General features: G+C 65.8%; 53 protein-coding genes and 1 riboswitch (2 of these 54 only partly in view). Of the genes, 29 read left to right on the top strand and 24 right to left on the bottom strand.

The window, feature by feature from the left end; all coding sequences use genetic code 11:
- Together WBR68_RS07035 and WBR68_RS07030 are read left to right on the top strand one after the other, a co-directional pair.
- On the top strand, positions 1-527 hold the 3' portion of the coding sequence (locus WBR68_RS07035) for an ABC transporter ATP-binding protein (RefSeq protein WP_127186076.1). Its footprint begins 328 nt before the window's first position; only the last 527 of its 855 coding nucleotides appear in the window; the start codon falls outside the window, past its left edge; it ends in the stop codon at positions 525-527.
- Between the two features lie 82 nt (positions 528-609).
- Entirely contained in the window at positions 610-1878 is a 1269-nt protein-coding gene (locus WBR68_RS07030; RefSeq protein WP_230693758.1) for a phenylacetate--CoA ligase family protein, read from the top strand.
- A 66-nt stretch (positions 1879-1944) separates the two neighbouring features.
- On the opposite strand, the gene WBR68_RS07025 is transcribed toward WBR68_RS07030, so the two are convergent.
- From WBR68_RS07025 to WBR68_RS07015, 3 genes are read right to left on the bottom strand one after another with little or no spacing between them, the layout of a single operon-like run.
- Complete coding sequence (locus tag WBR68_RS07025) at positions 1945-2364, bottom strand: YeeE/YedE family protein (protein ID WP_230693757.1); 420 nt, start codon at positions 2362-2364, stop codon at positions 1945-1947.
- Position 2365: 1 nt separating this feature from the next.
- Entirely contained in the window at positions 2366-2797 is a 432-nt protein-coding gene (locus WBR68_RS07020) for a YeeE/YedE family protein (RefSeq protein WP_230693756.1), read from the bottom strand.
- Positions 2794-3129: an ArsR/SmtB family transcription factor gene (locus WBR68_RS07015; RefSeq protein WP_050446255.1), complete on the bottom strand. Its 336-nt coding sequence runs from the start codon at positions 3127-3129 to the stop codon at positions 2794-2796. The genes WBR68_RS07020 and WBR68_RS07015 overlap by 4 nt, the downstream gene beginning before the upstream one ends.
- A 97-nt stretch (positions 3130-3226) precedes the next feature.
- Between WBR68_RS07015 and WBR68_RS07010 the strand changes: the two genes are divergently transcribed.
- From WBR68_RS07010 to WBR68_RS06995, 4 genes are all read left to right on the top strand, one after another.
- Complete coding sequence (locus tag WBR68_RS07010) at positions 3227-4081, top strand: MBL fold metallo-hydrolase (protein ID WP_230693755.1); 855 nt, start codon at positions 3227-3229, stop codon at positions 4079-4081.
- An 87-nt stretch (positions 4082-4168) separates the two neighbouring features.
- Positions 4169-5635, top strand: a complete 1467-nt coding sequence (pap, locus tag WBR68_RS07005; protein WP_230693754.1) for a polyphosphate:AMP phosphotransferase — start codon at positions 4169-4171, stop codon at positions 5633-5635.
- A 28-nt stretch (positions 5636-5663) separates the two neighbouring features.
- Positions 5664-6113, top strand: a complete 450-nt coding sequence (locus tag WBR68_RS07000; RefSeq protein WP_050446185.1) for a GNAT family N-acetyltransferase — start codon at positions 5664-5666, stop codon at positions 6111-6113.
- Entirely contained in the window at positions 6110-6574 is a 465-nt protein-coding gene (locus tag WBR68_RS06995) for an HIT family protein (RefSeq protein ID WP_050446184.1), read from the top strand. The genes WBR68_RS07000 and WBR68_RS06995 overlap by 4 nt, the downstream gene beginning before the upstream one ends.
- Positions 6575-6619: 45 nt before the next feature.
- Here WBR68_RS06995 and WBR68_RS06990 read toward each other — a convergent pair whose 3' ends face one another.
- Together WBR68_RS06990 and WBR68_RS06985 are read right to left on the bottom strand one after the other, a co-directional pair.
- Entirely contained in the window at positions 6620-7774 is a 1155-nt protein-coding gene (locus tag WBR68_RS06990) for a glycosyltransferase (RefSeq protein WP_127186079.1), read from the bottom strand.
- The gene (locus WBR68_RS06985) at positions 7771-8130 is read right to left on the bottom strand and encodes a hydrogenase (protein ID WP_127186080.1); all 360 of its coding nucleotides are present in this window, start codon (positions 8128-8130) and stop codon (positions 7771-7773) included. The genes WBR68_RS06990 and WBR68_RS06985 overlap by 4 nt, the downstream gene beginning before the upstream one ends.
- Positions 8131-8517: 387 nt before the next feature.
- On the opposite strand from WBR68_RS06985, the gene nhaA reads away from it, so the two are divergent.
- The 4 genes from nhaA (at position 8518) to WBR68_RS06965 (ending at position 13961) form a co-directional block, all read left to right on the top strand.
- A complete protein-coding gene (nhaA, locus tag WBR68_RS06980; RefSeq protein WP_230693753.1) occupies positions 8518-9747 on the top strand; it encodes a Na+/H+ antiporter NhaA in 1230 nt (409 codons plus the stop codon).
- A gap of 39 nt (positions 9748-9786) precedes the next feature.
- Positions 9787-10548: a uracil-DNA glycosylase gene (locus tag WBR68_RS06975; protein WP_050446181.1), complete on the top strand. Its 762-nt coding sequence runs from the start codon at positions 9787-9789 to the stop codon at positions 10546-10548.
- A 278-nt stretch (positions 10549-10826) separates the two neighbouring features.
- Positions 10827-12623, top strand: a complete 1797-nt coding sequence (locus WBR68_RS06970; protein WP_230693752.1) for a DEAD/DEAH box helicase — start codon at positions 10827-10829, stop codon at positions 12621-12623.
- 150 nt (positions 12624-12773) lie between these two features.
- Complete coding sequence (locus tag WBR68_RS06965) at positions 12774-13961, top strand: class I SAM-dependent methyltransferase (protein ID WP_230693801.1); 1188 nt, start codon at positions 12774-12776, stop codon at positions 13959-13961.
- 18 nt (positions 13962-13979) lie between these two features.
- On the opposite strand, the gene WBR68_RS06960 is transcribed toward WBR68_RS06965, so the two are convergent.
- Together WBR68_RS06960 and WBR68_RS06955 are read right to left on the bottom strand one after the other, a co-directional pair.
- Positions 13980-15140, bottom strand: a complete 1161-nt coding sequence (locus WBR68_RS06960) for a CCA tRNA nucleotidyltransferase (protein WP_230693751.1) — start codon at positions 15138-15140, stop codon at positions 13980-13982.
- 11 nt (positions 15141-15151) lie between these two features.
- Positions 15152-17290, bottom strand: coding sequence for a lytic transglycosylase domain-containing protein (locus WBR68_RS06955; RefSeq protein WP_230693750.1), 2139 nt, complete (start codon positions 17288-17290; stop codon positions 15152-15154).
- Positions 17291-17452: 162 nt separating this feature from the next.
- Between WBR68_RS06955 and WBR68_RS06950 the strand changes: the two genes are divergently transcribed.
- The 6 genes from WBR68_RS06950 to WBR68_RS06925 all read left to right on the top strand — a co-directional run bounded on the left by WBR68_RS06950 (position 17453) and on the right by WBR68_RS06925 (position 23786).
- Entirely contained in the window at positions 17453-18127 is a 675-nt protein-coding gene (locus WBR68_RS06950) for a 5-formyltetrahydrofolate cyclo-ligase (RefSeq protein ID WP_230693749.1), read from the top strand.
- 218 nt (positions 18128-18345) lie between these two features.
- Entirely contained in the window at positions 18346-19776 is a 1431-nt protein-coding gene (locus WBR68_RS06945; protein ID WP_127186085.1) for a circularly permuted type 2 ATP-grasp protein, read from the top strand.
- 2 nt (positions 19777-19778) lie between these two features.
- Positions 19779-20753: an alpha-E domain-containing protein gene (locus WBR68_RS06940; RefSeq protein WP_050446176.1), complete on the top strand. Its 975-nt coding sequence runs from the start codon at positions 19779-19781 to the stop codon at positions 20751-20753.
- 15 nt (positions 20754-20768) lie between these two features.
- Positions 20769-21572, top strand: coding sequence for a transglutaminase family protein (locus WBR68_RS06935; protein WP_050446175.1), 804 nt, complete (start codon positions 20769-20771; stop codon positions 21570-21572).
- A gap of 54 nt (positions 21573-21626) precedes the next feature.
- Positions 21627-22490, top strand: coding sequence for a proteasome-type protease (locus WBR68_RS06930; RefSeq protein ID WP_050446251.1), 864 nt, complete (start codon positions 21627-21629; stop codon positions 22488-22490).
- Positions 22491-22787: 297 nt separating this feature from the next.
- Positions 22788-23786, top strand: coding sequence for a tripartite tricarboxylate transporter substrate-binding protein (locus WBR68_RS06925; RefSeq protein WP_127186086.1), 999 nt, complete (start codon positions 22788-22790; stop codon positions 23784-23786).
- Between the two features lie 320 nt (positions 23787-24106).
- Here the strand turns inward: WBR68_RS06925 and metF are convergent, their stop codons facing one another.
- The 9 genes from metF to WBR68_RS06880 form a co-directional block, all read right to left on the bottom strand.
- Positions 24107-24949, bottom strand: a complete 843-nt coding sequence (gene metF / locus WBR68_RS06920; protein WP_050446173.1) for a methylenetetrahydrofolate reductase [NAD(P)H] — start codon at positions 24947-24949, stop codon at positions 24107-24109.
- A complete protein-coding gene (locus tag WBR68_RS06915; protein ID WP_050446250.1) occupies positions 24949-25284 on the bottom strand; it encodes a phage holin family protein in 336 nt (111 codons plus the stop codon). Before WBR68_RS06915 ends, metF begins: the two co-directional genes overlap by 1 nt.
- Before the next feature lie 123 nt (positions 25285-25407).
- Positions 25408-26826 carry an adenosylhomocysteinase gene (gene ahcY / locus WBR68_RS06910; protein ID WP_050446172.1) on the bottom strand — a complete coding sequence of 473 codons (1419 nt, stop codon included), beginning with the start codon at positions 26824-26826 and terminating at the stop codon, positions 25408-25410.
- A 100-nt stretch (positions 26827-26926) separates the two neighbouring features.
- A riboswitch (S-adenosyl-L-homocysteine riboswitch) is annotated at positions 26927-27084 on the bottom strand.
- Positions 27085-27157: 73 nt separating this feature from the next.
- Positions 27158-28216, bottom strand: coding sequence for a glycosyltransferase family 4 protein (locus WBR68_RS06905; protein ID WP_230693748.1), 1059 nt, complete (start codon positions 28214-28216; stop codon positions 27158-27160).
- Between the two features lie 70 nt (positions 28217-28286).
- The gene (locus tag WBR68_RS06900) at positions 28287-28523 is read right to left on the bottom strand and encodes a DUF1289 domain-containing protein (protein WP_050446170.1); all 237 of its coding nucleotides are present in this window, start codon (positions 28521-28523) and stop codon (positions 28287-28289) included.
- Positions 28524-28602: 79 nt separating this feature from the next.
- Positions 28603-29490, bottom strand: coding sequence for an alpha/beta fold hydrolase (locus WBR68_RS06895; protein WP_230693747.1), 888 nt, complete (start codon positions 29488-29490; stop codon positions 28603-28605).
- A gap of 21 nt (positions 29491-29511) precedes the next feature.
- Positions 29512-30174 carry a 3-isopropylmalate dehydratase small subunit gene (leuD, locus tag WBR68_RS06890; protein WP_050446168.1) on the bottom strand — a complete coding sequence of 221 codons (663 nt, stop codon included), beginning with the start codon at positions 30172-30174 and terminating at the stop codon, positions 29512-29514.
- Positions 30171-31592: a 3-isopropylmalate dehydratase large subunit gene (gene leuC / locus WBR68_RS06885; protein ID WP_230693746.1), complete on the bottom strand. Its 1422-nt coding sequence runs from the start codon at positions 31590-31592 to the stop codon at positions 30171-30173. Before leuC ends, leuD begins: the two co-directional genes overlap by 4 nt.
- Before the next feature lie 101 nt (positions 31593-31693).
- Positions 31694-32677 (bottom strand): tripartite tricarboxylate transporter substrate binding protein, encoded by a 984-nt coding sequence (locus WBR68_RS06880; protein WP_230693745.1) that lies wholly within the window; start codon positions 32675-32677, stop codon positions 31694-31696.
- 156 nt (positions 32678-32833) lie between these two features.
- Between WBR68_RS06880 and WBR68_RS06875 the strand changes: the two genes are divergently transcribed.
- From WBR68_RS06875 to WBR68_RS06865, 3 genes are all read left to right on the top strand, one after another.
- Positions 32834-33757, top strand: a complete 924-nt coding sequence (locus WBR68_RS06875) for a LysR family transcriptional regulator (protein ID WP_100857547.1) — start codon at positions 32834-32836, stop codon at positions 33755-33757.
- Between the two features lie 72 nt (positions 33758-33829).
- Positions 33830-34087, top strand: a complete 258-nt coding sequence (locus tag WBR68_RS06870) for a helix-turn-helix domain-containing protein (RefSeq protein WP_050446164.1) — start codon at positions 33830-33832, stop codon at positions 34085-34087.
- A gap of 3 nt (positions 34088-34090) precedes the next feature.
- A complete protein-coding gene (locus WBR68_RS06865; RefSeq protein WP_230693744.1) occupies positions 34091-35425 on the top strand; it encodes a type II toxin-antitoxin system HipA family toxin in 1335 nt (444 codons plus the stop codon).
- A gap of 111 nt (positions 35426-35536) precedes the next feature.
- On the opposite strand, the gene WBR68_RS06860 is transcribed toward WBR68_RS06865, so the two are convergent.
- From WBR68_RS06860 to WBR68_RS06850, 3 genes are all read right to left on the bottom strand, one after another.
- Positions 35537-36178: a flavin reductase family protein gene (locus tag WBR68_RS06860; protein WP_050446162.1), complete on the bottom strand. Its 642-nt coding sequence runs from the start codon at positions 36176-36178 to the stop codon at positions 35537-35539.
- A 1-nt stretch (position 36179) separates the two neighbouring features.
- The gene (locus WBR68_RS06855; protein WP_230693743.1) at positions 36180-36956 is read right to left on the bottom strand and encodes a GntR family transcriptional regulator; all 777 of its coding nucleotides are present in this window, start codon (positions 36954-36956) and stop codon (positions 36180-36182) included.
- Positions 36957-37029: 73 nt separating this feature from the next.
- Positions 37030-37992 (bottom strand): polysaccharide deacetylase family protein, encoded by a 963-nt coding sequence (locus tag WBR68_RS06850; protein ID WP_230693742.1) that lies wholly within the window; start codon positions 37990-37992, stop codon positions 37030-37032.
- Between the two features lie 232 nt (positions 37993-38224).
- On the opposite strand from WBR68_RS06850, the gene WBR68_RS06845 reads away from it, so the two are divergent.
- The 3 genes from WBR68_RS06845 to WBR68_RS06835 are packed head-to-tail and all read left to right on the top strand — an operon-like array spanning position 38225 to position 42813.
- Positions 38225-39415 (top strand): ABC transporter substrate-binding protein, encoded by a 1191-nt coding sequence (locus WBR68_RS06845; RefSeq protein WP_230693741.1) that lies wholly within the window; start codon positions 38225-38227, stop codon positions 39413-39415.
- Between the two features lie 27 nt (positions 39416-39442).
- Positions 39443-40321 (top strand): branched-chain amino acid ABC transporter permease, encoded by an 879-nt coding sequence (locus WBR68_RS06840; RefSeq protein WP_100853873.1) that lies wholly within the window; start codon positions 39443-39445, stop codon positions 40319-40321.
- Positions 40321-42813, top strand: coding sequence for a branched-chain amino acid ABC transporter ATP-binding protein/permease (locus WBR68_RS06835; RefSeq protein WP_230693740.1), 2493 nt, complete (start codon positions 40321-40323; stop codon positions 42811-42813). Before WBR68_RS06840 ends, WBR68_RS06835 begins: the two co-directional genes overlap by 1 nt.
- A 128-nt stretch (positions 42814-42941) precedes the next feature.
- Here WBR68_RS06835 and WBR68_RS06830 read toward each other — a convergent pair whose 3' ends face one another.
- Entirely contained in the window at positions 42942-43949 is a 1008-nt protein-coding gene (locus WBR68_RS06830) for an Lrp/AsnC family transcriptional regulator (protein ID WP_230693739.1), read from the bottom strand.
- A gap of 81 nt (positions 43950-44030) precedes the next feature.
- Between WBR68_RS06830 and WBR68_RS06825 the strand changes: the two genes are divergently transcribed.
- Entirely contained in the window at positions 44031-45350 is a 1320-nt protein-coding gene (locus WBR68_RS06825) for an MFS transporter (RefSeq protein WP_230693738.1), read from the top strand.
- A gap of 135 nt (positions 45351-45485) precedes the next feature.
- Entirely contained in the window at positions 45486-46979 is a 1494-nt protein-coding gene (locus tag WBR68_RS06820) for an amidase (protein WP_127186098.1), read from the top strand.
- A 321-nt stretch (positions 46980-47300) separates the two neighbouring features.
- Here the strand turns inward: WBR68_RS06820 and metK are convergent, their stop codons facing one another.
- A complete protein-coding gene (metK, locus tag WBR68_RS06815; protein ID WP_046802994.1) occupies positions 47301-48464 on the bottom strand; it encodes a methionine adenosyltransferase in 1164 nt (387 codons plus the stop codon).
- Positions 48465-48739: 275 nt separating this feature from the next.
- Here metK and WBR68_RS06810 point away from each other — a divergent pair, with 275 nt between their 5' ends.
- From WBR68_RS06810 to xerC, 5 genes are read left to right on the top strand one after another with little or no spacing between them, the layout of a single operon-like run.
- Positions 48740-49648 carry a lysophospholipid acyltransferase family protein gene (locus tag WBR68_RS06810; protein WP_050446153.1) on the top strand — a complete coding sequence of 303 codons (909 nt, stop codon included), beginning with the start codon at positions 48740-48742 and terminating at the stop codon, positions 49646-49648.
- A 30-nt stretch (positions 49649-49678) separates the two neighbouring features.
- Complete coding sequence (locus WBR68_RS06805) at positions 49679-50569, top strand: lysophospholipid acyltransferase family protein (RefSeq protein ID WP_050446152.1); 891 nt, start codon at positions 49679-49681, stop codon at positions 50567-50569.
- Between the two features lie 30 nt (positions 50570-50599).
- Positions 50600-51511: a diaminopimelate epimerase gene (dapF, locus tag WBR68_RS06800; RefSeq protein WP_127186099.1), complete on the top strand. Its 912-nt coding sequence runs from the start codon at positions 50600-50602 to the stop codon at positions 51509-51511.
- Between the two features lie 4 nt (positions 51512-51515).
- Positions 51516-52193 carry a DUF484 family protein gene (locus WBR68_RS06795; protein WP_127186100.1) on the top strand — a complete coding sequence of 226 codons (678 nt, stop codon included), beginning with the start codon at positions 51516-51518 and terminating at the stop codon, positions 52191-52193.
- A gap of 22 nt (positions 52194-52215) precedes the next feature.
- A complete protein-coding gene (gene xerC / locus WBR68_RS06790) occupies positions 52216-53229 on the top strand; it encodes a tyrosine recombinase XerC (RefSeq protein WP_127186101.1) in 1014 nt (337 codons plus the stop codon).
- Between the two features lie 6 nt (positions 53230-53235).
- Here xerC and WBR68_RS06785 read toward each other — a convergent pair whose 3' ends face one another.
- The 3 genes in view from WBR68_RS06785 to WBR68_RS06775 are tightly spaced (each overlapping or abutting the next) and all read right to left on the bottom strand, a layout consistent with a single transcriptional unit that may run on beyond the window.
- Positions 53236-54354: a nickel/cobalt transporter gene (locus tag WBR68_RS06785; RefSeq protein WP_050446149.1), complete on the bottom strand. Its 1119-nt coding sequence runs from the start codon at positions 54352-54354 to the stop codon at positions 53236-53238.
- Positions 54345-55028, bottom strand: a complete 684-nt coding sequence (locus WBR68_RS06780; protein ID WP_127186102.1) for a DUF1007 family protein — start codon at positions 55026-55028, stop codon at positions 54345-54347. Before WBR68_RS06780 ends, WBR68_RS06785 begins: the two co-directional genes overlap by 10 nt.
- Positions 54989-55630: the 3' portion of a metal ABC transporter substrate-binding protein gene (locus WBR68_RS06775; protein ID WP_127186103.1), read on the bottom strand. The gene runs 351 nt beyond the window's last position; the window shows 642 of its 993 coding nt (coding positions 352-993); the start codon falls outside the window, past its right edge; it ends in the stop codon at positions 54989-54991. Before WBR68_RS06775 ends, WBR68_RS06780 begins: the two co-directional genes overlap by 40 nt.

Genomic DNA, 55630 nt, shown 5'->3' with positions numbered 1-55630 from the left:
GCCGGCACTGCTTTGCCCACCTGACCATTGAAGAAAACCTGCTGACCGGCGCCTACACGCGCAACCTGAACCGCGCCGACACCGCCGCGGCGCTGGAGCGTGTCTACCAATATTTCCCGCGCCTGAAGCAGCGGCGCGCGAGCCAGTCCGGCTACACCTCGGGCGGTGAACAACAGATGACCGCCATTGGCCGCGCGCTGATGGCCAACCCCAACATGATTCTGCTGGACGAACCCTCGATGGGGTTGGCGCCGCAGATCGTGGAAGAGATCTTTGAAATCGTGCGCGACCTGAACCAGCGCGAAGGCGTGAGCTTCCTGTTGGCGGAGCAGAACACCAACATTGCGCTGCGCTATGCCGACTACGGCTACATCCTGGAAAACGGGCGCGTGATGATGGACGGCGCCGCGCAGGACCTGGCCCAAAACGAGGACGTGAAGGAGTTCTACCTGGGTATATCCAGTGGAGAACGCAAGAGCTTTCGCGAAAACAAGTTCTACCGCCGCCGCAAACGCTGGCTGGCCTGACCCCTGGAGCGGCAGCGCCTGCAAGCACGGCGCCGCCGCTGGCAACGACACCGCAGTACGGCACACGAGAGGGTGCGATCCCATGTCCGAGTTTTTCGATGTCCTGGAAACCCGAGCGCCCGAGCAACGCGAGCGCGAGCTGATGGCCGCCTTGCCCGCCGCGATTACCCGGGCGATAGCCCGCGCACCGGCCATTGCCGAGCAACTGCGCGGCGTCGACCCCGCCACCATCACGTCGCGCGAGGCGCTGGCCCGACTGCCGGTCTTGCGCAAGCATGAATTGCTGGAGCGCCAGCAGCACAGCCGCGATGACGACGCTGCCCCCGCCGGCCCCGGCAAGGCCTTCGGCGGCTTCTCGGCCATCGGCTGGGGTGAAGCGATGCGCGTCTTTGCCTCGCCCGGCCCCATCTACGAACCGGAAAGCGCGCGCGCCGACTACTGGCGTTTTGCACGCGCCTTGTACGCGGCGGGCTTTCGCGCCGGGGAACTGGCTTACAACTGCTTTTCGTATCACTTCACGCCGGCGGGCTCCATGATGGAAACGGCGGCGCACGCGGTGGGCTGCACCGTGTTTCCGGGTGGCACCGGCCAGACCGAACAGCAGGTACGCGCCATCCAGGACCTGGCGCCCAGCGGCTATACGGGCACGCCCAGCTTCCTGAAGATCATCCTGGAAAAGTCGGACGAACTGGGCGTCAAGCTGAGTTCATTGCAGCGCGCATTGGTATCGGGCGAGGCCTTTCCGCCGTCGCTGCGCGACTGGCTGGCGGCGCGCGGCATCGAAGGCTATCAAGCCTATGGCAGCGCCGACCTGGGCATGATCGCGTTCGAAACCCCCGCCCGCCAAGGGTTGGTGCTGGGCGAAGACATCATCGTGGAGATCGTGCGCCCCGGCACCGGCGAACCGGTGCCCGACGGCGAGGTCGGTGAAGTCGTCGTGACCACCTTGAACCCGGACTACCCGCTGGTGCGCTTCGGCACCGGCGACCTGTCGGCGGTCATGCCCGGCATTTCGCCTTGCGGGCGGACCAACACGCGCATCAAAGGGTGGATGGGCCGGGCCGACCAGACGACCAAGGTGCGCGGCATGTTCGTGCATCCGTCGCAAGTGGCGGACGTGGCGCGCCGCCATCCGGAAATTTTGCGGGCGCGGCTGGTCATCAGCGGCACCACCGGGTCGGACCGCATGGTGCTGAAAGTGGAATCTCGCGTGCGCGGCGAAGACCTGTCCAAGCGCATCGCGGACTCGGTACGCGACGTGACCAAGCTGCGCGCGGACGTCGAATGGGTAGACGTAGACGGCCTGCCCAACGACGGCAAAGTCATCGACGACGTGCGTACCTACGAATAGAGGCGGCGTAGTCGCTTTAGCAGCAGGAACGGCGTAGCCGTTCCACAAGCCGGCGGCCAACTTGGCCTACCGGCTTCTTAACGCTTCAAGCGCGGAATAGATCGCCATGCCGGCCAGCATGGCGGCCACGAAGATCAACGCCTGCGGTACGCCCGCCGCCGCGGCCACCAACGCCGGCCCCGGGCAGAAACCCGCCAGGCCCCAACCCGCCCCGAACGCCAGGCTGCCCAAGGCCAGACGCAGGTCGATGCGGGTAGCGGTAGGCCAGCGCAACGGCTCACCCGTCAGGGTGGCGTGGCGGCGGCGCAGCACGGCAAAGCCCGCGGCCGTGATCAGTACCGCGCCCCCCATGACGAATGCCAAGGACGGATCCCACTGGCCCGCCAGGTCCAGAAAGCCCAGCACCTTGGCCGGGTTGGCCATGCCGGACACAATCAGGCCCACGCCAAAGACCAAGCCCGATACGAAAGCAATCAGTGCGGTCATGTCATGCCCCCATCAGATGTTGGGTGATATAGACCATGGCAAAGCCCGCCGCCATGAAGAGCGCCGTGGCGGCCAGCGAGCGCGGCGACCCGCGCGACAGCCCGCAAACGCCATGGCCGCTGGTGCAGCCCGATGCGTAGCGCGTGCCGATGCCCACCAGCAGGCCCGCCACGATCAGGCGCGGCGTGCCGGCCTCGACCACGATGGCCGGCAGCGCGGCGCCCAAGGTGTATAGCCAAGGGGCGGCGCACAACCCCAGCAGGAACGCCAGCCGCCACGCGCCATCGCGTTGCGGCGGCAGCAGGCCGCCCAAGATGCCGCTGATACCGGCGACGCGACCCGCGCCCGCCATCAGCAACACGGCGGCGGCGCCGATCAACAGGCCGCCGACCGTGGCCGTGGCGGGGGTGAAGGCAGACCAGTCCAGGTTCATGTGAGTGACTCCATTGCGCGGCCGCAGTACAAACTGGATAGCGTTTTCATGACCTGGCTGACTTCGAAGCTGGCCATCTGGTAGTAGACATACTTGCCCTCGCGGCGCGTCGACACCAGGCCTTCGTCGCGCAGTACACCCAATTGCTGGGACAGGGTCGGTTGGCGGATGCCGGTCAGCGATTCCAGTTCGCCCACGTTGCGTTCGTTCTGCACCAATTGGCACAGCAGCAGCAAGCGGTCTTCATTGGCCAGCGCCTTCAACAGCGTGCAGGCCTGGGCGGCGGATTCTCGCAGAGCGGCAAGCTCGCAATCATTCAGGGAAGCGTTCATGGCGGGGGGCTGGCGTGAAAAATAAGCGATCATTATATTTACAGATAAACTATTCCGCAATATTATTTAAATTCATATATTGATATTGCGGGCCGCCATGAATCCACACATCCAAGCATTCTTCGACTCCGTCACCGCCACCGTCACCTACGTGGTGCATGACGGCAGCGCCTGCGCCATCATCGATTCCGTGCTGGACTACGACCCCAAGTCCGGGCGCACCAGCACCGCCAGCGCCGACCGGGTAGTGGGCTACGTGCGTGAAAACGGGCTGGACACACAATGGCTGCTGGAAACCCATGCCCACGCCGACCACCTGTCCGCCGCGCCTTACCTGCAGCGAAAGTTGGGCGGCGTCATCGCCATCGGGCAGAGCATCCGCACCGTGCAGGGCGTGTTCAAGCAGATATTCAACCTGGAACCCGAGTTCCAGCTTGACGGCTCGCAGTTCGGCCGCCTGTTCGCCGACGGCGAAACCTTCAAGATCGGCAACCTGGACGCCACCGCCATCCATGTGCCAGGCCACACCCCGGCCGACATGGCCTACCTGATCGGCGACGCCGCCTTTGTAGGCGACACGATGTTCATGCCCGACGTGGGCACCGCGCGCTGCGATTTCCCCGGCGGCAACGCGCACGAACTCTATCGTTCCATCCAGCGCCTGCTGAACCTGCCCGGCGACACCCGGCTCTTCATGTGCCACGACTATCCGCCCAATGGGCGCGATGCGTGTTGGCAGACCTCGGTGGCCGAGCAACGCAGCGGCAATATCCATGTGCGCGACGGCATCAGCGAAGACGAGTTCGTTGCCATGCGCACGCAGCGCGACGCCACCTTGTCCATGCCGACACTGATACTTCCGGCGATCCAGGTGAACATCCGCGCGGGCAATTTTCCGCCGCCCGATGACAACGGCGTGCGCTATCTGAAGATTCCGGTTGACGCCTTGTAGGCCTGCGCCCCGCTTGCCATACTTGCGCGGGGCGGGCGAATCCCTCAAGATCGGCCGATCTTTCCGATAGCCGACCAGACGGATCCCATGTTCGCAGAAGCAGAAGCAGACCCCAGCCTGTCCAAGGACGAATTCAAATCCCTAGAAACGCGACTGCGCGTCGCCCTGCTCAATGCGCAATACCAGCGCTTGAAAAATGCAGACAAGACCCTGCTGGTCGTGGTGGCGGGCATCGACGGCGCCGGCAAAGGCGCCACGATCAATCTGTTGAACGAATGGATGGACCCGCGCCACATCAAGACGCTGGCTTATGGGCCGCCCGAAGGCGAAGAGCTGGAACGCCCGCCGTTCTGGCGCTATTGGAAAGACCTGCCACCCAAGGGCAGCACGGGCATCGTGTTCGGTTCCTGGTATGCGCCGCTGGTCATCGAAGCGGCCCGCAAGAAGCCCAACCAGGAATATATCGACGCGCATGCCGCCGCCATCCGGCGCTTTGAAGCCATGCTGGCCATGGAAGGCGTGCAGATCGTCAAGCTGTGGTTTCACCTGTCGGCCGATGCCCAGCACGAACGCGCGCAGCGCCTGCTGGCCAGCCCCGAAACCTCGTGGCAGGTCAGCCCGGTGGATTTGAAGGTCTACAAAAAATACGATCGCATCCGCAACGCCGGCCAGGTCGTGCTGAACCACACGGACAGCGGGCACGCGCCCTGGGTCGTCATCCCCAGCGCCGACGAGAACATGCGCGCTGCGCGCACGGCCGAAGCCGTGTTGGTGGCCATGCGCCAGCGCGGCGTGCCGCGCATTCCGCAATCGTTCCTGGCGCACTCCCGCCCGGCCCGCATCGTGGACCGCCTGAGCCAACTGGATTACGGCGCCAAGATCGACAAGGACGCCTACGAGTCCGAGCTCGGCCTGTTGCAGGGCCGATTGGCGCGCGCGGCACGGTCGCAAAAATTCCTGGACCGCTCGCTGGTGCTGGTGTTCGAAGGCCAGGACGCCGCCGGCAAAGGCGGCGCCATCCGGCGTGTGACGCACGCGCTGGATGCCCGCCAGTTCGACATCACGCCCGTCTCCGCGCCCAACAGCTACGAGCTGTCGCGCCCCTATCTGTGGCGCTTCTGGCGTCACCTGCCACGCCACGGCCGCATCGCCATCTTCGACCGGTCCTGGTATGGCCGCGTGCTGGTCGAACGTGTGGAAAAGCTGACCACGCCCGCGCAGTGGCGCCGCGCTTATGGCGAGATCAACGACTTTGAGGAACAACTGGCGGCAAGCGGCGCGATCGTGCTGAAGTTCTGGCTGGCGGTGACGGCCGACGTGCAGCTTGAACGCTTCAAGGAACGCGAAAAATCGCCTTTCAAGAATTTCAAGATCACGCCCGACGACTGGCGCAACCGTGAAAAATGGAAGGACTACGCGGCTGCCGCCAACGAGATGCTGGCGCGCACGGACATCGCCCACGCGCCCTGGCATCTGGTGTCCGCCAACGACAAGCGTTACGCTCGCGTGCAAGTGCTGCGACACATCGTCCAAGCCATGGAAGATCAACTCTGAACCCGAATCCGCCAGGAGAACCCGCGCAATGAGCACCCTTGAAATCCGCCCTGTCGTGGCCGCCGACTTTGACGTCTGGCTGCCGTTGTGGAAGGGCTACCAGGAGTTCTACCGCGTCAACATCGACGACGCCGTGACCCGCACCACCTGGGCGCGCCTGCTGGACCCCGCCGAGCCCATGCATGCCGCGCTGGCCTACAGCGGCGGCCGCGCCATCGGCATGGTGCATTGGATCTTCCACCGATCCACCTGGACGGCGGGCGACTACTGCTATCTGCAAGACCTGTACGTGGACGCGGATGTGCGCGGCACCGGCGCGGGCCGCGCGCTGATCGAACATGTCTACGCTGAAGCCGCCGCCAAGAATGCCTCGCGTGTGTACTGGCTGACCCACGAAACCAACGCCAACGCGATGCAGTTGTATGACCGCATCGCCGACCGATCCGGCTTCATCCAGTACCGCAAGGCGTTGGCATGAGCGCTCGTGACCCGAACTGTCCGCTGTGCCTGGAGGATGGCGGTTCGCTGCTGTGGCGCGGGCCGCATCTGCGCGTCATCGAGGTCAACGACGCGGACTACCCCGGCTTTACCCGCGTGATCTGGAACGGCCATCTGGCTGAAATGACCAGCCTGTCCACGCATGGGCGCGATCTGCTCATGCGCGCGGTGTACGCGGTGGAAGAAGCGCAGCAGGCGGTGCTGGCGCCCGACAAGATCAACCTGGCGTCGCTGGGCAACATGGTGCCCCACCTGCACTGGCATGTAATTCCGCGCTGGCGCGGCGACCGCCACTTTCCGGACCCGATCTGGGCCGCGCCGCGTATCGCAGCCGGCGCGGAAACCGCGGAATGGACAGACCGCCAGGCGCGCACGCAGGCTTTGCTGCCGCGCTACCGCAATCGCGTGGTCGAAAGCATGAACGCGCTGCTGATGCACTGAGATCCGGGCCGCGCGCCAGCACGTCCGCGGCGCCCATGGCCCGCATCACGCCGTGCGGCCGGAGCGCCCCCGTTCAGCGAGCCACGACGTGTAAGCGTGCTCGACCTGCCCCGCGATGTGCTCGGCGGAAAACAAACCTTGGCCACGGATGCGAGCCCGGCCCGCACCGCCCATCTGGCGCCGCAAGCCCGGATCAGCCAGCAGGGAAGCCAGCGCCCCCGCCAACGCGGCGGGATCGCGCGGCGGCACCAGCAGGCCGGTCACGCCGGCTTGCATGGTTTCCGGGACGCCGCCCACGTCGGTGCCGATGACGGGTAAGCCCATCGCCGCGGCCTCAATGAATACGGTGCCCAGGGCCTCGCGGTGCGTGGCCAGCGCAAATACGTCGAACGCCATCAGTACATTGCCGATGTCGTGGCGCCGGCCAGTGAAATGCACCCGCTGCGCCAGTCCCAGCGCCGCCACCTTGGCCTGCAGTTGCTCGAACAGAGGCATGCCGTCGCCCACCAGCACCAGATGCGCCGTCGGAAAGCGGGCTGAAATCTGCTCGTATGCGTCGATCAGGTCGGCATGGCCCTTTTCGGCGCGCATGACCGCCACGCAACCCACTACCAGCGCGTCCGGCGGCAAGCCCAGCTCCTGCCTCAGGCATGCGTCTTCGCGCACCTGCGGCAACACCACTGGCGAATGGATCGTAGCGACGGATTCAGGCCGGGCCCCGCCATCCAGCAATTGCTTGCGCACGTACCGGCTGACGGCAATGACCCGGTGCGCCAACCAGGTATAGGCATAAAGCGAATTGATGGGCTTGGCCAGATGCCGCGTCCGCACGATCAGGGGCGTACCCGCCAGCCGCGCGCCCAGCGCCGCCAGCACGGTGTCGCGGCGGCTGTGCGTGTTGAGGACATCAAAGCGTTCGCGCCGCAACAAGCGACGCACGAATGCCACGCCACGCAGGAAATTGCCGGGGCCATCCATCACGATGCGGTGCACCGTGAACCCGGCTTGGCTCAGCCGGTCGCCCAGTTCCGCGCCGGGTTGGCAAACCAGCTCCAGATGATGGCCACGATCGCGCATCGCGACCATCTCCTTATAGATGCAGAACTCCTGCCCCCCGAACGAGGTGGCAGCCTCCGTATGCAGGATGCGCAAACGGGCGCCGGTGTTGCCGGCCGACGAATCAAAGACAGGTGGCGTCATCGCGAGTTGGAATTGTTCCCCGCACGGTCGCGGGCCAAAAGATAGGCTTCCAGATAGGCCACGTCTTCCTGCTCTAGCGGGGGCACGCCATGGGCGCGGCATTCTTCGGCGCATTCGGACGCCGCCAGCCGCCGGCCGGCCCAGATCTGGATCCGACCCGCATGCGACAACTCGAAGCGCGCGCCCTCGCGCCGCCACGTCAACAGGCGCATGCTAGGCGTCAGGCGCAGCACCTCGTACGTGCCATGCGAGGCCGACACGGCCGGAACCGTCAGGTCGCTACCGATGTCGACCAGACGGCGGGCGCTGGACGCTGCGGGTTGGTACATCAATACGAATAGAGGAAGGAGGGGCATGAGAGGCTAGCCGAAGATGCCAGCCGACCGATGCTAGCCCTGAGAAAAACGTTTTGTTCAAGAAAATTCTTATTTTAGAAATTGATTGTAATGACTGTTACAAATCAATGTATCGCAACCAAGGCATGTGCTCGACGCCCCGGGGAAGTTCGTCCCTGTCGCACCTGCAGCGTGACCCAGTGCGCGGGGCGTTGCACGCCGCGATTCAGGAAGTCGCGCCGCGTTTACCCATGAATTTCTGAGAAAGCATGAGAATTCCCCGACGTTGGCATACAGTTACGCCGCTTTGATCCCACCGGACCTACCCGGTATTCGCGGAACTCGGCGCTCGTTCAGGTAAAATTCAGCACAATTTCCGATGTTAACAAATCACACAAAGGACACCCATTGACCCAGCAGGCCACGCCCCACCGCCCCATTTCCTTCCTCCAGGCGTTCCTGCGTTCCGAAGCCTTGGGCGGCTACGTGCTCATGGCCGCCGCGCTGGTCGCCCTGATCATCGCCAACAGCCCGGCCGCCCCCGTTTACTTCGATGTGCTGGGAACCAAGCTGGGTTTCGAAGCCGGCCCCGTCGTGCTCAAGGAAACGGTGTTGCATTGGATCAACGACGGCCTGATGGCCGTGTTCTTCCTGCTGGTGGGCCTGGAAATCAAGCGTGAGGTAATGGACGGGCAACTGCGTGGCGTGGGCCGCATCGTGCTGCCGGGCGTAGCCGCCGTGGGCGGCATGGCGGTGCCCGCGCTGATCTATGTGCTGATCAATCTGAGCAGCCCCGAGACCCTGCGCGGCTGGGCCATTCCAGCCGCGACCGACATCGCGTTCGCGCTGGGCATCCTGGCGCTGCTGGGCAGCCGCGTGCCGACATCGCTGAAAATCTTCCTGACCGCGCTGGCCATCCTGGATGACCTGGGCGCCATCGTCATCATCGCCTTGTTCTATACGTCGGAATTGCAGGTGTTTGCGCTGGGCATGGCGGGCGCGCTGCTGGCCTGCCTGTTCTGCCTGAACCGCGCCGGCGTGCTGCGCCTGACGCCTTACCTGCTGATCGGCGCCGTGCTCTGGTATTTCGTGCTGAAGTCCGGCGTGCATGCCACCCTGGCCGGCGTGGCGCTGGCGCTGACCATCCCGCTGCGGCCGCGCAACCAGGGCAAGCCCGAAGCCCATTCCCCCCTGCATGACCTTGAGCACGCCTTGCACAAGCCCGTGGCGTTGCTGATCGTGCCGATCTTCGGGTTCGCCAACGCGGGCGTGTCATTCGCGGGCATGGGCCTGTCCAGCTTGGCGCAACCGGTGCCCATGGGCGTGGCGCTGGGCCTGTTCCTGGGCAAGCAGGTGGGCGTGTTCGGCTTCGCCTGGCTGGCCATCAAGAGCGGCATCGCCAGCCTGCCGCGCCATGCGACGATGACGCAGGTGTACGGCGTGTCTATGCTTTGCGGCATCGGTTTCACCATGAGCCTCTTCATCGGCGCCCTGGCTTTCACCGATGCCGCCACCGTCGACGCCACCAAGATCGGCGTGCTGACCGGCTCCTTGCTTTCCGCCGTACTGGGCTTCCTGCTGCTGCGCATGAGCAGTGCGCCGGCAGCGGAAGTTGCCGCGACCGAGGCCGCGCGGTAAGCCCCGAGGCTGGCGCTGCGCTATGCCAAAATCGCGCCCATGCCGATTGATAACCGCCTGACTCCCAACGCCCTTGCCGCCCAGACGGCCGAACTTCCCGCCGCCTGGGCCACGGCGTTCGCGCCACGCCCCGTGGCCGATGCACTGGCCTCGGCCACCGCCCACGTGGAAAAGCGCCTTGCCGATGGCGCGGTCGTGTACCCCGCCACGCCGTTTCGCGCCCTGCACGGCCTGGCGCCATCGGATGTGCGCGTGGTGATCCTGGGACAAGACCCCTACCATGGCCCCGGCCAAGCCCAAGGCTTGGCGTTCTCGGTGCCCGATGACTGCAAGCGCCCGCCCAGCCTGCGCAATATCTTCAACGAAATCGCGCAGGAATATCCCGGTACCGCCCTTCCCGCCGGCAACGATCTCAGCCCCTGGGCCGAACAAGGCGTGCTGCTCTTGAACACCTGCCTGACGGTGGAAGACGGCCAGCCCGCCTCGCACGCCAAGCGCGGCTGGGAAACGGTGACTGATGCGTTGATCTCGCTGGTTGCGCGCGACCCCGCCCCCAAGGTCTTCATGCTGTGGGGCGCCCATGCCCAAGCCAAGCGTTTGTTGCTGCCCGACAACAACGGCCACCTGGTGTTGATGGCCAATCACCCCTCGCCGCTGTCCGCCCGCAGGCCCCCCGTGCCTTTCCTGGGCTGTGGGCACTTCCAGATGACCAACGCGTGGCTGGTGAACCAAGGGAAAAACCCTATTGATTGGGGGCTGGACAAAAAAGTAATTCCCTTGCAAGGCGAATTCGGGTTATGATCGCCGCACTGCACAAAACGAGTTCGGCATTTACCGCTTTGATTTAGCGGCATTTTTTGCAGTTCGCCGGGCAACCTAGCCCGGGCCCCATGCCGAACTATCATCGATTCCTGACCTCCTTTCCTTTCGCCCTGCGTTCCAATCTGTACAAGAGAACGCGCCACGCGCACGGTTGATTCGGTCGGCACGATGCTCCATCAACCGTCGCCTGGATCCGGCCGCCTAATCCCCTGGCCCGACCAAGCACTGCGTCGCATTGTCTGCGGCAAGGGAAAGTAATGTCTTTCGAAACTCTGGGTCTTGCACCCGCTCTGTTGTCGGCCGTTCAAGAAGCTGGCTTCAATACCCCCACCTCGGTCCAAGCTGCCGCCATTCCGCAAGCACTGGCCGGCCACGACCTGATGGTGTCCTCGCAAACGGGCAGCGGCAAGACCGCCGCCTTCATGCTGCCGGCCCTGCACCGTATTGCCCAGATGCCCGCCAACAAGGGCGTCGGCGTGCAAGTGCTGGTGCTGACCCCGACCCGCGAACTGGCCCTGCAAGTCACCGAAGCCACGGCCACCTATGGCCGCAAGCTGGCTGACCTGCGCACCGCCACCGTTGTGGGCGGCATGCCCTACGGCGCCCAATTGAAGGCCCTGTCGCGTCGCGTTGACGTGCTGGTCGCCACCCCCGGCCGCCTGATCGACCACCTGCAATCGGGTCGCGTCAAGCTGAACACCGTGCACACGCTGGTGCTGGACGAAGCCGACCGCATGCTGGACATGGGCTTCATTGAAGACATCGAAACCATCGTCAGCCGCCTGCCGGAAGACCGCCAGACGCTGCTGTTCTCGGCCACGTTGGACGGCACGATTGCCAAGCTGGCCGCGAAGATGATGCGCGACCCGCAGCGTATCGAGATGGCCGGCGCCAAGGAAAAGCACACCAACATCACGCAAAGCCTGCTGTACGCGGACGACGCCGGCCACAAGATGCAGTTGCTGGATCACGTGCTGCGCGACGCCAAGCTGGATCAAGCCATCGTCTTCACGTCCACCAAGCGTGGCGCTGACGACCTGGCCGACCGCCTGGCCGACCAAGGCTTTGCCGCTGCCGCCCTGCACGGCGACATGAACCAGCGCCAGCGCACCCGTACGCTGTCGCAACTGCAACGCGGCCAGCTGCGTATTCTGGTTGCCACCGACGTTGCCGCCCGCGGCATCGACGTGCAAGGCATCAGCCACGCCGTCAACTTCGACCTGCCGATGCAAGCCGAAGACTACGTGCACCGTATCGGCCGTACCGGCCGCGCCGGTCGCAGCGGCCTGGCGTTCACGCTGGCCACGCACTCCGAGCGCCACAAGGTTCGCCGTATCGAGCACTACATCGGCCAAACGATTACGCCGGAAACCATCGCCGGTCTGGAACCCAAGCGCACGCCGCGTCCGTCGGCTGGTGGCAGCGGCGCCCCGCGTGGCGGCAAGCCGTTCGGCAAGCGTCCTGGCGGTTTCGGTGGTTCGCGCCATGAAGGCGGCGGCTACCAAGGCAACCGCGAAGGCCGTTCGTTTGGCGGCCCGCGTGAAGGCGCCGCTCCCCGTGGCGAATTCAAGCCGCGTGAAGGTGGTTACCAAGGCAACCGCGACAGCGCCCCGCGCGAAGGCGGCTACCAAGGCAATCGCCCCTTCGGCGACCGTCCGGCCCGTTCGTTCAGCGATCGTCCCAGCTTCGGTGATCGTCCCCAGCGCGAAGGCGGCTACCAGGGCAATCGCCCGTTCGGCGACCGTCCCCCGCGTGAAGGCGGCTTCCGTGGTGGTGACCGTGACGCCCGCCCGAGCTTCGGCGGCGACCGTCCCAGCTTTGGCGACCGCCCCCAGCGCGATGCCCGCCCGTTCAGCGAACGCGCTCCCCGTGAAGGTGGTTTCCGTGGCGCTGACCGTGACGCCCGCCCCAGCTTCGGTGATCGTCCCGCTCGTGAAGGCGGCTTCCGTGGCGGCGACCGTCCGGAAGGCGGCTTCCGCGCCAAGCCCTCGTTTGACAAGCGCCCCGGCGGCCCCGCCAAGCGTTTCGCCAAGCCGGCTGATCGCCGCGGCTAATTCGCCCGCTTGATCGCTTGACCCCAAGCAAACCCCGCGCCCGTCGCGGGGTTTGTTTTTGGGGCAGCCCCCAACTGAAGCGCGCAACAACGCCCAGCGTCGCCGTTCTTTTTTTGGGAAAATGCGCCCATGACCACGCCTTCCTCGACCATGCAACGCCCCGCGCCCGCCAACCTTCCCCCGCTATCGCCCGCCGCCCAGGCGCACAGCGACGCCACCGCCGCGCATTTGCGCAAGACGATCAGCGCCAACGGCGGCTGGTTGCCATTCGATCATTGGATGGCTGAAGCGCTGTACGCCCCCGGGCTGGGTTACTACGCAGCCGGCAACGTCAAGCTGGCCGATGCGGATGACGGCGCCAAGACGCCCGCGGGCGACTTCGTCACCGCGCCGCAGCTGACTCCGCTGTTCGCCCGCACCCTCGCCCGCCAGGCGGCGCAGGTGCTGCGCCAGACCCAAACGCAGGCGGTGCTGGAATTTGGCGCGGGCACGGGCGCGCTGGCTGAAGGCGTGCTGCGCGAGCTGGACGCGCTGGGGCTGGACCAGACGCAATACCTGATTCTGGAAGTGTCGGCCGACCTGCGCGCGCGTCAGGCCGAAAGGCTGGCGCCGTTCGGCAGCCGCGTGCAATGGCTGGATGCACTGCCTAACGCCTTTGCGGGCTGCGTGCTGGCCAACGAGGTGCTGGATGCCATGCCCGTTTCCCTGTTTTGCTGGAGCGAGGATGGCGCCGTGCTGGAGCGCGGCGTGGCGCTGGATGCACAGCAGGGCTTTGTCTGGAGCGACCGGCCCGCGCCGACCGCGCTGGCGCAGGCCGTGGCCGCGCGCATGCCGGCGCTGCCCGGCTACGTGTCCGAGATCAATCTGCAGGGCGAAGCCTGGATCGCCGCCATGGGCAGTTGGCTGGAACGGGGCGCGGCACTGCTGGTGGATTATGGTTTTCCGCGCAGCGAGTTCTACCATCCGCAACGCGCGGGCGGCACGCTGATGTGCCATTTGCGCCATCACGCGCATGGGGATCCCTTCACCGCGCCGGGGTTGCAGGACATCACCGCGCACGTGGATTTCACGGCCATGGCCGATGCGGCGCTCGAGGCCAATTTGCAGGTGTTGGGTTACACATCCCAGGCGCGCTTTCTGATGAACGCCGGGCTGATGGATCTGCTGGAGCAACTGGACCCATCGGATCCGCTGCAATACGCACAAGCGGTGGCGCCGGTGCAAAAGCTGCTGTCCGAAGCCGAAATGGGCGAACTCTTCAAGGTGCTGGCCGTGGGCCGGGGCATGACGGAACCGCTGGCCGGGTTCTCGCGCGGTGACCGGCTGGGCAAGCTGTAGCCGCCATAGCCGCCGGCCTCAGCCCGCGTGCAGCCGGTCCAGCCGTGCGCGCCGGACGCTGTCCTTGATACGGGCCGGGTCGCCGGCGCAAGCCTTGGCGATGGCGCCGGCATCCACGCCGCGCACCGCGTCCACCCGCGACTGCCAGACGGCCATGTCCACGGGCCGCAAGATCGACGCCGTCTTCAACAGATCAAAAAACCGGTCGGGCTTGCGCAGCGCATCGGCGCGCTCCATCAGCGCCAACTGCGCTTCGGTGGCGTCGGCTTGGTCCATACCTTGGCCCATGCCTTGGTCCATGCCTTGGTCCGTGCCCGTAGTGCGATCCACCGCCTCCAGCCCCGTCAACACTTCTGGCAGCAGGCGCGCGTAGTCGTTGCATTCGGTGGGAACGCGCATGCGCCGGCCCAGCGCCTCGCGCTCCGGCGTCAGGCGGCACAGCAGCGCATAGCGACCCGGCAGCGACAAACCTTGCGCCGCCGCCCGGTCCACGTCGGCGCCCGCCTCCTTGACCGCTTGCAGCTCCGGCATCACACGGGCCAACGCGCCGGAATCCTGCAGTACGTCCAGCATGCGCGATGGCTTCTTTGCCATCAGGCCGCGCGACAGTTCTTTCCAGACCCGCTCGGCCACCAATGCATCGGCCTCGCCTTCCTGGACCATCCGCTGGCACAACGCCAGCGTTTCCGGGGCCACGGAGAAATCATCAAAGCGTGCCGCGAAACGGCCCAGGCGCAGGATACGCACGGGGTCTTCCTGGAACGCCTCTCCCACGTGGCGGAACACGCGGGCACGCACATCGGCCGCGCCGTCCAGTGGGTCGACCAATTCGCCGTCTTGCGTCTGGGCGATGGCATTGACGGTCAGGTCGCGGCGGCGCAGGTCTTCTTCCAGCCTCACGTCGGCGCCGGTATAGAAGGTAAAGCCCTTGTAGCCGCGGCCGGACTTGCGTTCGGTGCGCGCCAGCGCGTATTCCTCTTTGGTGCGCGGGTGCAGGAACACGGGAAAATCGCCGCCGACGGGAATGAAGCCACGGCGGACCATGTCTTCGGGCGTCGTGCCCACCACAACCCAGTCGTGGTCGCCGGGCGGAAAACCCAGCAGCGCATCACGCACCGCGCCGCCCACGATGTACACCTGCAAGCCGTCGATGGCCGGGTCTTGCTTGCGATCTTGCATCGGGCCGTTCGTCATCGGGCCGCGGTGGCCTCGGCGCCGGGCGGCACGATGTTGCCCAGCCGCTCTTTCAGCGACTGCGGCTGGCCGGAGAACATCGCCGCGTAGTACACCGAGTTGGACATCACGTTCTTCACGTAGGTGCGGGTTTCGTTGAACGGAATGGTCTCGGCGAAGATGGCGCCTTCAATGGGATGCGAGAAGGTCGCGCGCCAGTTCTGCGGGCGCCGCGGGCCCGCGTTGTAGCCGGCACTGGCCATCATCTGCGACCCATCCAGGTCGCGCAGCACCATGTTCAGGTAGTTGGTGCCCAGTTCGGTGTTGGTGTCGAAATCGTTCACGCTGGACGGCGTGAAATCCGTCATGCCGATCTTGCCCGCCACCCACTTGGCCGTGGCCGGCATCAGTTGCATCAGGCCCGACGCACCCACGTGCGAACGCGCGTCCATGATGAAGCGCGATTCCTGGCGGATCAGGCCATAGACCCAGGCGGGGTCCAGCGCAATGGCGTTGGCCTTGGCCGTGACGCGGCCTTCGAATGGCGCGATGAAGCGCTGCGAAAAGTCGAACTCTTTTTCCGTACGGTCGGACGTATTGACCACGCGGTCGTAGATGTTCTCGGCGCGAGCCAGCTCGGCGGCGGCCATCAGTTGGCGGTCGTTCATGCCGCGCAGCGTGAAATTCCATTCAGGCACTGCTTCGCCACGCCAACCCAGGCGGAACAGTTGCACAGCCCGTTGCAGCCCGGGGTTGGCGCGCGCTTCGGCGATTTCGCTGTCGGTGATGGGCGCCGGACGCGGCGGCACGTTGATGCGCCGGCCCAATTCCTCGGAAGCCAGTTGGCCGTAGAAATCGAAGCGGTCGGCAATGCTGGCGTACAGCGTGTTGGCGTCGTCCTTGCGGCCGGTGGCAGCCAGACCGCGCGCCTTCCAGTACACCCACGACGGGTCGTCGCGCTGCGACGCCGGCATGTCGTCAATGGAGGCAATGACCCATTTCCAGTCAATCTTGGGCTGGCGCAAGGCGGCGCGCACCTTCCACCCCGCGTTGTACTCCGTCATGCGGATGTGGCCGGCTTCGTGGTACCAGTCGTCGGCGCGGCTATCCATGCGCAGCGCGGCGATCAGCGCGTATTGCCCACGCACCCAGGCCAGATTCGGCTTGGACATGGACTTGGCCCATTCGCGGCGCAGGTAGGAATCCGCAACCCCGACGTCCGCCCGCGCCAGCCGGGCCAACGCGATGGTCACGAGTTCTTTCTCGTTGCGGCCCACCGGCATGCGATCTTGCCGGGTCAGCCACTTCATCGGGTCCTTCATGAGGACGTCGTAGGTTTTCAGGTCGCGCGGCTCGAACATGTACTGCGCAAACTTGCGCGCATTGGAGGTTTTGTCGTCCTCGATGGCGTCGCGCAACTGCGGTTCCAGTTGTTGCCAGCCCAACACACCGTCCGCCACCAGTTGGTCGTACAGCGCCCAACAAGCGCTGCCCGGCGCGAACACGGATATCGCCTGCTCGGCCGTGGCGCGCTGGCCAGTCATGTGCTTGGCGTCCAGGATGGCGCATTCGATCTGGCTATTGCTGTTCTTCACGGGCGCCAGCTTGCGCACGGTGTCGAAGTCGCCGCTGCGGGCGGCGGCCAGCAGCCAATCGCCACGCAAGCGGTCGGCCAGATAGGCATCGCCGTTGCTGCTGATGAAGCGCTGCAGGTCGGCCGTGGGGCGGGCGCTGGCGGGTGCAGTCCAGAGTTGATAGCGCAGCAGCCAGTATTCGGGGTACATGCCCAGCGTGTCGGACTTGGCCTGCGGCACCAAGGCGCCCAGGATGGACCATTGCTTGCGGCTCATGGCGGCGCGCGCGGCGACAACGGCGGCCAGGGCGGGGGTTTCAGCGGTGGGCGGCAGGCCGGCCAGCACCACAGGCGGCACGGCAATGACGGGTTGGGCGGATTGGGGGGTTTGGGCAGCGGTTGGGGCTGGCGCGCTGATGGCGGCGTTGCGTTGTTGCGCATCGACCGGTGCACAGGCGGCGGTGAAGAGCGCCAGCAAGGGCAGCCAGCGGCGCAGGCCAGCGCGCGGGGTCGGTGCGAACGCGCCTTGCGGGGATTTCCGGCGAGTTTTCTGATACCGTCCAGATTGCTGCGCTTGTGTCATGCCGCGTCCCTCATTTACCGTCATACCAAGGCCTTGCCGCACGCCTGCATGCACATCGGCATGCTGCTTTGCAGGCCGCCTTGCACACCGCGTTGCACACCCGATTCCAGCAGCTTCGCTTTCATCTTCGCCTTCATTGTCCACCCCCATTACAGCCACTGCATGACTACGCAAAATACTCCAGAGGATACCGCAGTCCAGCACCGTACGCGATTGCGGAAACTGCGTGCCGAAATGCCCGAAGACCAGCGCAGCCGGGGCGGTTTGCTGATGCGCGCGCGGCTGTTCACCTGGCTGAACGTGGCCCGCGACGAGGCCCGGCGCGCAGGGCGCGCGGCGCCCGCCACCGTGGCCGCCTTCTGGCCCCTGGACGGCGAACCCGACCTGCGCCCGCTGCTGTCGCAATGGGTGGAAAACGGCGTGGCCGTGGCGCTGCCCGTGGTGCGCGCGCGCAATGCGCCGCTGGCCTTCCTGCCCTGGACGCCTGATGCCGAGCTTCGCGCCGGCCCTTACGGCATCCAGGAGCCCGTTGCCGGCCCCGACGTGCTGCCGGACGTGGTCCTGGTGCCCACGCTGGGTTACACGGAACACGGCGACCGCCTGGGTTATGGCGCCGGCTACTACGACCGCACGCTGGCCGCCTTGCGCGACCGCGGCCATCCTTTCATCACCATTGGCATCGCCTGGAGCTGCGGCGAGCTGGACGCCGACTATCAGGCCGCCCCGCACGACTTTCCGCTGGACGCCGTACTGACCCAGGACGGCTGGGTGCCAGAGGCCCCGCTTTCAGAAGGCGCCACGGGCGGCACCACCCTGCATACGTTCCGCATGAACTGACGCACCAGAACCGCCCGGCGGCGCGCACCAAATTGGTGCCATCAACCGCCGAGGGGATGGTGTTTCAGCGCCCTTGAGAGGATATTTCTCCCAAGGCGTGTCCCCAAAAGCTGGCACGCAGGTTGCTTGTTAGTTTGTGACCGGCCGAGCATTGGCCGGGTTGACCGCGTGCAAGCCGGCCACCACAAGCCGGTAGCAGGCACAGCATTGGAGGAGCCATGAAGGACAGAACATCCCGTCCCGCCGCTTATGACGAAATGCGCGAAGGCGCAGGCGGCATACGCTCCCACTACCAGGCGTTCGAACGCTGGCACCAAGAGCAATCGGCCGAGGCCATGGCCGTGCGCCGCCTGGAAGCCGACCTGAGCTTTCGCCGGGTCGGCATTACTTTTTCGGTAGCGGGCGACGCCGCCGGCACCGAACGCCTGATCCCGTTCGACCTGATCCCCCGGATCATTCCCGCCGACGAATGGCGCCACCTGGAAGCCGGCCTGAAGCAGCGCGTGCGCGCGCTGAACATGTTCATCCACGACATCTATCACGGCCACGACATCGTGCGCGCCGGCATCGTGCCGGCCGAACAGGTCTTTCTGAACGCCCAGTACCGCCCTGAAATGCAGGACGTGGATGTGGCCGAGGACATCTACTGCCACATCGCCGGCGTGGACATCGTGCGGGCCGGCGCGGGCGAATTCTATGTGCTGGAAGACAATCTGCGCGTGCCGTCGGGCGTGTCCTACATGCTTGAAAACCGCAAGATGTCGATGCGGCTGATGCCCGATGCGTTCAGCCGCATCAAGGTTGAACCGGTGGCGCATTACCCCGACCTGCTGCTGGACAACCTGCGCGAAGTCGCCCCGCATGGCGGCGACGACCCCACCGTGGTGGTGTTGACGCCCGGCATGTACAACTCGGCCTACTTCGAACACGCCTTTTTGGCGCAGCAAATGGGCGTAGAACTGGTCGAAGGGCAAGACCTGTTCGTCGAACAGAACACCGTCTACATGCGCACCACGCAAGGCCCGCGCAAGGTGGACGTCATCTACCGCCGCCTGGACGACGACTTTCTTGACCCGTTGTCGTTTCGCGCCGACTCGGCCCTGGGCGTGCCCGGACTGCTGTCGGTGTATCGCGCCGGCCGCGTCACGCTGGCCAACGCCATCGGCACCGGCATCGCCGACGACAAGTCCACCTATCTATACGTGCCTGACATGATTCGGTTCTATCTCAGCGAAGAGCCCATCCTGTCCAACGTGCCGACCTGGCGCTGCGGCCGGCCCAGCGAGCTTTCCCACGTGCTGGCCAACATGCACGAGCTGGTGGTGAAGGAAGTGCACGGCGCCGGCGGCTACGGCATGCTGGTGGGCCCGTCAGCCAGCCATGCCGAGATCGACGCCTTCAAGGATCGCGTACGCGCCAACCCCGGCAACTACATCGCTCAGCCCACGCTGGCGCTGTCCACCGTGCCCACCTACGTGGAATCCGGCGTGGCGCCGCGCCACGTCGACCTGCGCCCCTACGTGCTGTGCGGCAAGGACATCCGCACCGTGCCCGGCGGCCTGTGCCGCGTGGCGCTGACCGAAGGCTCGCTGGTGGTCAACAGCAGCCAGGGCGGCGGCACCAAAGACACCTGGGTTCTGGAGGACTGAACATGCTGAGCCGTACCGCCGACAACCTGTTCTGGATGTGCCGCTACATTGAGCGCGCTGAAAACACCGCGCGCATGCTGGACGTGAACCTGCAGATGTCGCTGCTGCCGCAAGACCCGCAAACGCGCGAAGGCTCGTGGCTGGGCGTGCTGCGCATCTCTGAACTGCAAGGGCTTTATCAAAGCAAGTACGAAACCATCTCGCCGCACGACGTGCTGCAGTACATGGTGCGCGACCCGGAAAACGCCTCGTCCATCTATTCCTGCATGCGCGCCGCCCGGGAAAACGCGCGCGCCGTGCGTGGCAGCCTGACCACCGAAGTCTGGGAGACCTACAACACCACCTGGCTGGAACTGCTCAAGCACCTGCATACCGGCCTGTTGGAACGCAACCCCGGCGAATTTTTCGAATGGGTGAAGTTCCGCTCGCACCTGGCGCGTGGCGTCACCATCGGCACCATGCTGGAAGACGAGGCGCTGTACTTCCTGCGCATCGGCATGCATCTGGAGCGCGCGGACAACACCGCCCGCATGCTGGACGTGAAATTCCATGAACGCGGCAGCAACGGCACGATGGAGCCGCGCGGCGAACCGGCCGGCACCGCCGCCCTGCAAAGCGAGTTCTACCGCTGGTCGGCGCTGCTGAGTTCTGTGTCCGGGCTTGAGATCTACCGCAAGGTGTATCGCGACGTCATCACGCCTGACCGCGTGGCCGAGCTGCTGATCCTGCACCCCGATATGCCGCGTTCGCTGCTGGCGTCGATGCGCGCGGTGTCCGAGGACCTGGCGCGCGTGTCGAACCAGCGCTCGACCGAAACCCAGCGGCGCGCGGGCATGCTGTGCGCCGAACTGCAATTCGGCCGCGTCGAAGACATCCTGGATAGCGGCCTGCACCAATACCTGGACCATTTCCTGGACCGCATCAACGACCTGGGCAACCGGATCAGCCAGGACTTCCTGGTTCCGCTGTCGGCATAACCTGGAGACAGCACCATGAAACAGTTCATCACGCACATCACCCACTACCGCTACACCGCACCGGTCACCTACAGCATCCAGACGCTGCGCCTGACCCCGCGCGACGACGAGCACCAGCGCCTGCTGCGCTGGAACATCGAAGCCCCGGGCGCGCTGGAAAAGCAGGTGGATGCCTACGGCAACATTACGCACACGCTGACCTTGAACCGCCCCCACACCGATATTGAATTGCGCGTGGTGGGGCAGGTGCAGGTGGCGCCGTTGACGCGCGGTCTGCTGGGCGGCGAAGACAGCCGCCTGCCGGTGCACGCCTATTGCGTGCAGACCTCGTTGACGCAAGCCGACGACACCATTCTTGCCTTTGTGCGCAGCGTGCTGCCCAACGGCATCACCACCCCGGACGACATCCTGGCGCTGGCCAACGCCATCAGCGACCGGGTTGCCTACGAGCCCGGCACCACCGACGTCACCACGGCGGCCAACCAGGTCCTGGCGATGGGCCACGGCGTGTGCCAGGACCACGCCCACCTGTTCCTGGCCTGCGTGCGCGGCCTGGGCGTGCCCGCGCGCTACGTCAGCGGCTACGTGCACACCACCACCGAACACTCGGCCAGCCATGCCTGGGCCGACGTGTGGCTGGCCGACATCGGCTGGACCAGCGTCGACATCACCAACCGCCAGTTCGCCTCGGACAGCCATTGCCGCCTGGCCGTGGCGCGCGACTATGACTCGGCTTCGCCGGTGCGCGGCGTGCGCAGCGGCGGCGGCGAAGAATCCATGGAGATCAGCGTGCAGGTGCAAACATCTGGCCAGCAATAACCGCCGCGCCCGCGCCGCAATACAATGCGGCGTGGTTTCTCCAAATTTTCGATCATGACCTACTGCGTAGCCGCCCGCCTTGACGCTGGCCTGGTATTTCTTTCTGACTCCCGCACCAATGCCGGCGTCGACCAGATCAGCGTCTTCCGAAAGATGACCGTCTTCGAACGACCGGGCGAACGCGTCATGGTCATGATGACGTCCGGCAACCTGGCCGTCAGCCAGGCCGTGCTGCATGCGCTGGCCCGGCAGCACGACGAAGGCGGCGACACCATCTGGACCGCCACCGACCTGTTCGAGGCCACCCGCTGCGTGGGCGCCGCCGTGCGCGAGGTCTATCAGCGCGAAGCCCCTGCCCTGCACGAGCAAGGCGTGGACTTCAACGTCAGCATCATCTTCGGGGGACAGATCGGCAGCGAACGTTGCCGCCTGTTCCAGGTTTACGCGGCCGGCAATTTCATTGAAGCCGGCCTGGAATGTCCGTATTTCCAGATCGGCGAAGCCAAGTACGGCAAGCCCATCCTGGACCGTGTGCTGCGCCCAGACACGTCGCTGGACGAAGCCGCCAAGTGCGCGCTGATTTCCATGGACTCGACCTTGCGGTCGAACATTTCCGTGGGCCTGCCGCTGGATTTGCTGGTCTATGACACCAACGCCCTGCGCGTCACGCACTTTGCCAGCATCGACGAAAACAACGAGTACTTCCGCATGATCCGTGGCACCTGGGGCGAACGCCTGCGCCAGGTGTTCGCCGAGATCCCCGACCCGCTCTGGACCAACCCCGACGATCCCAGCTCGCTGGTGCCCTTGAGCCGCATCCATCAGCCGATACGCATCGAGCCGGTGAATACGCCCGAACCCAGCTACCCCACCCCGCAGGTGCTGGCGCAAGATCCGGGCAAAGACCAGGCGAGTTAAAGACCCGCCGCATTGGATAGCGGCGGCTGTCTCGCCCCGAGTTGCGCCAGCGCGCGTTAACCCCCCCGGGTATCTCCGGCATTAACCCCTGGGTTATCTGCCGCATTAACCCCTGGGTTATCTGCCGCGTTTCCCCCTGGGTTGCCTCTCGCGTCCCCCCCTTTCCACTTGCCGAAACCCGGCTTGTGAAACGGCGAATTCTCATCCTTGGCGTCACGGGCCACACTGGTTGCGGCCTGCATTGCGCACGTCCGTTGACGCATGCCGGGCACGAGAAAAAACCACAAGGAGCGAGACATGCCCAATATCTTCGGGCGCGCGGCAACGCGCGCAGCCTGGCCCGTGCTGGCCCTGTCATGCCTTGCCTGGGGTTCCGCCAGCGCGCAAGGCGCCTATCCCAACCATCCCATTTCGCTGGTGGTGCCGTTCGCGGCCGGCGGCCCAACCGATGTGGTCGCCCGCAGCCTGGGCGCGTCCATGGCCAAGACGTTGGGGCAAAGTGTCGTGATCGAAAACCGCACCGGCGCGGGTGGCACGCTGGCCTCGCAACACGTGGCGCGCGCCGCGCCGGACGGCTACACCTTCCTGATCCATCACAACGGCATGGCGACCGCCCCGGCGCTGTACCGCAAGCTGTCGTACAACCCCCTGACGGACTTCGCCTATGTCGGCCAGGTCGCGGACGTGCCCATGACCTTGCTGGGCCGCAAGGACCTGCCAGCCGACGGCATGGCGGGCTTTATCAAGTACGCCCGCGAAAACGGCAACAAGGTCAACCTGGCCAACGCAGGCCTGGGCGCGGTATCGCAGTTGTGCGGCATGCTGTTGCAGGAAGCGCTGGGTGTGCAGTTCACCGCCGTGCCCTATGCCGGCACGGCCCCCGCCATGACGGCGCTGCTGGGCGGCCAGGTGGATGTGCTGTGCGACCAGACCACGCAGACCATCCCGCAGATCAAAGCCGACCGCGTGAAGCTATTTGGCGTCACCACGCTGGACCGCATCAAAACACTGCCTGACGCACCGACCTTGCAGGAAGCCGGCTTGAAGGGGTTCGAGGTAAAGGTCTGGCACGGCGTCTATGCGCCCAAGGGCACGCCGCCCGAAGCCATCAACAAGTTCAACGCGGCGCTGCGCACGGCCCTGAAAGACCCGGCATTCACGCAGAAAATGGCAGAATTGGGCGCCGAGATCGTGCCAGAATCAAAGCAGACGCCAGAAGGCCTGCAAACCTGGCTGCAATCCGAAATCAACAAATGGGGAGGCGTCATCCGCAAGGTAGGCGTCTACGCGGACTAAACACAACGGCACGTAGGATGGGTGTAGCGCGCAAGGCTCGAGGCAAGAACCCAAACAGAGATCGCGCGCAACCCATCAAGCAACCGCGAACAGCGCACAACCTGGCGAAGAACCCAGACCGTGATCGATGGGTTCCGCGCGGCGCGGCATCGCATTCTTGTGCCAAGCTGCGCGCGCTTCACCCATCCTACGAATGCCGCAATTATGCGAGCACGCCAACACGGCCCGCGCACGGCCCTGAAAGACCCGGCATTCACACAAAGCAAGTGGATGGGTGTAGCGCACAACCCACCGAACAGCGGTGACGATGTACCAGCCCCTTACAGCGCCAGTTCCTTCCACACCGCAAGCGGTGCTTCCGCCTGATTCAGCGTATAAAAATGCAGACCCGGCGCGCCGTTGTCCAGCAGGGTCTGGCACAGCTCGGTCACCACATCCACGCCAAAGGCGCGGATGGACGCTTTATCGTCACCAAACTCCGCCAGCCGCAGGCGAATCCAGCGCGGCACTTCCGCGCCGCACATTTCCGAAAAACGCAGCAGTTGCGTGTGGTTCGTGATGGGCATGATGCCCGGCACGATCGGCACGTTCACGCCCTTGGCCTGGGCCCGGTCGACAAAGTCGAAATAGGCGTCGGCGTTGAAGAAGTACTGCGTGATGGCGGCATCGGCACCCGCCTTCACCTTGGCCACGAAATGATCCAGGTCGGCCGACGGGTTGGCGGCTTGCGGATGCATTTCGGGATAGGCGGCCACTTCAATGTGGAACCAGTCGCCGGTTTCCTCGCGGATGAACGACACCAGTTCCTTGGCGTAGCGCAGCTCGCCCGCGTCGCCGCCCATGCCCGAGGGCAGGTCGCCGCGCAGGGCGACCACGCGCCGCACGCCTTCGCTCTTGTACGTCTGGAGGATGTCGCGCAGATCCTGGCGCGTGGCGCCCACGCAAGACAAGTGAGGCGCCGCATCGCAACCCAGGTTGCGCAACGTGCGCACGGCGTCGGCCGTGCCGGCGCGCGTGGAACCACCCGCGCCGAAGGTCACGCTGACGTACTTGGGCTGGATGGCCAGCATCTGCTTGGCCGCGCGAACCAGCCGCTCTTGGCCGGCCAGGTCGCGCGGAGGAAAGAACTCCAGGCTGAAAGCAGGGGAAGTCGAGTCAGACATTAGGGGATCAGTTTGGTGAGCAGGCCAGAGATGATGCTGTACAGAATGGCACCGCCCACGGCCCACCAGAACCCGTTGACCTGGAAGCCCTTCAGCACGGAGCCGACGAACCAGAACAACAAGGCGTTGATGACGATGAGGAAGAGCCCGAGCGTGACGATCGTGATGGGCAAGGTAAGCAACACCAGCACCGGCTTGACCAGCATGTTGACCAGACCCAGCACCAACGCCGCGATCAGCGCTGAACCGAAACTGGCCACGACGATGCCGGGCAAGAGGTAAGCGACGGCCAGCAGGGCCACCGCGTTCAGGATCCAGACGAGTATCAATGCCACCATGTTCGAACTCCTGTGTTGACGCGCCGCGGCCTGGATTTCTTTAGGCGAAAACCAGGTTCGCCCGCGGCTCGGAAACCCGCGCCAACATGGCGCGGCATTTCCTATTGTGCTTTCAACCCATCAATAACGGTAGTGCTCGGGCTTGAAGGGGCCTTCGACCGGCACGTTGATGTAGTCGGCCTGATCCTTGCGCAGCGTCGTCAGCTTCACACCCAGCTTCTTCAGGTGCAGGCGGGCAACCTTCTCGTCCAGGTGCTTGGGCAGCACATAGACTTCGCCCGACTTGTAGGCGTCGTTGCGCGTGAACAGTTCGATCTGGGCGATGGTCTGGTTGGCGAACGACGACGACATCACGAACGACGGGTGGCCGGTGGCGCAACCCAGGTTCACCAGGCGGCCTTGAGCCAGCAGGATGATGCGCTTGCCGTCCGGGAAGATCACGTGATCAACCTGCGGCTTGATTTCTTCCCACTGGCAATCGGCCAGGCCGGCGACGTCGATTTCGTTGTCGAAGTGGCCGATGTTGCAGACGATCGCCTGGTCCTTCATGGCGTTCATGTGCTCGCGCGTGATGACGTGGTAGTTGCCGGTGGCGGTAACGAAGATGTCGCCATGGGCGGCGGCCTCTTCCATCGTCACGACCTTGAAGCCTTCCATCGCGGCTTGCAGGGCGCAGATCGGGTCGATTTCGGTAACCCAGACTTGCGCGCGCAAGGCGACCAGCGCCTGGGCGCAGCCCTTGCCCACGTCGCCGTAGCCGGCCACGACGGCGATCTTGCCGGCCACCATCACGTCGGTGGCGCGCTTGATGCCGTCCACCAGCGATTCACGGCAGCCGTACAGGTTGTCGAACTTGGACTTGGTGACCGAGTCGTTGACGTTGATGGCGGCAAAGGCCAGCTCGCCCTTTTGCGACATCTGGTACAGGCGATGCACGCCGGTCGTGGTTTCTTCCGTCACGCCCTTGATCTGCGCCAGGCGGGTGGAATACCACTTCGGATCGCGCTTGAGCGTTTCCTTGATGGCGGCGAACAGGATGCGCTCTTCGTCGCTGCCCGGGTTGGCCAGCACCGAGATGTCTTTCTCGGCCTTGGTGCCCAGGTGCAGCATCAACGTGGCGTCGCCGCCGTCGTCGAGGATCATGTTGGCGTGCTGGCCATTGGGCCATTCGAAAATCTTGTGGGTGTACTGCCAGTACTCTTCCAGCGTTTCGCCCTTGACGGCGAAGACCGGCGTGCCGGACGCGGCGATGGCGGCGGCGGCGTGGTCTTGCGTGGAGAAGATGTTGCACGAGGCCCAGCGCACTTCGGCGCCCAGGGCCACCAGCGTTTCGATCAGCACGCCGGTCTGGATGGTCATGTGCAGGCTGCCTGCAATGCGCGCGCCCTTGAGCGGCTGCGCGGCGGCGAATTCTTCGCGGATGGCCATCAGGCCGGGCATTTCGGTTTCGGCGATGGCCAGTTCGCGACGGCCCCAGCCAGCCAGCGACAGATCGGCAACCAGGTAGTCGGAGAAAGATTTATCAGTAACAGCGTTCATGGTGTGTAGGCTCCACGTGAATATCGAACGGCGCACGATATGGCCGGACAACGCGAATACACCACGACAGTCGAGTGCTCGCCTTTCCCGCCATATGCGACAAAGGTGAGCGCCGTTGCTGTAGCGACGCGCAAGGCGCGGCGCTTGAACAAGGATTCCTGAGCCTGGCGAGCCGGGTTCCGCGTGCTGTTGCACATTGCGTTGCACGTTACCGTGCAAGGCGGGAACCGCTGGGTCGTCGCAACGCTCCTCAGGATTGCCGGGCATTGTACCGGTTCGGCACGGTGCGCGGAATTCCGTCCCTGAAAAAAACCAGGGAAAGATCAGTTCATCATCCCGCCCGCACCGGTGCGGTTCGGGAAGGGGAGGCCGGCGCTTGCGGCGGCACGGCCACCAGCGGCACCAGCGCATCCAGCAAGCTCGTCGCCACCGAGTCCCAGCTACGGGTCAGCGCATGCGCCCGCACCGCTTCACGGTCCAGCGGCAGCGCGGCGCGGCAGGCTTGGGCCAGATCGTCGTCCAGGCACCCAGTGACGCCCTGGTTCACCACCGCCAGCGGCGCCTCGCTGCGAAAAGCCGCCACCGGCGTGCCGCAGGCCATTGCCTCCAGCATCACCAGGCCGAACGTGTCGGTCAGGCTGGGAAACACGAACACATCGGCCGCGGCGTAAAACGATGGCAGCGCGTCATCCTGCTGCATGCCCAGGAAGACCGCATCGGGAAAGCGCTTTTTCAAGCGCGCCTCGTCCGGGCCCGCGCCCACCACCACCTTGCTGCCCGGCAGGTCCAGCGACAGAAAGGCATCCAGGTTCTTTTCGCGCGCCACGCGGCCCACGCTCAGAAAGATGGGACGCGGCAACTGCGCGAACGCCTGGCTGCGAGCCGGCTGGAATTTGCGCGGGTCCACCCCGCGCGACCAGACCTGCAAGTTGCCCAGGCCACGGCGCACCAGCACGTCGCGCACCGTGGGCGTGGGCACCAGCACGCATTGCGAGGGCCGGTGGAACCAGCGTAGGTAGCGCCACGGCAAGGCGGCGGGAATGCCCATCCGCGCTTGCAGGTAGTCGGGGAACATGGTGTGGAACGATGTCGTGAATTGCCAGCCGCGCGACAGCGCCATGCGGCGCGCCGCCAGCCCCAGCGGGCCTTCGGTGGCAATGTGTAGGGCGTCGGGAATGGTGTCGCCCAGGATGCGGCGCAATTGCCGCCCGGGCTGCAGACACAGACGCAGATCGGGTTCGGACGGCGCCGGCACGGTTCGGCTGCCCTCCGGGCTGACCACGATCAGCTCGTGGCCCCATTCATTCAAAATTTGCCGCATGGTCGTCCAGGTGCGGACGACGCCATTGACTTGCGGATGCCAGGCATCCGTAACCAGGACGATGCGCATGATAGGGCCGGAAGTGGGCAATACTGCGATTTAGCCCGTGCCATGTGACAAGGCCAAGACCGCGCCCGGCTCAGTTGTTGCGCCGGGGATACCCTTGCGCCTTGATGCGCACCCAGACATCGCGCTTTTCCTCTTCCGACATGAACACCCAGTTGGCGACTTCCATGGCCGTGCGACCGCAGCCGCGGCAGATGTCGTCGAACAGGGTCGAGCACACGGCCACGCAGGGGGAGTCGGTTGCCTTGAAGACGCGCTGCGCGTCTTCAGGGTCGGGCAATTCGGAAAGATCAGCGAAGTAACGATTCATGGGCCGAAGGTTACCACCAGGGTTGTGTCCCTTTATGGATAGCCCTATCGCCCGCGAAGGCTAGCTTGACGGCCGCCGTTCAGCGCCATCCGAAGAACGCGCCGGCCTCTTGCAGCACGGCATCCGGGCATTCTTCGGCCAGGTAATGCGCCCCCGGCAAGGGCCCGCCCGAGACCTCGTCGGCAATCGCCCGCCATAGCGCCAGCACATCGAAATTCTTGCCCACCGCCCCGCGCTCGCCCCATAGCGCCCGCACCGGCATGCGCAGCCGCTCGCCCGAGGCGCGGCCGGCGCGGTCGTGCTCCAGGTCCACCGTGGCCGACGCGCGATAGTCCTCGCACAGGCCCGTGGCCCAACCTGGCAGGCGGGCCGCGCGTTCGTATTCGGCCATCGCCTCGGCCGAAAAATGCACCAGCCCGCCGGGGCGGCCACCCATGACCGATCGCAGGTAGAAAACGGGGTCGTGTTCGATCATGGTTTCCGGGCCGGGCGCGGGCTGGATCAGCCAGAACCAATGGAAGTAGGCCTGGGCGAAGGCGCGCGTGGTGCCTTCGTACATGTCCAGCGTCGGCGCGATATCCAGCAGCAACATGCGCGACACGGCGCCGGCATGGTCCAGCGCCAGCCGATGCGCCACGCGCGCGCCACGGTCATGCGCCAGCACCTCGAAACGCTCGTGGCCCAGCGCGCGCATCAAGCCCAGCATGTCGGCGGCCATCTCGCGCTTGGAATGCGCGGCGTGGTCCGGCGTGGCGGCAGGCTTGGTGCTGTCGCCATAGCCGCGCAAGTCAGCCGCCACGCAGGTGCGATGCCGGGTCAGCTCCGGCCACACGCGGTGCCAGATGGCGCTCGTTTGCGGATGGCCGTGCAGCAGCAGCAAAGGCGGGCCCGACCCGTCGATGCGCGCGGCAATCTCAATGCCATTGGCCGGGATGCGGCGCACGGGCAGGTCGAAGAATGCGGTCATGGGGGGGATCTCCTTGTGCGTTTATTGTCGGGCGGAATCCAGGCGGTCGCGCACCGTGCGCGCCACATCCTTCATCCACGGATGCCGCGCCCAGTGGGCGGCCTCGAAGCGCTCCACATCAGGCAATTGCAAGAGCGACGCGCCCACCAGGTCCTGCCCTTGGGCGAACATGCGGCGATGCCGCTCCGGCAAGCTAAAGCCCGCCGTCCAGCCATCGGCGGCGCGCACCTGGCCCGCCATCACGTCGATAGCCAGGCGGTTGTTCCCGGATGCCTTCTCTTGCGTATTGGACACCCGCGCAAGCAAGGCGTCGACATCAGCGGGCGGCAGGCTGACCAGCAGCAGACCGTTGTTGACCGCATTGAAGTAGAAGATTTCACCAAAGCTGGGCGCAATCACGGCGCGGATGCCGAACTGCTGCAAGCCCCACACCGCGTGTTCGCGGCTGGACCCGCAGCCGAAGTTCGGGCCGGCCACCAGCACGGACGTGCCCGCGTAGGCGTCCTGATTCAGCACGAAGTCCGCGCGCGGCGCGCCATGCTCGTCAAAGCGCAGGTCATACAGCAGGCCTCGGTCCAGCCCCGCCTTGTCGATGATGCGCAAGAACTGCTTGGGCATGATCTGGTCGGTGTCCAGGTTGGAGTACGGCAGCGGCGCGGCAATGCCTTCGATCAGCGGATTCATTGGGTTTGGCTCCAGTCACGGACGTCAACGATGCGGCCGGCCAGCGCGGCGGCGGCGGCCATCGCCGGGCTCATCAGGTGCGTGCGCCCTGCCCGCCCCTGGCGTCCTTCGAAATTTCGGTTGGTGGTGGACGCGCAGCGCTCGCCCGGGCGCAGCACGTCGTCGTTCATCGCCAGGCACATCGAACAGCCCGGTTGGCGCCATTCGAAACCCGCCGCGATCAACTGCGCCGCCAGGCCTTCGGCTTCGGCCTGCGCGCGCACCGCGCCAGAGCCCGGCACGACCATCGCGCGCACGCCCGCCGCCACCTTTCTACCGCGCACCAGGCCGGCCACCACGCGCAAGTCTTCAATACGCCCGTTGGTGCAAGACCCGATGAACACGCGGTCCACCGGCACACCGGCTATCGGCGCGCCGGCTGCCAGGCCGATGTAGTCCATGGCCTTTTCCAGCGCCAGTCGGGCCAGTTGATCGGGTTCGGCTTGCGGGTCGGGCACACAGCCCGTGACCGGCACCGCCTGATCGGGGCTCGTGCCCCAGGTGACGAAAGGCGCAATGTCAGCGGCATGGAACACGTATTCGGCATCAAACACCGCGTCCGCATCCGTGCGCAGCGTGGCCCAGTACGCGCGCGCCTGTGTCAGCATGTGGCCCTGCAATTGCGGCGCGTGCGCGGTGACGTAGGCATCGGTCGTGGCGTCCGGCGCGATCAGCGCGGCGCGCGCGCCGGCTTCCACCGTCATGTTGCACAGGGTCATGCGGGCCTCGGCCGACAAGGCGTCGATGGCCTCGCCGCAGAATTCCACCGCGTGGCCGCGCGCGCCTTGCGCGCCGATGCGATGCACCAGGTAGATCACCAGGTCCTTGGCGGACACGCCCGTGCCCAGCACCCCGTCAACCCGCACACGCATGTTGCGCGCCACGCGGTACACCAGCGTCTGCGTGGCCAGGATGTGTTCGACTTCCGACGTGCCGATGCCAAAGCCCAACGCGCCCAAGGCGCCGTACGTGGTGGTGTGGCTGTCGCCGCACAGCACCACCATGCCGGGCAGAATCATGCCGTGCTCGGGCGCGATCACGTGCTCAATGCCCTGCAACGGGTCGGTCGTGTCGAACAACGCGATGTGCTGCGCGTCGCAATTGCGCTTCAGGTTCACGGCCTGGCGCGACGATGCCTCATCGGCAATCACGCGCAGCGCCGACGGCACCGGATGCGTGGGAATGATGTGGTCCACCACCGCCATCTGCTGCCCCGGCCGCAGTACGCCACGGCCGCGCGCGGTCAGTCCGCTGAAGGCTTGCGGGCTGGTGTATTCGTTCATGATGTGCAGATCCACGTACAGCAGAATGTGCTCGTCGTCGATGCGGGCCACCTCATGGCTGGCCACCAGTTTGTCGTACAGCGTCATGCGGGGCATGTCTTGCTTCCTTGAATTTGAGCGCCCGCGGCGGGCGCGGGCGCGTCTTGCAATGGCTTCAATCAGGCGTTCAGTTGGCCCGAACGGAATTGGCCCGAACGTCAGTTGGCCTGAATACCGGCGTCCTTCACCACCTTGGCCCAGCGCGTCATCTCGGCGGCCACCATGTCGTCCGTCTTCGCGGGCGACGACACCAGCGGTTCGAAGCCCTCTTTCTGCATGCGCGTGCTGAGCTCCTGCGATTGCAGGGCTTCGGCCAGCTTGGCGTTCAGCGTGTCGATCACCGCTTGCGGCGTGCCTGCCGGTGCGCTGACGACAAACCAGGTGTTGAATTCGTAGCCCGGCAGGCCGGACTCGGCGATGGTCGGCACGTCGGGCAGCAGCGGCGAACGCGTCGTGCCGGTCACGCCCAGGGCGCGCAGCTTCTTGCCGTCCACCTGGGGCTTGGCGGCCGACAACACCGGAAAACTCATCTGCACCTGGCCACTGATGGTGTCCACCATGGCCGGACCGCCGCCCTTGTACGGCACATGCAGGATCTGCGTCTTGGACACGGACTTGAACAATTCCGCCGCCATGTGGAAGGTGCTGCCGGTGCCGGCGGAACCAAAGCTCAGTTCATTCGCGGGCCGCGCACGCACATAGGCCAGCAGTTCGCTGACGTTGGCCACGGGCAAGGCGTTCGTCACCGTCAGCACATGCTGCGACGTGCCCACGGTGCCCACCGAGCGCAGGTCTTTACGGGTGTCGAACGGCATGGTCTTGAACAGCGCCGGGTTGATGGCCAGCGACATGGTGTTGATGCCCAGCGTGTAGCCATTGGGCTGGGCGCGCGCCACGGCGGACATGCCGATGTTGCCGGACGCGCCGGCCCGGTTTTCGATGATCACGCTCTGCCCCAGCGCGCGGCCCCAGGCATCCGAGATCAAGCGCGCGGCGATATCCACGCTGCCGCCCGGCGCAAACGGCACAATCAGCGTGATCGCCCGATCAGGAAAAGCGTCGGCGGCGGCGGCCGGCGTCGTCCAACAGGCTGCAACGGCAAGGGCCGCGCACAAGGCGCGGGCAACGGGTTTGATGGTCATGCGGAAGTCTCCTCGGTTGGCCGCGTGGTGGCGCAGTGGCACTGCGGCTCTATAGTGGAGCGGCCAGTTTATAGGCCGCCTGGGTCTTTATAATTCGCAGCAAAACTAAATCTTTATTAGATTTAATTTATAAATGACCAACGCCTGGGGACTGCCATGGACGCCCTTTCCGATCTTGCTTTCTTTTCGCTGGTGGTCAAACACGGCAACCTGTCCGCCACGGCGCGCGAACTGGGCCTGACGCCGCCCGCCATCAGCGCCAGGCTGGCCCGGTTGGAGCAGCGCCTGGGCGTGCGGCTGCTGAACCGCACCACCCGGCGCGTCAGCGTTACCCAGGAAGGCGAGCTTTATCTCGCCGAAGGCGGGCGCATCCTGGCAGACCTTGAAGCGCTGGAGCGCTCGGTGTCCAGCGCCCGTGCACAACCCCAGGGGCTGCTGCGGCTGAACGCCACGTTCGGCTTCGGCCGCGCGCACATCGTGCCGGCCGTCTCGGATTTCGCGCGCCAGTATCCCGACGTCGAAGTGCAGATGCGGCTGACGGACAGGCCGCTGAACCTGATCGAAGAAGGCTTCGACGTGGCCGTGCGTTTTGGCGACCTGCCCGACGCCCGCCTGACGGCCCGCAAGATCGCGTCCAACCGGCGGCTGCTATGCGCGTCGCCCCGCTACCTGGACACCTATGGCGAACCCCGCACCCCGGGCGAACTGCAACGCCATCGCTGCATCGTGGTGCGCGAAAACGAGGTCGCCTACGGCACCTGGCGGCTGGAATCCGGCCAACGCGCCGAAACCGTGAAAGTGCGCGGCCCGGTCAGTTCCAACGACGGCCAAAGCGCACTGGAATGGGCGCTGGACGGCCACGGCATCGTCATGCGCTCGGAATGGGAAACCGCCGCCTACCTGCGCGACGGCCGGCTGCGCGAAGTGCTGACCGACTGGCGCACGCCGGCCGCCGACATCCACGCGCTTTACCCCGAACGCCTGAACCTGCCGGCCAAGACGGTGGCCTTCGTGGATTTTCTGTCACAGCGCTTCGCGCGGTATTTGAAGGGGCCGGGCGGCGGAAATGCGGGCTGGTGATTGATCTGTGCTGTAGCCTTGGGGCTACAAAATAGCTAGAATTAACCAATTCTGATGCCCAGGGGCTACAAAATGACCACACTTGGCGATGTCGCGGAAATGTTGCGTTCGGCCCGCAAGGAAAGCGGCTTGTCGCAAGAGGAAATGGCCCGGCGCGCGGATGTCGCCCGAACCACGCTGACGCGCATGGAAAACCTGGCACGCAACGACATGAGCGTATCAGCGCTGGTTCGGTTGCTGGACGCTGCCGGCTACGACCTTAAAGTTGTCAAAGCTGGCCACCAGCGGACCTTGGAAGACATTTTGGCCGAACAACGGCGCGGGGAATAAGCCATGAAACTGGACGTCCACGTTCTCGGACGCCACGTCGCGAAGCTTTATCGCGAGGCAGACGAATACGTTCTCGATTATGTCCCTGACGCCCCCGACGACGCCTTTGTCAGTCTTACGATGCCAGTGCGCGAGGCGGCGTGGCGATGGCCCCGCGACTTGCACCCATTCTTTCGCCAAAACTTGCCTGAAGGGCATCTGCTTGGCGTGATCCGCGAGCTGTTTGGCCCGCTCATGGATGGCACGGATTTATCGCTGCTTGCCGTCGTCGGCGCATCCGGCATTGGACGCGTAGCGGTGACAGCGGAAGGCGCACATCCTGGCGTGCCGTTACCGCCCTTGAATATCAAGGACCTGTTGACGGCCGAGAACACGGCGCCCCGCTTCGACGCGCTGGTGCGCGCGTATGCACGCAGCGCCATCTCAGGCGTGGTGCCCAAATTCCTGGCTCCAGACGGGCGTAACCAAGGCGCCCCCGAGACGGAAAAAGCCACGTTGCGCACCCCGCAACACATCATCAAAGGGTCCGACGAAACGACGCCCTATTTGGGATTCAACGAGTTCTTCACGCTGCGCGTATTGCGGCGCCTGAATGTCGTGCCCGTCGTCAATGCCCAGATGTCCGACGATGGCCGTGTGCTGGTCGTTGACCGCTTCGACGTCGATGCTGCCGGCCAGCCTATAAGCGGTGTGGAAGACGCTTGCAGCCTGCTCGGCCTGCCACCGCACGAAAAGTACGCCACGACCACCGAGCGCGTCTACAAGGCCACCCGCGAGTACGTTCCTTCGGCATCGCTGCGTGCGCAAAACCTGCACTTCGCTTGGCATCTGCTTACGAACTACGTGGTTCGCAACGCGGATTGCCATGCCAAGAACATCGCCTTGTATTACACCTCGCGCGCCGACGTCGCGTACACGCCCGTTTACGACATCGTCACGACCCAGGCCTACCCCGAATTCAGCAACAGTGCGCCCGCCCTGTCCGTTGACGGACGCAAGACATGGGTTCCCGGCAGCACGCTGGCCAAGTTCATGCTGGCCAGGCTTGGCATCAATTCAAAGCAGTATCAGGCGATGGTCGAGCAGCTATGCGAATCGGCAGTCGAAGTGGGACGCGAGGTGATCGAGGCAGCGAAGAACGAACCGCAGTGGCGCTGGATTGCCAAGCAAATGGTGCATGCCTGGAACGACGGCATGTGCGGGCTGCGGAGTTCGAAACTCGATGCTCGGTACCGTAGCCTGGACGCCGCGATTTCCGAGGCAGGCTACGAAGCCGCCGACGCACCCTTGGACACATCCCGCGTCATCGGACGGTCCGAAGGGTTGGCCACGCGTTAGCCAGCCGAGCCTAAGCCGGCCGCGCCTAGCCGGCCGCGCCTAGCCGGCCGCGCCTAGCCGGCCGCACCCAAGCACGCATAGCCGCGTCGATCCACAGCTAGCCCTCGTGCGTTAAATCTCATCAATCGCCGTACTCGCCGCCGTGCCCGCCGGCGCGTCGCCCGCGCCGATGGCGTAGCGGTCGCGCGTGGTGACGTAGAAGCTGGCGCCGAACCTGCCCACCGGGAAGTAATCCTGCAAGCGCACGCGCCAGGTTTCCGTGTCGATCAGGCCGTCGCGCGCGTGCAGCCAGCGCACTTGGCCGATGAAGATCTGGCGGCTGGCGGTTTCCATGGTTTCGTAGAGCGTGCATTCGAACGCCACGGGGGCCTGCACGATGCGCGGCGGCTTGACGTGGTGGCTGGGCGCGGCGTCCAGGCCCGCGTGGGCCAGTTCGCTGACGTCGGCGGGCAGGCGGTCGCCGCAGCGGTGCATTTTTTCGGCCATGGCTTCGTCGGTCAGGTGCACCACGAATTCCTTATCGCGGGCGATGTTGCGCGCCGTGTCCTTCAAGCCGCCGTCTTCCAGGCGGTTGATGCTGACCATGACGATGGGCGGGTCTTCGCCCAGCATGTTGAACATGCTGAACGGCGCCGCGTTGACCACGCCGGTTTCGGATAGGGTGGTGATCAGCGCGATGGGCCGTGGCACGATCAGGCTGGCCATCAGCTTGTAGCGCTGGTACTCGGTGATTGCGTCGAAGTCGATTTCCATATCAGGCCAGTCCCAGCATCTGGGCAAGGGTTTGCGCGGGCTGCGGGCGCTCAAGGCTGATGCGCCGCTCCAGGTCCGCCAAGTGGTTGTCATTGATCTTCACGGCCTGGGCCACGTCGCCGCGTTCCATCAGGTCCACGATCAGCACGTGTTCGTCGTGTTCGCACGCGGCGTTGCCGGGCGGTTCGTACAGCGCCACGATGAGCGAGCAGCGCGACACCAGTTCGGCCAGATAGCCGTGCAGGATGGCGTTGCCGGAAAGCTCGCCCAGCCGTACGTGAAACGCGCTGGCCTGGCGCGCCCACGCGGGCTGGCCGGCGCGATGCAACAAGGCGTGTTCGTCGCGCAACTGTTTGCGCAGCGACGCATAGTCGGCCTTGGTGGCGCGCGCCACGGCCAAGGGCAGCAGCGCGGCTTCCAGCGCGCGGCGCGCCTGGAAGATCTGGCGCGTGTCTTCGGGCGTGGGCTCGGCCACCACGGCGCCTCGGTTGTGGTGCAGGTCCACCACATGCTCATGCGCCAGGCGCTGCAAGGCTTTGCGCGCCACCGAGCGCGACACGCCAAACAGCTCGCAGATCGCGGCCTCGGGCAGCTTCGTGCCAGGCGTCAGCCGCTGGCTCATCACGCTTTCATATACCGCTTCGCAGATGCGGCGTTCCATGTCGCTGTCGGGCGAGGCGTCGCCCGCGCTGGCGGCGCCCGCCACGGCCGGTTCGACGGCAATCGGTTTACGGGCAGCGGGCTTGGCGCGGGGTGTTGCGGGGTTTCGGGTTGGCATGCGGGGCTCGGGGATAAACGTGCAAGACGGGCATTACGGGCATCGGCGCGGTTCGGACTGGCGGCTTGACCCGTCAGAGCGCGGCAATCACGCCGGACGGCAGGCTGTCCACATGGCGGCAGATTTCGCCGGGCGTGGTGAACCAGATCTCGCCCCGGTCGCGCGCGGCGGCCAGTGGCGCCAGCGCGCGGCGCAGATGCCGCAAGCGATACGGCTGCCCAACAATATAGGGATGCAGCGCAATGCCCATCACCAGCGGCTGGCGCAGCGCCTGCGCGCGCATCTCCTCGAACTGGTCAAGAATCATATCGGCAAAGTCGCGCGCGTCCATCTTGCGGCCCATGATCATCGGGATGTCGTTGAGTTCCTGAGGGTACGGAATGGCCCATAGCTCGCCTGCGCGCGTGCGCATGCGCATGGGCTGGTCGTCGTGGCACCAGTTGAGCGTGTAGCGATAGCCCGCTTCTGCCAGCAGGTCGGGCGTGGCGTGGCTTTCCGATATCCAGGGCGACAGCCAGCCCGCGGGCGCCTGGCCGGCGTGCTGGGCAATGCGGTCGCGGCAATGCGCCAGCAGCGCGCTTTCCTCGGCTTCGGGCAAGCCCCCCTGCCGATGGGCGTTGCTGTAGCCGTGGCCGATCAGTTCGTCGCCGCGCGCCAGGAAGGCATCGACCAGGTCGGGGCAATGGTCATACAGCGCGGTGTTGATCAGCACGCCCGCGGGCAAGCGCAGTTCGTCAAACAATTCCAGGCAGCGCCACGCGCCCACGCGGTTGCCATATTCGCGCCAGGCGTAATTCAGCACGTCGGGATGCGGCGAGGCCGGCCCCAGTTCCGCCCCCAGCCCTTCGCCAAACGCGAAATGCTCAATATTGAAGCCCAGGTACACGGCCAGCCGCGCCCCGTTCGGCCAGGTGTAGTCCTGCCGTCCGGCAATCGGTTGATAGGCGAAGCGGCCGTGGCAAGCCAGGGCGTCGGGGGTCCAGGCAGCGGCGTCGTCACGCCCCGGATTAGTGCCTGCAAGCAAGGTTGGGTTCATTTTGGTGCAAATCCTGATGCATGATTGTTAACAAAATTCCTGAATCTTTGGAAACAAAACTGCGTTATGACGCATACAAACCACGCCCAAAGACGCCACATCTCCCCTCGTGGCAGCGCGATCCTGGCATTCAGCGCCCCGATGGACGCAGGTGGCATGGATCTTGCATGGGGTAGGGAAGCAGCATTTATCCCCATGCAAGATCCGTTCCACTTTTTTCTGGAGTGTCTCGATGGTCCCGACCCGCCGTTCCTTCATGCTTCGCGCCACCGCCGCCGCCCTCTTCACGGCCGGCCTCGCCCTGCAACCGGCGCTTGCCGCCGACCCCATCAAGATTGGCCTGATCACCGCGCTGTCGGGTGAATCCGCCCGCGCGGGCGAAGCGCTGACGCGCGGCATGACCATCGCCATCGACGAGATCAACGCCAAGGGTGGCCTGCTGGGCGGCCGCAAGATCGAGCTGGTGCGCCGCGACGACGAAGGCAACCCCGCCAAGGGCATGGCCGCCGCGCGCGAGCTGATCTTCAAAGAGAAAGTGACGGTGCTGTTCGGCGGGCTGGACACCCCAGTGTCGATGGCCATCGTGCCCATCGTGAACCAGGAGAAAGTGCCGTTCATGGGTCCCTGGGCCGCCGGCACGGCCATCACGCATAACAAGGGCAACCCGAACTTCGTGTTCCGCGTGTCGGCCATGGACGAGATCGTCGACAGCGCCATGCTGCAGTACGCGCAAAAGACGTTTCAAACGACCAAGCCCGGGCTGATCCTGGTGAACAACCCTTGGGGCGAATCCAACGAAAAAGGGCTGAACGCCGCGATGGCCGCCGCCAAGGTCACGGCGGCGGGCACCGAGAAATTCCAGGCCAACGACCTGGACGTGGTGCCGCAACTTAGCCGCCTGAAGGCCGCGGGCGCGGACACGCTGTTCATGGTGGGCAACGTGGGCCCGTCGGCGCAAGTGGTGAAGTCGCTGGACCGCATGGGCTGGAAGGTGCCGATCGTGTCGCACTGGGGTCCCGCGGGCGGGCGCTTCACCGAGCTGGCCGGCCCCAACGCCAAGAACGTGCACTTCGTGCAGACCTACAGCTTCTTCGGCAAACAAGGGCCGGTGGGCGAAAAGGTCTTGCAGGCGCTGAAGACCAAGTATTCCGACATCAAGGGCCCGCAAGACATCACGCCGGCGGTGGGCGTGGCCAACGCCTATGACGGCATGCAGTTGGCCGCGCTGGCCATCACGCAGGCCGGTTCGACCGATGGCGACGCCGTGCGCCAGGGCTTCTACAAGATCGGCAAATACGACGGCCTGATCAAGACCTACGAACAGCCCTTCACCCCCACGTCGCACGACGCACTGCGCGAGGACGACTACGTGTGGACGCACTTCGTCGATAACCGCATCCTGCCCGTCAAGGGCGCGCAATAAGCCGATTGCATCACGCGGGAGACGCGCATGTTGTTGATGTCCGCCATCGTCAGCGGCCTGGGTCTGGGAAGCATGTACGGGCTGATGGCCCTGGGCTTCTACCTGACCTACGCCGTGTCGGGAACGGTGAATTTCGCCCAGGGCAGTTCCATGATGCTGGGCGCCGTGCTGACCTATACGTTCGTCCAGACCCTGGGCTGGCCGCTGGCGCCCGCGCTGTTGGTGGCGCTGGCGCTCTGCGCCCTGTATGGGCTGGTGGTCGAGCGGCTGGCGGTGCGGCCGTTCGCCAGCCGGGGTTCCAATGCCTGGCTGATGTCGACGGTGGCGCTGGGCATCGTGCTGGACAACGTGGTGATGTTCACCTTCGGCAAGGAACCGCGCAGCCTGCCTTCGCCTTTGGCCCAAGCCCCGCTTGAAATCGGTGGCCTGGGGCTGGGTGTCTACCCGCTGCAACTGCTGATTCCGCTGGTCGGACTGACGCTGGCCGCCGCGCTGCACACCCTGTCGCGCCGCACGCGCTGGGGCGTGGCGCTGCTGGCGGTGGTGCAGAACCCGAACGCCGCGCGGCTCATGGGCATCCCCGTGCGCCGCGCCATCATGGCCGCCTTCGCCGTGTCCACGCTGTTTGCGGGCGTGGCGGGCGCGCTGGTGGCGCCGCTGTTCAACGTGCAGGCGGACATGGGCACGCTGTTCGGCTTGAAGGCTTATGTGGTGGCCATTCTGGGCGGCATCACCAGCGCCTGGGGCGTGATGATCGCGGGCCTGCTGTTTGGCGTGGTCGAAGCGCTGATCACCGTGAACCTGGGCTCCGGGTACACCCACATCATCAGCTTCACGCTGGTGATCGTCATGTTGGCCGTGCGTCCGAACGGATTGTTCGGCCGCGCCGATGTCAGGAAGGTCTGATGAATAAGCGACTTGCATCGCGCCGGCTGTGGCTGGCGCTCTACGCGCTACTGGCCGTGGCCGCCCTGGTTCTGGCGGCTACCGTCAACGGCTATTACGTGTTCGTGCTGGGTAACGTGGCGCTGCTGGCGCTGGCCGGCATCGGCCTGAACGTGCTGCTGGGGTTGACCGGGCAGATGTCGTTTGGCCACGCGGGCTTCTACGCCATCGGCGCCTACACCGTGGCCATCCTGACCGGCCAGGCGGGTTGGAGCTTTTGGCTGGCGTGGCCCGCGGCGGCCTTGGTGGCGGGCGCCTTCGGCCTGCTGCTGGCCTTGCCCGCGCTGCGCGTGAAGGGGCCGTACCTGGCGATGATCACCATCGCCTTTGGCTTCATCGTGGAGCACGCGCTGATCGAAGGCGGCGACGTCACGGGCGGGCAGAACGGCATCATGGGGATCGCACAGCCCTCGCTGGGCGGCATTGGTGGCGACCGGGGCGTGGCGATGCTGGCGATCGTGACCGTGTTCGTGGCGCTGGCGGCGTACGCGCTGCTGTCACGCGGCACCTGGGGCGCGGCCATGCGCGCGGTGAAAGACAGCGAAACCGCCAGCGAATCCATCGGCATCAACCCCTTGATGGTCAAGACGGTGGCGTTCATGGTGTCGGCGGCGGTGGTGGGTCTGGCGGGCGGGCTCTACGCGCCGCAGACCGGCATGATCACGCCGCACAACTTCAATTTCATGCAGTCGATTCTGTTCGTGCTGGCGGTGACGCTGGGCGGCGCGGGGTCCCTGGCCGGCCCCTTGCTGGGCGCGGTGGTGGTGGGGCTGCTGCCCGAACTGCTGTCCAGCCTGGAGGAATACCGCCTGCTGTTCTTCGGCGCGTTCCTGCTGGTGGTGCTGTGGGCGGCGCCGGATGGGGTGGCGGGCTTGCTGTCTCGCTGGCATCGCAACGCGGCGGGCCAATTGCTTGCCCCGCGTCATGGCGGCGGCATGTCGATGGGCGGACGCGCCGGACGCGTGCTGCGCGCCGATGCGCTGACCATGACGTTTGGCGGCGTGCGCGCCGTGCAGTCCGTGTCGTTCAACGTGCCGCCCGCCGCCGTCACGGCGCTGATCGGCCCCAATGGCGCGGGCAAGTCCACCGTCATCAACATGCTCAGCGGCTACTACCAGCCGACCAGCGGCGCGGTATCGCTGGGTGACACCGCGCTTGCCGCCCTGCCCGCCTACCGCGTGGCGCGGAATGGCATCGCCCGCACCTATCAGACCTCGCAGTTGTTCGACACCTTGACCGTGGAGGACAACGTGGCGCTGGGCATGGTGCGTGGCCGCCTGGGCGGGCTGTTGGGGTCGCGCCGCTACCTGGCGCCGGACGTGCGCGAGCGTGCGCGTGCCCTGCTGGCGTTCTGCGGCTACGAAGGCGCGTTGAACGTTCCCGCCGCCGACCTGCCGCACGTGGACCGGCGGCTGGTGGAAATTGCCCGCGCGCTGGCCACCGATGCCGACATCCTGCTGATGGACGAACCGGCCGCCGGCCTGTCGCGTGAGGACAAGACGCGTCTGGCGGGGCTGTTGCGACGCATTGCCGAAGCGGGCGCGGGCGTGCTGCTGGTCGAGCACGACATGGCGCTGGTGATGGGTGTATCGGATCACGTCGTGGCCATCGACGCGGGCCGCGAACTGGCCAAGGGCAACCCGGCCGAAATCCAGCAGTCGCCCGCAGTGCGCCAGGCGTATCTGGGCGACGACAGCGCACGGCGCGCGCCGGCCGCGCGGCAACGTCCGGCGGGCGCCCCCGTTGCGCCCGAGGTGCTGGGCGTGGGCAATCTGGTGACCGGCTACGGGGCGAACCCCGTGCTGCACGGTATCGACCTGCAAGTGCGCCAAGGCGAGATGGTGGCGCTGCTGGGGGCCAACGGCGCGGGCAAGTCGACCTTGATGCGCACGCTGGCGGGGCTGCATCGGCCCGCGCAAGGCGGCATGCATTTGCAAGGGATGGAACTGAACAACCTGGCCGCCGACCGCATCGTGGCGCGCGGCCTGGTGCTGGTGCCCGAAGGCCGGCAGGTGTTTCCCGGCTTGAGCGTGCTGGACAACATCCGGCTGGGCGCCTTCCTGCATCCCCAGGACCGCGAGGCCCGCGTCGAGGAAATGCTGACGCGCTTTCCGCGCCTGCGTGAACGCCTGCATCAGCGCGCCGGCCTCTTGTCGGGCGGCGAACAGCAGATGCTGGCGATTGCGCGCGGGCTGATGTCCAAGCCCGTGATCCTGCTGCTTGACGAGCCGTCGCTGGGCCTGGCGCCCAAGATCATTGATGAACTGTTCGAGGCCCTGGACCGCCTGCGTGCGGAATCCATGACCATTCTTCTGGTGGACCAGATGGCGGCGTTGGCGCTGTCGTTGGCGGACCGGGCCTATGTGCTGGAGTCCGGACGCGTAGCGGCGCAGGGGTCGGCGGCGGAGATTGCGCAAGACGGCGCGTTAGCTCGCGCGTATCTGGGCGCATGAAGCGATGCCCCCGCAGAGGTAACAACCGCCGAGCGGTTCCTGGAAACTAAGCCCGCCCCGCAGCCACGGCTGCGGGCGCGGACGCAACAAGAACGCAGAAAAGAACGCGGGCGGGCCTGCCTTGGGCGCTAGGCCGCGTCCGCTTCCAGGCGCGCCCCCGCGCGCACAATGCCGCAACGCTTGTGCGCACGCATCACCACGCCGACTTCGCTGTTGAGTACGCCGTCCAGCTCACCCAGGCGGCGTGTCACCACTTCCCATAGATGCAGGCTGTCGCGGCACAGCACGTGCCAGAACAGTTGCGATGCGCCGCTGGTGCCGAACAGGCAGCGTGTGTGCGGATCCAGCGCCAGATGCGCGGCCAGCGCGTCAACGGCTTGCGGCCGCACCTGCACTGAAATCACCGCTTCCAACGGAAAGCCCACCAAGGCGGGCTCAACTTCCACCCGGAAGCTGAGCGCGCGACGCTCAACCAGATGCTGCAACAAGCGCTGCGCGGTGGGTTCGCTGACGCCGGCGTGTTCGGCCAGCTCGGCCAGGCTGGCACGCCCGTCACGCATCAGATGCGCCATCATGCGCTGCTCGGGCTCGCTCAACGCAGCGGGCGGCTGCGCGGGCGAGGCCTCGGCGGCGGCCACGGACGACTGCGCCTGGATGCGCCACTGGCCCGCGCGCCGGAACGGCCGCAACACCAGTCGCGCTTCCACGTGCTCCACGCCGTCAATGGACGGCAACACCCGCGTCACCACGTCCGGCATGTCGGCGGCGTCGGCCAGGGTCAGTTCGGCCATCAGGTCGGCCGTGCCGGCCAGCGTCACCACCAGTTGGCTGATGTCCAGCCGCGCCAGTTGCTCCGCCACTTCCGGCACCCGGCCCGAGCGGCAGCGCACCCAGGCATGCAGCACCACGCCCTGCCCCATGGCCAGCGGATCGGGTTCGGCAATGACGCGCAGCGCATCGGCGTCCATCAGGCGGCGAATGCGGCGCGCCACGGTCCGTTCGGCGATGCCGGTGGCCGCGCCCAGCTCGCGCCAAGACGCGCGGGGGTCTGCCTGCAACGCGATCAGGCAGGCCAGGTCGGTGTCATCCAGCACTGGCGTTAAGGGCTTACCCTTACTTGACGTGGCTATATTCATTAATCTAACGTTCGCGCATTGAGAAAAACACAAATTTAAACTGTTTTTTTGACCAAAAATAAACTTTTACCTGAGGACGACATGAGCAGCCCATCCGCGACCTTGCGCAGCAAGCAAGGGGCAAGCGCCGCGCCCGCCAGCGCGGCGCCCGTATCCCGCGCCCGCACCATTCTGGCCGGTAGTGTAGGCAATGCGGTCGAGTGGTTCGATTGGACCATCTACGCCTCGTTCGCCATCTTCTTTTCCAGCCAGTTCTTTCCGGAAGGCAATGAAACGACGGCGCTGCTCGCCACCTTCGGCATCTTCGCCGTGGGCTTCTTCATGCGCCCCGTGGGCGGCTGGGTGCTGGGCATCTTTTCCGACCGCTATGGCCGCAAAGCCGCGCTGGGCCTGACGATTCTGATGATGGCGGGCGGTTCCCTCATCATCGCCATCACCCCGACCTACGCCACCATCGGCTTGGCGGCTCCGTTGCTGCTGACCGCCGCGCGCCTCTTGCAAGGGTTGTCACTAGGCGGAGAGTATGCCTCGGCCACGACCTTTCTGGCTGAAATGGCGCCGCCGGAAAAGCGCGGTTTCTATTCCAGCTTTGTGTTCTTCAGCGCCGCCGTGGGCATCCTGGCCGCGTCCGCCGTGGGTTGGATCCTGACGTCCACCCTGACCAAGGCCGACATGGCCTCTTGGGGCTGGCGCATTCCGTTCCTGCTGGGCGCGTTCGGCGGCTTGGCGGGCATGTGGATCCGCCGCTCGATTCCCGAAACCGAAGCGTTTTCCCACGCCAAGCAAGCCGGCATCGAAAAGCAGCCGTTGCGCACGCTGCTGCGCGACCACCCGCGCGAAGTGCTGCGCATCGTGGGTTTTTCGGTGCTGACGACGTTTGCGTTCTACATCTTCGTGGCCTACGTGCCCACCTACGCCATCCGCCAGGTGGGCGCCGACCCCAAGACCGCGTTCGCGGCCAACACCGTGGCCTTGATTGTGTTCATGCTGGTGCAGCCGCTGTTCGGCATGCTGTCCGACCGCATCGGCCGCAAGCCGCAATTGATCTTCTTCGCGGCCGGCTACCTGGTGTTCTTCTATCCGCTGATGACCACGCTGGGCCCGTCATTTGGATCGATCCTGGCCGTGGAACTGTTCGGCCTGGTGCTGTACGCCATGTACACGGCCATTGCGCCGGCCATCATGTCGGAACAATTTCCCACCAGCGTGCGCGCCGTCGGTATCGGCACGCCGTATAACCTGGTGGTTGCGCTGCTGGGCGGCACCACGCCCTACCTGCTGACCTGGCTGCAAAGCAAGGGCATGGAACGCTGGTTCTTCTATTACGTGCTGGCCGGCGCCGTGATCACGTTGCTCACCTTCATCCGCATGCCCGAAACGCGCGGGCAGACGCTGAAGTAGCCACTGAAGGCATCATTGACGTTGCTGCTGAAGTCGCCGCCGAAAGCCATCTCTGAAATCGCTCCAGCGCGCGCCGTCTAAACGCTTTCCGGTCCCGTCGGGGCCGGAAGGCTTTTCCTTTTCTTGAAGAGAGCCATGCCAGCACAAGACCCCACCGACCTGCATTTTCGAGACGCCCGCGAACTGGCTCGCGCCATCCGTGACCGTGAACTGAGCTCGCGCCAGGTCACCGCCCACTTCCTGGACCGCATTGAACGCGCCGCGCCGCTAGCCGCCTTCAGCGAGGTCACCGCCGACCGCGCGCTGGCTCAGGCCGACGCGGCCGACCGGCTGCTAGATGCGGGCATGCTGCTGGGGCCCTTGCATGGCGTGCCGGTAGCCGTGAAGGACAGCATCCAGTGGCAGGGCACGCCCACCACCGGCGGCTCGCAGGCGCGGCGTGGCGTGATCAGCGACGAAACCTCGGCGGCGGTGCGCGCGCTGGCGGCGGGGGGCATGGTGATCTTGGGCAAGACGCGCATGACGGAATTCGCGTTTGGGCTGTCGGGCCAGAACCCCACCCAAGGCACGGCGCGCAATCCGTGGGACGCCAAGATCGCACGTGCACCCGGCGGATCGTCAAGCGGCGCGGGCGTGGCGGTGGCGGCCGGCCTGACGCCCATCGCGCTGGGTGGCGACACGGGCGGTTCCGTGCGCGCGCCCGCGGCGCTCAACGGCGTGGTGGGTTACAAGCCCTCATCCGGCCTGATCAGCCGCGCGGGCTGCCTGCCGCTGTCGGACACGCTGGATGTGCTGGGCCCCATAGCTCGCAGCGTGGCGGACGCCCGGCTGCTGGCGCAAGTGCTGGCCGGCCCCGACGTGGACGACGCCGCCACCTTGGCGCTGCCCGCGTCCTGCGTCACCGCGCTGCGCCATCCCATGGCGCGCCGAGTCGCCGCGGCATCTTCCTCCACCTCCGTTGCCACTGCCGCCGACGCCGTCGCCGCCAACGATGCCATCTCTATCGCCGTCTTGCCGCCGCAGGCGTGGCCCGCGCCCCTGTCCGACGCCGCCCTGCAGGTCTGGCATCAGACGCAAGAGCGCCTTGCACAAACCGGTCTGACGCCCACCGTCTGGCATCCGCCCGCGTCTTTGTCGTTTGCGCGCCTGGCGGACGACAACTCGCTGGTGCTGGCCTACGAAGCCTATCGCTATTTCGGCACACTGGCCGAAGACCCTGCCGCGCCCTTGTGGGAAGTGGTGCGCGCGCGCATCGCGGCGGGCGGCCGGATCGCGCAGGCGGATTACGAAGCCGCGCTGAACCGGAGGCAGGCCGACATGACGGCATTCGCCAGCGCCATGCAAGGGCTGGACGCCCTGCTGATGCCCGCCTGCGACCAGGCCGCGCAGCCGCTGGACGCCGAAGACGTGCGCCATGTGGGCCTGGGCAAGCTGCTGCGCCCCGCCAATTTCCTGGGCGCCGCCGCCATCGCGCTACCCGCGGGTTTCGACGCCGAAGGCATGCCCATCGGCGTGCAACTGCTGGCCCCCGCAGGCCACGACGCCCCGCTGCTGGACTGCGCCGCAGCGCTGGAACGCGTGCTGGCGCCAACAATACAGACGCCCGATATGTCACCGTGGGCCCTGTAGGATGGGTGCAGCGCGCAACGCAGGCCATTAGAAAACCGACAAAGTTCGCGCGAAACCCATCAAGCAACGGTGGAATTTTGAAGAGCGGCGGCAAGAACCCAAGGGTTCTGTAGCCGGGGCGTCGATAACGCGTTGGCTTTTAACCATTGCGGCGTCATGCCATCGGCGGGTGATGGGTTGCGCGCGATCGGCGGTGGCGCAGTGGTGGAGAGTTTTGCGCGCTTCACCCATCCTACGTGCTTCATGGAGAGCGCTGGATTTCATAAAAAACGCCCCTGCCGTTATTCACGGCAGGGGCGTTCTTCATGAAGATTCGCTGTTTTACAGCGCCTTCTTCAGTTCCTGAACCTTGTCCGTGGCTTCCCACGAGAATTCCGGCTCGGAACGGCCAAAGTGGCCGTAGGCGGCGGTTTTCGCGTAGATCGGGCGCAGCAGGTCCAGCATGTTCACGATGCCCTTCGGACGCAGGTCGAAGTGCTCGCGCACCAGCTTGGCGATCTGGTCGTCGGGAATGACGCCCGTGCCTTCGGTGTAGACCGTGATGTTGATCGGTTCGGCCACGCCGATGGCGTAGCTGACCTGCACCTGGCACTGGCGCGCCAGGCCGGCGGCCACGATGTTCTTGGCCACGTAGCGGGCCGCGTAAGCAGCCGAACGGTCAACCTTGGACGGATCCTTGCCCGAGAACGCGCCGCCGCCGTGGGGGCATGCGCCGCCGTAGGTGTCGACGATGATCTTGCGACCGGTCAGGCCGCAATCGCCTTGCGGGCCGCCGATGACAAAGCGGCCGGTCGGGTTGACCAGGAACTTCGTTTGCGGCGTGATCAGGCCTTCGGGGAAGCTCGGCTTGATGATGTCTTCGATCACCGCTTCGCGGATGGTCTCTTGCGTGACTTCCGGCGCGTGCTGGGTCGACAGCACCACGGTATCAACTTCCGCCGGGCGGCCGTCGATGTAGCGGAAGGTCACTTGCGACTTGGCGTCCGGGCGCAGCCACGGCAGGCGGCCATCCTTGCGCAGTTCGCTCTGGCGCTGCACCAGGCGGTGCGCGTACCAGATCGGGGCGGGCATCAGGTCGGGCGTTTCGTCGCAGGCGTAGCCGAACATCAGGCCTTGGTCGCCCGCACCCTGGTTCAGATAGTCTTCCGAGCTGCGGTCGACGCCTTGGGCGATGTCCGGCGATTGCTTGTCGTAAGCAACCAGCACCGCGCAGCCCTTGTAGTCGATGCCGTATTCGGTGTTGTCGTAGCCGATGCGGCGGATGGTGTCCCGCGCAACCTGGATGTAATCCACGTTGGCGGTGGTGGTGATTTCACCCGCCAGCACGACCAGGCCCGTGTTGCACAGCGTTTCGGCTGCAACGCGCGCGTTGGGATCTTGCGTGAAGATGGCGTCCAGGATCGAATCGGAGATCTGGTCGGCAACCTTATCAGGGTGCCCTTCGGAGACAGATTCGGAAGTGAAGAGAAAATCGTTATTGGCCACAGATGCGTCCTTAGTGTCCGGCCTGGCCGGCGCGTAGGTTCACGAGGCGCGTTGCACCCCGGACTGCATGACATACGCTATCTGGGCGCGACGCTTTAGCGGATTTGGCAAAGGCCGCGCAAAACGCTTTACCCTTGCCGTCGCCCCGCAAGTTGTCGGTTAACTCGGCGACTGGACGGATTTTAAGCGAAAATGCCGTTCTTATGCTGGCGGCGGGGGTATGAACATATTCCCGAACACCGGCATAACCCTGCCCGTCCTCTTCTATTTGCCGCATGCTGCTAGCCCTGTTCCGACTTTTCGCCGCCCTGCCGCTACCCGTTGCGCACGCCCTTGGCCGCGCGGCGGGCCTGGCCGTGTACGCCTGGCCCGGCAAGTATCGGCGGCGCCTTCAGGCCAATGCCGCACAAGCCGGCTACCCGGGCGCGGCCTTCGCGCGCCAGGCCGCGGCCGAAACCGGCGCCATGATTCTTGAGAACCCGCGCGTCTGGTTCAAGAACGAGCAAAGCCTGGCCCAAGTGGTGTCGGACGATAACGCAGTGGTCGACAAGGCCCGGGCCGAGGGCCGGGGCATCCTGTTCCTGACGCCGCACCTGGGCTGCTTTGAAATCACCGCCCGCTATCTGGCCCGCCAGATGCCCATGACGGTCATGTTCCGCCCCCCGCGCAAAGACGTGCTGGCCCCCTTGCTGGAGACGGCGCGCAACAGTTCCGCCGTCAACGCCGTGCCAGCCACCATGCAAGGCGTACGCGAATTCGTGCGCGCGCTGCGGCGCGGCGAATCCGTGGGCATGCTGCCCGACCAGGCGCCCAGCGTAGGCGATGGCGTGTGGGTTCCGTTCTTTGGCCGGCTGGCCTACACCATGACGCTGCCCGGCAAGCTGGCCACGCAAACCAACGTCCCCATCATCCTGACCGCGGGCGAACGCCTGCCGCGCGGCAAAGGCTGGCGCATCCACTACGTGCGCGTGCCTGAACCGCTGCCGGCCGAGCCCGAAGCCCAGGCGGCGCTCATCAACGCCGCGATGGAAACGCTGATCCGCCGCTGCCCCCAGCAGTACCTCTGGAGCTACAACCGCTACAAGACGCCGCGCGGGGCGCCCCCGGCCCCTGATGCCAACGCCGATTCCAACGTCGCCCCGGGTGCCGACAACGATGACGACACCATTCGGCAGCCCCGCTGACCGTTCCCGCCCAGCCCTTTCCCCAAAACAATGACAAATTCAAAGACGCGTACGCTGGTTACCCTGTTGAAGTGGTTCGGCCGCATCAAGCCATCAACCCGACTGCGCATCGGCGCCGTGCTGGGCTGGCTTGCGCCCCGGCTGGCAAGGTCCCGAGCGCACATCGTGCGGCGCAATCTTGAATTGTGCTTTCCCGACCAGCCGGAATCCGTGCGCGAGCAATGGGTGGCGGACCACTTCCGGGCCTTGGCACAGTCCATCGTGGACCGGGGCGTGCTCTGGTACGGCACCCCCGAGGCCGTCAAGGACATGGTCACGCAGACCGGCGCCGAACGCATCAACGAACTCACCGCCCAGGGCCGCTCCGTGATTTTGCTGGCGCCCCACTTCATTGCGATGGACGCCGCCGGCTCCCGCCTGACCATGGAAGTGCCCAGCGCCGCTTGCATGTACACGCCGCAAAGCGACCCCCACATCGACGCGGTCGTGGCCGCCGGCCGGGCCCGCTTCAACGAGGTGTTTCTGGTCAGCCGCAAGGACGGCGTGCGCGACCTGATCCGTCACCTGCGCGCGCCGCGCCCGGTCTATTACCTGCCCGACATGGACTTCGGCCCCCAGGGGTCCGTGTTCGTGCCCTTTTTCGGCGTGCTGGCCGCCACGCTGCTGGCCACCGCCCAGCTTGCCCAGAAATGGAACGCGGCCGTACTGCCCATCGTGGGCTTCTGGAACCCCGAGACCGGCCGCTATCACATAGACGTCCTGCCTCCGCTTGAGGATTTCCCCGGCGCGGCGTCCCTGGAAGACGCCACCGCCCGCCTGAACCGCGAGCTGGAATCCTGGGTGCGCCGCTGCCCCAGCCAGTACTACTGGGTCCACCGCCGCTTCAAGACCCGCCCGCCAGGCGAAGCCAAGCTCTATTGAGTCCGCTCTGGCTTCTCTCGCGCCCGAATAATGGGCGATAATCCAGCGATGAACTGGAACTTCACCAAAATGCATGGCGCGGGCAATGATTTCGTCGTGCTCGACGGGGTCCGCCAGACCATCGACATGACGCCCGAGCGCGCCCGCGCACTGGGCGACCGGCACTTCGGCATCGGCGCCGACCAGATCCTCCTGGTTGAACGCGCCACCCGCCCGGACGCTGATTTCCGCTACCGCATTTTCAATTCCGACGGCAGCGAAGTCGAACACTGCGGCAACGGCGCGCGCTGCTTCGTGCGCTTCGTGCACGAACAAGGCCTGTCCGACCGCAACCCGCTGCGCGCCGAAATCGCCACCGGCATCCTCGTGCTGGATGAAGGCGACGACGAACAAATCACGGTCGACATGGGTAGCACCCGTTTCGAGCCCGAAGCCCTGCCCTTTGACACCACCGGCCTGGCCTCGCAACGCGAAGGCGAAGACACGCTCTGGGAGCTGGACATCGACGCGCCCGCCGGCGTGCCCAGCAAGGTGCTGCTGTCCACCGTGGCCATCTCCAATCCGCATGCGGTGCAGGTGGTGGACAACGTCGACACCGCCCCCGTCGCCATCCAAGGCCCGCTGATCGAAACCCATCCGCGCTTTGCGCGCCGCGTCAACGCCGGCTTCCTGCAAGTGATGGATCGCCACAACGTCCGCCTGCGCGTCTTCGAACGCGGCGCGGGCGAAACGCTGGCTTGCGGCACGGGCGCCTGCGCCGCCGTCGCGGCCGGCATCCGCCGCGGCCTGCTGGAATCGCCCGTGCGTGTGCAAACCCGTGGCGGCGTGCTGACCGTTGCCTGGAATGGCGACCAACTGCGCATGACCGGCCCCGCCGAATCCGTGTTCACGGGGCAAGTCGACATCGACAAGCTCGTCTTCTCCATGGCGCTGAACCGCTGACCCTATGACTGATACCGCTTTCACCGCCCAAGACATCGCCGCCTTCCTGCAAGACCACCCCGGCTTCTTTGACGAGCACGCCGACGTGTTCGCCACCATGCAGGTGCCGCACCCGCATGGCTCGCGCGCCATTTCGCTGGGCGAACGCCAAATCCTGACGCTGCGCGAACGCAACCGCGAACTGGAATGGCGCTTGAACGAACTGGTGCGCAACGCCACCTCCAACGAGAGCATCGGCTCGCATCTGGCCAAGTGGTGCAGCCGCCTGCTGTCGGAAAATGACGCGCAGCGCGTGCCCGGCGAAATCGCGCTGGGCCTGGCCGAACAGTTTGAACTGAACCACGTGGCGCTGCGCTTGTGGAACCTGTCCGACCTGGCGCCCGCGGGCTACGGCGAACCCACCTCGCAAGACGTGCGCACGTTCACCGACAGCCTGAAGACGCCTTACTGCGGCACCGACACCGGGTTTGAAGCGGTGGGCTGGCTGGACAGCAAACCCAAGTCGCTGGCATTGGTGCCGCTGCGGCTTGAAGCCGATGGCCCTGCCGTGGGCTTGCTGGTGCTGGGATCCGACGACCCCGAACGTTTCACGCCTGAAATGGGCACGACGTTCCTGGAATCCATCGGTCAACTGGCTTCGGCGGCCTTGCATCGCCTGAATCCCGCGTCGCCGAAGGTCTAGCGCAAACCAGGGCGGGCGCACAATGACCCAGACCACGCAAGATGCGCCCCCGCCCGCCCCTGTCCAGCCCGCGCCTGGCGCCGAGGCCTTGCCCGACCCGATGCGCGCCTGGTTGCGCCATCTGGAAACCAACCGCCGCTATTCGCCCCACACGCTGGACGCCTACCGTCGCGAACTGCATTTCCTGAATCAGCTTGCCGACCGTGCCCGGCTGCCGCTGGACAAGATCGCCAACGGCCATATCCGCCAGTTTGTGGCCCGCTTGCATGCCGAAGGGCGAGGCCCACGCAGCCTGGCCCGCACCTTGGCGGCCTGGCGCGGCTTCTACCAATGGTGGGCCCCCGCGATCGACCTTGCCGGCAACCCCGTGGCCGGCGTGCGCGCGCCCAAGGCCCCGCGCGGCCTGCCCAAGGCCTTGTCCGTGGAACAGACCCAAGCCCTGCTTGACCGGCCCACCGCCAAGGTCGCGAACGAACCCGCCGCGCTACGCGACCAGGCCATGTTCGAATTGCTGTATTCCAGCGGGCTGCGCCTGTCGGAACTGGTGGGCTTGGACCTGCGCTACACGCGCACGGCCGATTACGAATCGCGCGGCTGGTTGAAGCTGGACGAAGCCGAGGTCGAAGTGCTGGGCAAGGGCGGCAAGCGCCGTTCCGTGCCGGTAGGCCAGGCCGCCGTTGCCGCCTTGCAGAAATGGATAGCCGCGCGCCCGCAATTGGCGCCGCCCGCCCCACGGCCGGAAGATGCGGCCGCGTTATTCCTGGGCGCGCGCGGCAAGCGCATCTCGCCCCGGATCGTGCAGTTGCAATTGGCGCAGGTTGCCCAAGCGGCGGGTTTGCCCACGCATGTGCATCCGCACGTGCTGCGCCACAGCTTCGCCAGCCATGTGTTGCAGTCGGCGCAGGACTTGCGCGCCGTTCAGGAAATGCTGGGCCACGCCAATATCTCGACTACCCAGGTCTATACCCGGCTGGATTTCCAGCATCTGGCCAAAGCCTATGACCAGGCGCATCCCCGCGCGGGGCGCAAGTCCTGAAGCGGGCTAGCCGCCTCCGGCCACCATGCCGCCCAGCAGCATGACGCCCAGCAACAGCACCACCACCGCCGCAAGCGCTTCCACCCCGTAGCGCACGCGCGCCGCGCCCGTACTCGACAGGCGTTGGCCGATGCGCGTGGCCGCGCCGCCAGCAGCCACGGCCAGGCAAGCCAGCGCCGCCACCGTCAATCCGGTGCCCAAGCCCATCGCCAATGCCGACGCCACGCCAGCCAGGAAGAAGCCCTGCGACAAAGCGAACACCAGCACGATCAGCGCGCCGCTGCACGGACGCAGCCCCACCGCCAGAATCGCCGACACGGCACGCCGCCAGTTCAACTGGCCGGCAACCTGGTCAGGCGCTGGCACATGCGCATGGCCGCAGCCGCAATCATCGTGGTGGTGATGATGATGGGGGCCGGGCTGATGCACATCGGCAGCGGCATGCGGCGCGGGCGCCGGCGCATGCACGGCGATGGCACGCAGCGCAGCCGCGCCCTTCAACGCTGACGCATGGGCCGCATTGGCCACGGCCGCCGCAACTGGCTCACGCCGACGCCGCAGCAATGGCCTGACCGCCTTGATCCACACCAGCCACGCACCCAGCAGGGTCACCAAGCCATAGGACGCCAGTTCCAACCATCGCGTCGCCTGGTTCATCGTGGCGGCGGTCGCGTTGAACACCAGCGCCAACACTGCCACCATCGCAATCGCCACCAACGCTTGAATCAGCGCGGACGCCAATGCAAGCAGCGCCCCATTGCGCGCCGTCTGCCGATTGGCCACCACATAAGAAGAGATCACCGCCTTGCCATGCCCGGGGCCCAGCGCGTGAAACACGCCGTAGGCAAACGACAGTCCAATCAAGGTCCACGCCGCACCGCCATCGGCCTGCCAGGCGCGCACCGCACCCGTCAATTGGCGGTAGAAATGGCTTTGCCAGACGGCCACTTGCCCGAAGAAACTGGCCAGCCAGCCCGGTCCGCCCATACCCGTGCCGCTTTCCGGCACGCCAAACGGATGCGCGCCCTGGGCCATGGCCACGCCCATGCCGCCCAGCAGCGGCAACAGCAGCAACGCCGCCGCCATCCACACCCCAAAGCGCCAAGAAGACAGCGTTACGGGCATCGCACCTCGATGCGGTGCGTCAGCCCCTTGGTGATGGCGAAAAGTTCGTCCGGCAATGCGTCCGGGTCGGCCGGGATCGCGGCCAGTTGCTGCATGGTCTTCCAATCCAATTCCTTGGGCTTGCGGTAGGCAGACGTACACGCCGCGGCGTTCGGGCCGCCCAGCGACACCGCGCCTTTCTCGTCAAAAGCGTACGCAACAAAATAAGTAGGGTCGTAAATATCCACCTGCGCGCCGTCGGCCCCCACCGGCAGGGGCGTGGCCAAGGGCAAGGTGAACGACAGCGTCAGGCGCGTGGTCTTGGGGTTCCAGTCGACCTTGGCATCGCGCGGCGCGGCGAACGCGGCGGTCTTGCCGCCCACGGTGACGCGGGTGAAGTAGTGCGAAATCGGTTCGCCCAGCGCCTTCATCCAGTCGTCCGCCATGCCCTTCAAGGTGGCGGCGGGCAAGGAACCGCCCTTGCCTTTCGGCAGGCCCTGCGTGGCATAGGCGCCAAACATTTCATCGAACAACCAGACCTGGCGAACCGCCGTGATGCGCTGCTGCGCGTCGACATCGATGACCGCGCGGGCGTCGATCCACATGTGCGGGTGCGCGCTGGCGGACCCTGCCGCCAGCAGTGCCGTCGCGGCGGTCAGGGCTGCAAGGCCGCGGCGAGCTGACGTACGTTCCATTCAAACATTTCCAGATAGGTAGCGCCGGGCTGTCCGGGCTTGGACAGCGCATCGGAATAAAGCGTACCACCCACCTTGGCGCCGGTCTCGCGCGCAATCTGCTGGACCAGCTTGGGGCTGGAAATGTTCTCGACGAACACCGCCGGCACCTTGTCGCGCCTGACCTGTTCAATGATGCTGGCGATTTCACGGGCCGAAGGTTCGGCGTCCGTGGATACGCCCATCGCCGAAATGAACGACACGCCGTAGGCATCACCGAAATAGCCAAAGGCGTCGTGCGACGTCACGACCTTGCGGCGCGCTTCCGGAATGGCGGCGAACGTCTTCCTGGCGGAAGCATCCACCGCTTCCAGGCGCGCGATATAGGCGCTTGCGCGCTGGCGATAGGCGTCGGCGTGCGCCGGGTCGGCGGCGGCCAGGCCCTCGGCCACATTGCGCGCATAGATCACGCCATTGGCCAGGCTCTGCCAGGCGTGGGGATCCGAATCGCCATGATGGTGATGACCTTCCTTGTGGCCGTGGTCATGATCGTGGTCGTGGTCGTGGTCGTGATCGTGCTCATCGTGCTTGCCATCGCCACCCGCTTGCGCGAACTTGCGCGG

This window comes from Achromobacter sp. JD-1 (assembly GCF_038594925.1).
Taxonomy (GTDB): domain Bacteria; phylum Pseudomonadota; class Gammaproteobacteria; order Burkholderiales; family Burkholderiaceae_B; genus Achromobacter; species Achromobacter spanius_C.
Note: the sequence above shows the minus strand (reverse complement) of the source record. Positions and strands in the feature narration are given on the sequence as shown.

What these genes read in the sequence shown, in the direction of transcription:
- WBR68_RS07030 (WP_230693758.1), top strand. Translation starts at nt 610, where the DNA reads ATGTCCGAGTTTTTCGATGTCCTGGAAACCCGAGCGCCCGAGCAACGC.
- WBR68_RS07025 (WP_230693757.1), bottom strand. Translation starts at nt 2,364, where the DNA reads ATGACCGCACTGATTGCTTTCGTATCGGGCTTGGTCTTTGGCGTGGGC.
- WBR68_RS07020 (WP_230693756.1), bottom strand. Translation starts at nt 2,797, where the DNA reads ATGAACCTGGACTGGTCTGCCTTCACCCCCGCCACGGCCACGGTCGGC.
- WBR68_RS07015 (WP_050446255.1), bottom strand. Translation starts at nt 3,129, where the DNA reads ATGAACGCTTCCCTGAATGATTGCGAGCTTGCCGCTCTGCGAGAATCC.
- WBR68_RS07010 (WP_230693755.1), top strand. Translation starts at nt 3,227, where the DNA reads ATGAATCCACACATCCAAGCATTCTTCGACTCCGTCACCGCCACCGTC.
- pap (WP_230693754.1), top strand. Translation starts at nt 4,169, where the DNA reads ATGTTCGCAGAAGCAGAAGCAGACCCCAGCCTGTCCAAGGACGAATTC.
- WBR68_RS07000 (WP_050446185.1), top strand. Translation starts at nt 5,664, where the DNA reads ATGAGCACCCTTGAAATCCGCCCTGTCGTGGCCGCCGACTTTGACGTC.
- WBR68_RS06995 (WP_050446184.1), top strand. Translation starts at nt 6,110, where the DNA reads ATGAGCGCTCGTGACCCGAACTGTCCGCTGTGCCTGGAGGATGGCGGT.
- WBR68_RS06990 (WP_127186079.1), bottom strand. Translation starts at nt 7,774, where the DNA reads ATGACGCCACCTGTCTTTGATTCGTCGGCCGGCAACACCGGCGCCCGT.
- WBR68_RS06985 (WP_127186080.1), bottom strand. Translation starts at nt 8,130, where the DNA reads ATGCCCCTCCTTCCTCTATTCGTATTGATGTACCAACCCGCAGCGTCC.
- WBR68_RS06975 (WP_050446181.1), top strand. Translation starts at nt 9,787, where the DNA reads ATGCCGATTGATAACCGCCTGACTCCCAACGCCCTTGCCGCCCAGACG.
- WBR68_RS06970 (WP_230693752.1), top strand. Translation starts at nt 10,827, where the DNA reads ATGTCTTTCGAAACTCTGGGTCTTGCACCCGCTCTGTTGTCGGCCGTT.
- WBR68_RS06965 (WP_230693801.1), top strand. Translation starts at nt 12,774, where the DNA reads ATGCAACGCCCCGCGCCCGCCAACCTTCCCCCGCTATCGCCCGCCGCC.
- WBR68_RS06960 (WP_230693751.1), bottom strand. Translation starts at nt 15,140, where the DNA reads ATGCAAGATCGCAAGCAAGACCCGGCCATCGACGGCTTGCAGGTGTAC.
- WBR68_RS06955 (WP_230693750.1), bottom strand. Translation starts at nt 17,290, where the DNA reads ATGACACAAGCGCAGCAATCTGGACGGTATCAGAAAACTCGCCGGAAA.
- WBR68_RS06950 (WP_230693749.1), top strand. Translation starts at nt 17,453, where the DNA reads ATGACTACGCAAAATACTCCAGAGGATACCGCAGTCCAGCACCGTACG.
- WBR68_RS06945 (WP_127186085.1), top strand. Translation starts at nt 18,346, where the DNA reads ATGAAGGACAGAACATCCCGTCCCGCCGCTTATGACGAAATGCGCGAA.
- WBR68_RS06940 (WP_050446176.1), top strand. Translation starts at nt 19,779, where the DNA reads ATGCTGAGCCGTACCGCCGACAACCTGTTCTGGATGTGCCGCTACATT.
- WBR68_RS06935 (WP_050446175.1), top strand. Translation starts at nt 20,769, where the DNA reads ATGAAACAGTTCATCACGCACATCACCCACTACCGCTACACCGCACCG.
- WBR68_RS06930 (WP_050446251.1), top strand. Translation starts at nt 21,627, where the DNA reads ATGACCTACTGCGTAGCCGCCCGCCTTGACGCTGGCCTGGTATTTCTT.
- WBR68_RS06925 (WP_127186086.1), top strand. Translation starts at nt 22,788, where the DNA reads ATGCCCAATATCTTCGGGCGCGCGGCAACGCGCGCAGCCTGGCCCGTG.
- metF (WP_050446173.1), bottom strand. Translation starts at nt 24,949, where the DNA reads ATGTCTGACTCGACTTCCCCTGCTTTCAGCCTGGAGTTCTTTCCTCCG.
- ahcY (WP_050446172.1), bottom strand. Translation starts at nt 26,826, where the DNA reads ATGAACGCTGTTACTGATAAATCTTTCTCCGACTACCTGGTTGCCGAT.
- WBR68_RS06905 (WP_230693748.1), bottom strand. Translation starts at nt 28,216, where the DNA reads ATGCGCATCGTCCTGGTTACGGATGCCTGGCATCCGCAAGTCAATGGC.
- WBR68_RS06900 (WP_050446170.1), bottom strand. Translation starts at nt 28,523, where the DNA reads ATGAATCGTTACTTCGCTGATCTTTCCGAATTGCCCGACCCTGAAGAC.
- WBR68_RS06895 (WP_230693747.1), bottom strand. Translation starts at nt 29,490, where the DNA reads ATGACCGCATTCTTCGACCTGCCCGTGCGCCGCATCCCGGCCAATGGC.
- leuD (WP_050446168.1), bottom strand. Translation starts at nt 30,174, where the DNA reads ATGAATCCGCTGATCGAAGGCATTGCCGCGCCGCTGCCGTACTCCAAC.
- leuC (WP_230693746.1), bottom strand. Translation starts at nt 31,592, where the DNA reads ATGCCCCGCATGACGCTGTACGACAAACTGGTGGCCAGCCATGAGGTG.
- WBR68_RS06880 (WP_230693745.1), bottom strand. Translation starts at nt 32,677, where the DNA reads ATGACCATCAAACCCGTTGCCCGCGCCTTGTGCGCGGCCCTTGCCGTT.
- WBR68_RS06875 (WP_100857547.1), top strand. Translation starts at nt 32,834, where the DNA reads ATGGACGCCCTTTCCGATCTTGCTTTCTTTTCGCTGGTGGTCAAACAC.
- WBR68_RS06870 (WP_050446164.1), top strand. Translation starts at nt 33,830, where the DNA reads ATGACCACACTTGGCGATGTCGCGGAAATGTTGCGTTCGGCCCGCAAG.
- WBR68_RS06865 (WP_230693744.1), top strand. Translation starts at nt 34,091, where the DNA reads ATGAAACTGGACGTCCACGTTCTCGGACGCCACGTCGCGAAGCTTTAT.
- WBR68_RS06860 (WP_050446162.1), bottom strand. Translation starts at nt 36,178, where the DNA reads ATGGAAATCGACTTCGACGCAATCACCGAGTACCAGCGCTACAAGCTG.
- WBR68_RS06855 (WP_230693743.1), bottom strand. Translation starts at nt 36,956, where the DNA reads ATGCCAACCCGAAACCCCGCAACACCCCGCGCCAAGCCCGCTGCCCGT.
- WBR68_RS06850 (WP_230693742.1), bottom strand. Translation starts at nt 37,992, where the DNA reads ATGAACCCAACCTTGCTTGCAGGCACTAATCCGGGGCGTGACGACGCC.
- WBR68_RS06845 (WP_230693741.1), top strand. Translation starts at nt 38,225, where the DNA reads ATGGTCCCGACCCGCCGTTCCTTCATGCTTCGCGCCACCGCCGCCGCC.
- WBR68_RS06840 (WP_100853873.1), top strand. Translation starts at nt 39,443, where the DNA reads ATGTTGTTGATGTCCGCCATCGTCAGCGGCCTGGGTCTGGGAAGCATG.
- WBR68_RS06835 (WP_230693740.1), top strand. Translation starts at nt 40,321, where the DNA reads ATGAATAAGCGACTTGCATCGCGCCGGCTGTGGCTGGCGCTCTACGCG.
- WBR68_RS06830 (WP_230693739.1), bottom strand. Translation starts at nt 43,949, where the DNA reads ATGAATATAGCCACGTCAAGTAAGGGTAAGCCCTTAACGCCAGTGCTG.
- WBR68_RS06825 (WP_230693738.1), top strand. Translation starts at nt 44,031, where the DNA reads ATGAGCAGCCCATCCGCGACCTTGCGCAGCAAGCAAGGGGCAAGCGCC.
- WBR68_RS06820 (WP_127186098.1), top strand. Translation starts at nt 45,486, where the DNA reads ATGCCAGCACAAGACCCCACCGACCTGCATTTTCGAGACGCCCGCGAA.
- WBR68_RS06810 (WP_050446153.1), top strand. Translation starts at nt 48,740, where the DNA reads ATGCTGCTAGCCCTGTTCCGACTTTTCGCCGCCCTGCCGCTACCCGTT.
- WBR68_RS06805 (WP_050446152.1), top strand. Translation starts at nt 49,679, where the DNA reads ATGACAAATTCAAAGACGCGTACGCTGGTTACCCTGTTGAAGTGGTTC.
- dapF (WP_127186099.1), top strand. Translation starts at nt 50,600, where the DNA reads ATGGGCGATAATCCAGCGATGAACTGGAACTTCACCAAAATGCATGGC.
- WBR68_RS06795 (WP_127186100.1), top strand. Translation starts at nt 51,516, where the DNA reads ATGACTGATACCGCTTTCACCGCCCAAGACATCGCCGCCTTCCTGCAA.
- xerC (WP_127186101.1), top strand. Translation starts at nt 52,216, where the DNA reads ATGACCCAGACCACGCAAGATGCGCCCCCGCCCGCCCCTGTCCAGCCC.
- WBR68_RS06785 (WP_050446149.1), bottom strand. Translation starts at nt 54,354, where the DNA reads ATGCCCGTAACGCTGTCTTCTTGGCGCTTTGGGGTGTGGATGGCGGCG.
- WBR68_RS06780 (WP_127186102.1), bottom strand. Translation starts at nt 55,028, where the DNA reads ATGGAACGTACGTCAGCTCGCCGCGGCCTTGCAGCCCTGACCGCCGCG.